This is a genomic window from Bradyrhizobium sp. PSBB068 (assembly GCA_016839165.1).
GTDB lineage: Bacteria > Pseudomonadota > Alphaproteobacteria > Rhizobiales > Xanthobacteraceae > Bradyrhizobium.
On record CP069300.1, the window covers coordinates 5256744 to 5314414 of the forward strand.

Annotated in this window: 48 protein-coding genes, 1 other RNA gene and 2 pseudogenes (2 of these 51 cut by a window edge); 26 read left to right on the forward strand and 25 right to left on the reverse strand. The window is 65.5% G+C overall.

Annotated elements, in window-relative coordinates; all coding sequences use genetic code 11:
- Window positions 1-546: the 5' portion of a 16S rRNA (cytosine(1402)-N(4))-methyltransferase RsmH gene (rsmH, locus tag JQ507_24625; GenBank protein ID QRI68104.1), read on the reverse strand. The gene continues 450 nt to the left of window position 1, outside the view; the window shows 546 of its 996 coding nt (coding positions 1-546); it begins with the start codon at window positions 544-546; its stop codon lies off the left edge, out of view.
- Window positions 547-1031: 485 nt separating this feature from the next.
- Here rsmH and JQ507_24630 point away from each other — a divergent pair, with 485 nt between their 5' ends.
- On the forward strand, window positions 1032-1904 hold the full coding sequence (locus JQ507_24630; GenBank protein ID QRI68105.1) for an N-acetylmuramoyl-L-alanine amidase: 873 nt from the start codon (window positions 1032-1034) through the stop codon (window positions 1902-1904).
- 71 nt (window positions 1905-1975) lie between these two features.
- Here the strand turns inward: JQ507_24630 and JQ507_24635 are convergent, their stop codons facing one another.
- A complete protein-coding gene (locus JQ507_24635; GenBank protein ID QRI68106.1) occupies window positions 1976-3211 on the reverse strand; it encodes an RNA polymerase sigma factor in 1236 nt (411 codons plus the stop codon).
- 68 nt (window positions 3212-3279) lie between these two features.
- On the reverse strand, window positions 3280-3639 hold the full coding sequence (locus JQ507_24640) for a YciI family protein (GenBank protein ID QRI68107.1): 360 nt from the start codon (window positions 3637-3639) through the stop codon (window positions 3280-3282).
- Between the two features lie 147 nt (window positions 3640-3786).
- On the opposite strand from JQ507_24640, the gene rnpB reads away from it, so the two are divergent.
- From rnpB to JQ507_24655, 3 genes are all read left to right on the forward strand, one after another.
- Window positions 3787-4201: RNase P RNA component class A (gene rnpB / locus JQ507_24645), an RNA gene on the forward strand.
- 103 nt (window positions 4202-4304) lie between these two features.
- On the forward strand, window positions 4305-4484 hold the full coding sequence (locus JQ507_24650; protein QRI68108.1) for a hypothetical protein: 180 nt from the start codon (window positions 4305-4307) through the stop codon (window positions 4482-4484).
- A gap of 68 nt (window positions 4485-4552) precedes the next feature.
- The gene (locus tag JQ507_24655) at window positions 4553-5080 is read left to right on the forward strand and encodes a hypothetical protein (protein ID QRI68109.1); all 528 of its coding nucleotides are present in this window, start codon (window positions 4553-4555) and stop codon (window positions 5078-5080) included.
- A gap of 195 nt (window positions 5081-5275) precedes the next feature.
- On the opposite strand, the gene JQ507_24660 is transcribed toward JQ507_24655, so the two are convergent.
- The 3 genes from JQ507_24660 to JQ507_24670 form a co-directional block, all read right to left on the reverse strand.
- On the reverse strand, window positions 5276-6730 hold the full coding sequence (locus tag JQ507_24660) for a GntP family permease (GenBank protein QRI68110.1): 1455 nt from the start codon (window positions 6728-6730) through the stop codon (window positions 5276-5278).
- 4 nt (window positions 6731-6734) lie between these two features.
- Window positions 6735-7754, reverse strand: a complete 1020-nt coding sequence (locus tag JQ507_24665) for a patatin-like phospholipase family protein (GenBank protein ID QRI68111.1) — start codon at window positions 7752-7754, stop codon at window positions 6735-6737.
- 171 nt (window positions 7755-7925) lie between these two features.
- Window positions 7926-8666, reverse strand: a complete 741-nt coding sequence (locus tag JQ507_24670) for an alpha/beta hydrolase (GenBank protein QRI68112.1) — start codon at window positions 8664-8666, stop codon at window positions 7926-7928.
- Window positions 8667-8773: 107 nt separating this feature from the next.
- On the opposite strand from JQ507_24670, the gene JQ507_24675 reads away from it, so the two are divergent.
- The gene (locus tag JQ507_24675) at window positions 8774-9517 is read left to right on the forward strand and encodes a sulfite exporter TauE/SafE family protein (GenBank protein QRI68113.1); all 744 of its coding nucleotides are present in this window, start codon (window positions 8774-8776) and stop codon (window positions 9515-9517) included.
- Between the two features lie 30 nt (window positions 9518-9547).
- Here the strand turns inward: JQ507_24675 and JQ507_24680 are convergent, their stop codons facing one another.
- The 4 genes from JQ507_24680 to JQ507_24695 all read right to left on the reverse strand — a co-directional run bounded on the left by JQ507_24680 (window position 9548) and on the right by JQ507_24695 (window position 15997).
- Window positions 9548-10933: an MATE family efflux transporter gene (locus JQ507_24680; protein QRI68114.1), complete on the reverse strand. Its 1386-nt coding sequence runs from the start codon at window positions 10931-10933 to the stop codon at window positions 9548-9550.
- Window positions 10934-11017: 84 nt separating this feature from the next.
- On the reverse strand, window positions 11018-12721 hold the full coding sequence (locus JQ507_24685; protein ID QRI68115.1) for an ABC transporter ATP-binding protein: 1704 nt from the start codon (window positions 12719-12721) through the stop codon (window positions 11018-11020).
- A gap of 354 nt (window positions 12722-13075) precedes the next feature.
- Window positions 13076-14665 (reverse strand): DHA2 family efflux MFS transporter permease subunit, encoded by a 1590-nt coding sequence (locus JQ507_24690; GenBank protein QRI68116.1) that lies wholly within the window; start codon window positions 14663-14665, stop codon window positions 13076-13078.
- Window positions 14666-14713: 48 nt separating this feature from the next.
- Window positions 14714-15997 (reverse strand): HlyD family secretion protein, encoded by a 1284-nt coding sequence (locus JQ507_24695; protein ID QRI68117.1) that lies wholly within the window; start codon window positions 15995-15997, stop codon window positions 14714-14716.
- Between the two features lie 191 nt (window positions 15998-16188).
- Here JQ507_24695 and JQ507_24700 point away from each other — a divergent pair, with 191 nt between their 5' ends.
- The 3 genes from JQ507_24700 (at window position 16189) to JQ507_24710 (ending at window position 18248) form a co-directional block, all read left to right on the forward strand.
- Window positions 16189-16833, forward strand: coding sequence for a TetR/AcrR family transcriptional regulator (locus JQ507_24700; protein ID QRI68118.1), 645 nt, complete (start codon window positions 16189-16191; stop codon window positions 16831-16833).
- A gap of 121 nt (window positions 16834-16954) precedes the next feature.
- Window positions 16955-17797, forward strand: a complete 843-nt coding sequence (locus JQ507_24705) for a GNAT family N-acetyltransferase (protein ID QRI68119.1) — start codon at window positions 16955-16957, stop codon at window positions 17795-17797.
- 157 nt (window positions 17798-17954) lie between these two features.
- Window positions 17955-18248 carry a hypothetical protein gene (locus JQ507_24710; GenBank protein QRI68120.1) on the forward strand — a complete coding sequence of 98 codons (294 nt, stop codon included), beginning with the start codon at window positions 17955-17957 and terminating at the stop codon, window positions 18246-18248.
- Window positions 18249-18417: 169 nt separating this feature from the next.
- Here JQ507_24710 and JQ507_24715 read toward each other — a convergent pair whose 3' ends face one another.
- From JQ507_24715 to JQ507_24745, 7 genes are all read right to left on the reverse strand, one after another.
- Complete coding sequence (locus tag JQ507_24715) at window positions 18418-21090, reverse strand: alpha/beta hydrolase fold domain-containing protein (protein ID QRI68121.1); 2673 nt, start codon at window positions 21088-21090, stop codon at window positions 18418-18420.
- 379 nt (window positions 21091-21469) lie between these two features.
- Window positions 21470-22174 (reverse strand): SDR family oxidoreductase, encoded by a 705-nt coding sequence (locus JQ507_24720; GenBank protein ID QRI68122.1) that lies wholly within the window; start codon window positions 22172-22174, stop codon window positions 21470-21472.
- A 91-nt stretch (window positions 22175-22265) separates the two neighbouring features.
- A complete protein-coding gene (locus tag JQ507_24725) occupies window positions 22266-22460 on the reverse strand; it encodes a hypothetical protein (protein QRI68123.1) in 195 nt (64 codons plus the stop codon).
- A 149-nt stretch (window positions 22461-22609) separates the two neighbouring features.
- A complete protein-coding gene (locus JQ507_24730; protein ID QRI68124.1) occupies window positions 22610-22993 on the reverse strand; it encodes a response regulator in 384 nt (127 codons plus the stop codon).
- A 115-nt stretch (window positions 22994-23108) separates the two neighbouring features.
- On the reverse strand, window positions 23109-24326 hold the full coding sequence (locus JQ507_24735; GenBank protein ID QRI68125.1) for an extensin family protein: 1218 nt from the start codon (window positions 24324-24326) through the stop codon (window positions 23109-23111).
- A 59-nt stretch (window positions 24327-24385) separates the two neighbouring features.
- Window positions 24386-24547, reverse strand: a complete 162-nt coding sequence (locus JQ507_24740; GenBank protein QRI68126.1) for a hypothetical protein — start codon at window positions 24545-24547, stop codon at window positions 24386-24388.
- Window positions 24548-25015: 468 nt separating this feature from the next.
- Window positions 25016-25807 (reverse strand): DUF2147 domain-containing protein, encoded by a 792-nt coding sequence (locus JQ507_24745; protein ID QRI68127.1) that lies wholly within the window; start codon window positions 25805-25807, stop codon window positions 25016-25018.
- Window positions 25808-26007: 200 nt separating this feature from the next.
- On the opposite strand from JQ507_24745, the gene JQ507_24750 reads away from it, so the two are divergent.
- The 5 genes from JQ507_24750 to JQ507_24770 all read left to right on the forward strand — a co-directional run bounded on the left by JQ507_24750 (window position 26008) and on the right by JQ507_24770 (window position 30900).
- Entirely contained in the window at window positions 26008-26757 is a 750-nt protein-coding gene (locus JQ507_24750) for a DUF2147 domain-containing protein (protein ID QRI68128.1), read from the forward strand.
- 115 nt (window positions 26758-26872) lie between these two features.
- Window positions 26873-27976 carry a helix-turn-helix transcriptional regulator gene (locus JQ507_24755; GenBank protein QRI68129.1) on the forward strand — a complete coding sequence of 368 codons (1104 nt, stop codon included), beginning with the start codon at window positions 26873-26875 and terminating at the stop codon, window positions 27974-27976.
- Between the two features lie 129 nt (window positions 27977-28105).
- Window positions 28106-28753, forward strand: a complete 648-nt coding sequence (locus JQ507_24760; GenBank protein QRI68130.1) for a septation protein IspZ — start codon at window positions 28106-28108, stop codon at window positions 28751-28753.
- A 52-nt stretch (window positions 28754-28805) separates the two neighbouring features.
- Window positions 28806-29204, forward strand: a complete 399-nt coding sequence (locus JQ507_24765) for a hypothetical protein (GenBank protein QRI73499.1) — start codon at window positions 28806-28808, stop codon at window positions 29202-29204.
- 154 nt (window positions 29205-29358) lie between these two features.
- Window positions 29359-30900, forward strand: coding sequence for a FecR domain-containing protein (locus JQ507_24770; protein QRI68131.1), 1542 nt, complete (start codon window positions 29359-29361; stop codon window positions 30898-30900).
- A gap of 16 nt (window positions 30901-30916) precedes the next feature.
- Here JQ507_24770 and JQ507_24775 read toward each other — a convergent pair whose 3' ends face one another.
- The gene (locus tag JQ507_24775) at window positions 30917-31801 is read right to left on the reverse strand and encodes an NUDIX domain-containing protein (protein ID QRI68132.1); all 885 of its coding nucleotides are present in this window, start codon (window positions 31799-31801) and stop codon (window positions 30917-30919) included.
- A 135-nt stretch (window positions 31802-31936) separates the two neighbouring features.
- Complete coding sequence (psd, locus tag JQ507_24780) at window positions 31937-32806, reverse strand: phosphatidylserine decarboxylase (GenBank protein ID QRI73500.1); 870 nt, start codon at window positions 32804-32806, stop codon at window positions 31937-31939.
- A 34-nt stretch (window positions 32807-32840) separates the two neighbouring features.
- Between psd and JQ507_24785 the strand changes: the two genes are divergently transcribed.
- A complete protein-coding gene (locus JQ507_24785; GenBank protein QRI68133.1) occupies window positions 32841-34505 on the forward strand; it encodes an aminotransferase class III-fold pyridoxal phosphate-dependent enzyme in 1665 nt (554 codons plus the stop codon).
- A gap of 282 nt (window positions 34506-34787) precedes the next feature.
- On the opposite strand, the gene JQ507_24790 is transcribed toward JQ507_24785, so the two are convergent.
- The 3 genes from JQ507_24790 to JQ507_24800 all read right to left on the reverse strand — a co-directional run bounded on the left by JQ507_24790 (window position 34788) and on the right by JQ507_24800 (window position 37404).
- A complete protein-coding gene (locus tag JQ507_24790; protein ID QRI68134.1) occupies window positions 34788-35405 on the reverse strand; it encodes a hypothetical protein in 618 nt (205 codons plus the stop codon).
- A gap of 220 nt (window positions 35406-35625) precedes the next feature.
- Window positions 35626-36315, reverse strand: coding sequence for a methyltransferase domain-containing protein (locus JQ507_24795; GenBank protein ID QRI68135.1), 690 nt, complete (start codon window positions 36313-36315; stop codon window positions 35626-35628).
- Between the two features lie 33 nt (window positions 36316-36348).
- A complete protein-coding gene (locus tag JQ507_24800) occupies window positions 36349-37404 on the reverse strand; it encodes a glycosyltransferase family 1 protein (GenBank protein QRI68136.1) in 1056 nt (351 codons plus the stop codon).
- A 138-nt stretch (window positions 37405-37542) separates the two neighbouring features.
- Between JQ507_24800 and JQ507_24805 the strand changes: the two genes are divergently transcribed.
- From JQ507_24805 to JQ507_24825, 5 genes are all read left to right on the forward strand, one after another.
- The gene (locus JQ507_24805) at window positions 37543-38925 is read left to right on the forward strand and encodes an ABC transporter substrate-binding protein (protein QRI68137.1); all 1383 of its coding nucleotides are present in this window, start codon (window positions 37543-37545) and stop codon (window positions 38923-38925) included.
- Between the two features lie 113 nt (window positions 38926-39038).
- Entirely contained in the window at window positions 39039-39821 is a 783-nt protein-coding gene (locus JQ507_24810) for a sulfite exporter TauE/SafE family protein (GenBank protein QRI73501.1), read from the forward strand.
- A gap of 181 nt (window positions 39822-40002) precedes the next feature.
- Window positions 40003-40677, forward strand: a complete 675-nt coding sequence (locus tag JQ507_24815) for a L,D-transpeptidase (protein ID QRI68138.1) — start codon at window positions 40003-40005, stop codon at window positions 40675-40677.
- A 208-nt stretch (window positions 40678-40885) separates the two neighbouring features.
- Window positions 40886-42454 carry a DUF4403 family protein gene (locus JQ507_24820; protein ID QRI68139.1) on the forward strand — a complete coding sequence of 523 codons (1569 nt, stop codon included), beginning with the start codon at window positions 40886-40888 and terminating at the stop codon, window positions 42452-42454.
- Window positions 42455-42620: 166 nt separating this feature from the next.
- The gene (locus JQ507_24825) at window positions 42621-43835 is read left to right on the forward strand and encodes an ABC transporter substrate-binding protein (protein ID QRI68140.1); all 1215 of its coding nucleotides are present in this window, start codon (window positions 42621-42623) and stop codon (window positions 43833-43835) included.
- Window positions 43836-43946: 111 nt separating this feature from the next.
- Here the strand turns inward: JQ507_24825 and JQ507_24830 are convergent, their stop codons facing one another.
- Window positions 43947-44099 carry a hypothetical protein gene (locus JQ507_24830; GenBank protein ID QRI68141.1) on the reverse strand — a complete coding sequence of 51 codons (153 nt, stop codon included), beginning with the start codon at window positions 44097-44099 and terminating at the stop codon, window positions 43947-43949.
- 103 nt (window positions 44100-44202) lie between these two features.
- On the reverse strand, window positions 44203-44490 hold the full coding sequence (locus tag JQ507_24835; protein ID QRI68142.1) for a hypothetical protein: 288 nt from the start codon (window positions 44488-44490) through the stop codon (window positions 44203-44205).
- 382 nt (window positions 44491-44872) lie between these two features.
- Here JQ507_24835 and JQ507_24840 point away from each other — a divergent pair, with 382 nt between their 5' ends.
- From JQ507_24840 to istB, 6 genes and pseudogenes are all read left to right on the forward strand, one after another.
- On the forward strand, window positions 44873-45934 hold the full coding sequence (locus JQ507_24840) for an HlyD family secretion protein (protein ID QRI68143.1): 1062 nt from the start codon (window positions 44873-44875) through the stop codon (window positions 45932-45934).
- The gene (locus JQ507_24845; protein QRI68144.1) at window positions 45931-48261 is read left to right on the forward strand and encodes an ABC transporter permease; all 2331 of its coding nucleotides are present in this window, start codon (window positions 45931-45933) and stop codon (window positions 48259-48261) included. The genes JQ507_24840 and JQ507_24845 overlap by 4 nt, the downstream gene beginning before the upstream one ends.
- Window positions 48248-49216 (forward strand): HlyD family efflux transporter periplasmic adaptor subunit, encoded by a 969-nt coding sequence (locus JQ507_24850; protein ID QRI68145.1) that lies wholly within the window; start codon window positions 48248-48250, stop codon window positions 49214-49216. Before JQ507_24845 ends, JQ507_24850 begins: the two co-directional genes overlap by 14 nt.
- 193 nt (window positions 49217-49409) lie before the next feature.
- Window positions 49410-50756, forward strand: coding sequence for a glycerophosphodiester phosphodiesterase (locus tag JQ507_24855; GenBank protein QRI73502.1), 1347 nt, complete (start codon window positions 49410-49412; stop codon window positions 50754-50756).
- A gap of 60 nt (window positions 50757-50816) precedes the next feature.
- Window positions 50817-51092: pseudogene (locus JQ507_24860) on the forward strand (IS21 family transposase).
- Window positions 51092-51956: pseudogene (gene istB / locus JQ507_24865) on the forward strand (IS21-like element helper ATPase IstB). Before JQ507_24860 ends, istB begins: the two co-directional pseudogenes overlap by 1 nt.
- Window positions 51957-52043: 87 nt before the next feature.
- On the opposite strand, the gene JQ507_24870 reads toward istB, so the two are convergent.
- Entirely contained in the window at window positions 52044-53708 is a 1665-nt protein-coding gene (locus JQ507_24870; GenBank protein ID QRI68146.1) for a winged helix-turn-helix domain-containing protein, read from the reverse strand.
- Between the two features lie 282 nt (window positions 53709-53990).
- On the opposite strand from JQ507_24870, the gene JQ507_24875 reads away from it, so the two are divergent.
- Window positions 53991-57671, forward strand: partial view of an autotransporter-associated beta strand repeat-containing protein gene (locus JQ507_24875; protein QRI68147.1) — the 5' portion only. 3288 nt of this gene lie beyond the right edge of the window; 3681 of the gene's 6969 nt are visible here — the first part of the coding sequence; the start codon lies at window positions 53991-53993; its stop codon lies beyond the right edge, outside the window.

Genomic DNA, 57671 nt, shown 5'->3' on the forward strand with positions numbered 1-57671 from the left:
CGCGTCCGTCGTCGTGATCGGCGCATCCCTGCGCGCGGCGACGATGGCGCGTGCGACGCCGCGCGAATGGCGCTCCTCGCCGAAGATGTAGATGATGTCGGCGAGCTGCTTTTCGGTCGCGGTGGCCACCACGTCCGCCGCGGTCGGGCCGTTCTGCCCCATTCGCATGTCGAGCGGGCCGCCCAGGCGGAAGGAGAATCCGCGCTCGGCCTGGTCGAGCTGCATCGAGGAGACGCCGACATCCATCACGACGCCGTCGACCGTCTCTGCGCCCTGCGCGGCGCAGACCTCGGCAAGATCAGAGAAGCGCGCCTCGACCAGCGTCAGGCGGCCGCCTGCACCGTCGACCAGGTCGAAACCGCCCGCGATCGCGGTGCGGTCGCGGTCGATGCCGATGACGCGGGTTCCTGCGAGATCGAGGATCATGCGGCTGTAGCCGCCGGCGCCGAAGGTGGCGTCGACATAGACGCCGTCGGCGCGCGGCGCGAGATACGCGACCGCCTCGCGGCCCAGCACCGAAATGTGGCGGGGCGCACGCTCGCTCATGCGCCGCCCCCGGACGGGGCCGCGTAACTGGCATGCAAGCTGGCTGCGCGCCGACTCATTGCGTCTCGAATCCTCGCGCCTTACCCGACCATTCCGGTGAAAAAGCCGCTGCGTGATCCCAGCGCCAACTCCCGTCCTCGGCCGCAAATCCTGATATCCGACCGGAATTGGGAGGGTTTCCATGGGATTTCGCGCAACAGCGGACCTTGGCCGTCCCCCGAGACCGGTTCGGCACTTCACCTCTCAGTAACGGCACTTAACGTTAAGAAAACGTTGATGATCGGTTAGCGGAATCGCGCGACTTTGATCGGCTTTCGAGTGATAGCCTCGGCGTTCGCTCCGGGCATCCAGCGCGCGGGCAACCTGCAGCCGATGGAACCCGAGAGGCCGATTGCGCGGCCCTGCACGGTAAAGGAATAGTAAACGCCTATTTGTTTATCGATATGTCAAAATGCGTACTCCAAGTTTGGGTTTGAGTGATTCGTATGGCTTCTGGTTCGTCCTCGTCCGGCAACGCTGATTCGAAGCGTCAGCGCGTCCTTCCTGTTCCGAAGGGCGTGGCCGACGTGAAGACGTTCACGCCGGATTCCTCGATCGCCTCCGACGTCATCCCGTCGGTCAATTTCGGCGACCGCGCGGGCGACCGGCAGCCCGACATGATCCTGCTGCACTACACCGGCATGCCCGATGTCGAGGGCGCAATCGCCCAGCTCTGCACCGCCGGCACCGAGGTCTCGGCGCATTACATCGTGCTCGAGGACGGCCGCATCGTGCAATGCGTGCCGGAGAGCAAGCGCGCCTGGCACGCCGGCGTCTCCGCCTGGGCCGGCGAGGAGGACATCAATTCCTGCTCGATCGGCGTCGAGATCATCAATCGCGGCCACGATTGGGGCTATCCCGACTTCCCGCTGCGCCAGATCGCGGCCGTCATCGCGCTGTGCCGCGGCATCATGCTTCGCCGCAGGGTGGCGCCGCATCGCGTGCTCGGCCATTCCGACGTGGCGCCGGGGCGCAAGAAGGATCCCGGCGAGAAATTCCCGTGGCACTCGCTGGCTAATTCCGGCGTCGGGCACTGGGTGCAGCCGGCGCCGATCGTGCGTGGCGACGCGCTGCAGCTCGGTGCGATCAGCGACAACGTCTCCAACATGCAGGCTGCGTTCCGCCGTTACGGCTACAACATCCCGACCAACGGCAAGTTCGATGGCCCCACCATGGAGGTCGTCACCGCCTTCCAGCGTCATTTCCGCCCCGAGCGCGTCGACGGGATCGCCGACCGCTCCACCATGGCGACGCTGCACGCGCTGCTCGAGAGCCTGCCGCCGGATGCGGCGGCGCAAGTCGCGGCGAAGGCGAAGTAGCACCAGCGATCGCGCGCTCCATCGTCATTGCCAGCGAAGCGGCGAAGCTATGACGGAGAGTGACGCGACGATCACCCCAGCTCGGCGATCCGGCGTGCATAGAGCCGCCGCAGCGGCTCGAGTTGCGTCGCCGCGGTGGCCGCGAGATACGCCTGCCGCGCTTCGTCCTTGCGGCCGAGGCGGCGCAGCAGGTCGGCGCGCACCGCGGGCAGCTGGTCATATCCCTTCAAGGTGCCGCGCGCATCCAGCGCATCGATCAGATCGAGCGCGCGCGCCGGACCGTCGACCATCGACACCGCAGCGGCGTGATTGAGCTCGATCACCGGCGATGGGCTGATGCGGAGCAGCACCTCATAGAGGCCGGCGATCTGCGGCCAGTCGGTGTCCTTGTAACTTGGCGCACGCGCATGCAGTGCGGCAATCGCGGCCTGCACCGCATAGGATTGCGGCCGGCCCGGCAGCTGCAGCGCCGCCTCGACCAGCCTGACACCGTCGGCGATCTGCTCTACATCCCACAGCGAACGGTCCTGCTCCTCGAGCAGCACGATGTCGCCGCCGGCGGTCTGGCGGCCGGCGCGGCGCGCATCATGCAGCAGCATCAGCGCCAACAGGCCCTTGATCTCGCCCCGCGCCGGAATCAATCCATCGAGCAGCCGCGCCAGCCGGATCGCCTCGCGCGCAAGATCGGGCCGCATCAGGTCCTCCCCGGCGGTCGCGGCGTAGCCTTCGGTGAAGACGAGATAGATCACCGCGAGCACGCCTGACAGCCGCGGCTCCAGCGCCTCGCGCTCCGGCACCTCATAGGGAATGCCGGCGAGCTTGATCTTCTGCTTGGCGCGCAGCAGGCGCTGCGCCATCGTGTCTTCGCTCACCAGGAAGGCGCGCGCGACCTGCGCCGTCGTCAGCCCGCACACCGTGCGCAAGGTCAGCGCAACCTGCACCTCGGCGGCAAAGGATGGGTGGCAGCAGGTGAAGATCAGCCGCAGCATATCGTCGTCGAGCGTCGCATCGGCCGGCTCGGACGATGGCTCCGCATCCAGCAACAATTGATGCGTCAACTCCTGCTGCTTGCCGCGAAACGTCACCGCGCGGCGGACGCGGTCGATCGCCTTGTTGCGTCCGACATTGACCAGCCAGGCGCGCGGATTGGCGGGGAATTCACCGATCGGCCAGCGCTGCAGCGCGACCGCGAAGGCATCCTGCAGCGCATCCTCGGCCAGATCGAAATCGCCGACGAGGCGGATCAGCGTGGCGAGCGCCCGGCCCGCCTCGTCGCGAAACACTTTTTCGATCTGGCTCGGGGTCATGACCATCGATCGTTGCTCGGCGGCCGCGCCCGGCGACGCGACCGCCGTGTTCATCGGAGATGACGGCGCTATCGCGGGTTGTCGTAGATCATGACAGGCCTGACTTCGATCGAGCCGGTCTTGGCACCGGGAATCCGCGCCGCGAGGCCGAGCGCAGTGTCGAGATCCTTGGCCTCGACCAGATAGTAGCCGCCGAGTTGTTCGCGCGTTTCGGCGAACGGCCCGTCGGTCGTCAGCGTCTTGCCATCGCGGACCCGCACCGTGGTCGCCGTCGACACCGGCTGCAGCCCGTCGCCAGCCTTGAAGTGCCCGCTCTGGATGATGGACTGGGTGTAAGCGCCGTACTCCGCCGTCACCGCCTTGCGGTCGTCGGCATTCATACGGCCATATTCCGCGTCGCTCCGGTAGATCAGCAACAGGTACTGCATCTCATCTCTCCTCTTGATCGGCTGGATCGCCGACACCCAGTCGAACGGGCGGCAGGCGGGACGACTGTTCAGGATAAATTATTTTGGCGGCCCTGGCGGGGCTAATCCGGCTTGACGGGACCGCCCGAAACGCCCATGCCATGGACGTCAGTCGGCCGGACGGCCGCTCCCGCTGGTGCCGAAAGGCCGCGGGGGAGGAAAGTCCGGGCTCCATCGACATACGGTGCCGGATAACGTCCGGCGGGGGCAACCCCAGGGAAAGTGCCACAGAGAACGAACCGCTCCCTCCTCGGAGGAAGTAAGGGTGAAAAGGTGCGGTAAGAGCGCACCGCGTGTCCGGCAACGGAGACGGCATGGCAAACCACACCGGGAGCAAAACCGAATAGGGACGGCAACGCGGTTAGTTCGCGCATGCGCGATAACACCGCAGGGCGATGTCAGGCCCGCTGTCCGGGTAGGTTGCTCGAGGCAAGGTGCAAACCTTGTCCCAGAGGAATGGCCGTCACGTACCATTCGAAAGAACGGTGCCCTACAGAACCCGGCTTACAGGCCGGCTGATACTTTGGAGTATGAGGGGCCCGGCGCAACACGCCGGGCCCCTCGCCATATCCGGCACCACAATCGCGCCTCATCTGCTAGACTACCCGCTTCGCGGAGGATCGCAGATGGATCTTCAGAAGATCATGGCGAAGGCCCGAGACGTCGCCAAGAGCACCGGCACGATCACGACCGAACAACTCAACGGCCTGTGCCCGAACAGTATGGAGCCCGAAGACATCGCGACTCTCTTCGCGGCTCTGCGGACCGAGGGAATTCGCCTCAAGGACGACGAAGCAGAAAAGTAACAGCCACTCGCTGGAACTGGACGTGTCCGTCTGCCCGAGATTCAAGAAAATCAAGAGGAGGAATGGTAATGTCTGTCGCCTGCAAGTTCGAACGCAGCATTCTCAGCCACGAGGAATACGAGGCCATCCGCCTGACACATCACCCCGCCATCTACGGCGTCGAGGTGGCTGAGCTCGAGGCGATGCGACCCCGCTTGCGCAAGATGCGCGACAAGGAGCGAACGGTCGGCCGCCACAAGCAGCGTGAGAGCCGCGGCAAGACCGAGGCGCGCGGGACGAGCTTTCCGGGAACCGCCGCGCATGCTTCGGAACGGAAGCAAGTATTTGCGGCGGCGCTGAAGCGGGTGAACACGGAGCTCAGGCGCCAGCACAATCTGGCGACCCGGACGGCGCATGTCGAAGCCGCCCGTAAGGCCCTCGCGCTGCACCGGGCCGCGAACTTCACGACGCGTCCCCCGGCCGGTGCCACCGCGAGCGAAGGCATGGCGCCGAAGCCAAGTGAACGCCGACGAAAGATCATTGCAGGCACGAAGATCGGACGGGTGTCGCAGGCGACCAAAGTCGCCCAAGCCGTGCGCGACGCGCGTGGTGCTTGACGCCGTCTTGTTGGTTCCGGGCGGTGCCTGGCATCGCTCCCAAAATTGCGGCTCGTCAGGACACGATCTCCTGCAGCGTTGGCCATCAGCGCCTCGGGCGCGGTGACGTTCGGCGAGTGGCTGGCGTCGATCTCGAAAGAGCGCCAGCCGTCGCCGTCCTGCGTCGCCAGGCCCATCTGCGCGGCGGTCGGCGCGTCAAAACGACCCGAACGCGGTGCCGATTGCGATCACCGCGATGAGTGCGATGACGGAGTTCATGATCCCGACCATGACGATGTCGAGATAGCTGTCGCGATGCGTAAGGCCGCAGATCGCGAGCAGGCTGACAACCGCGCCATTGTGCGGCAGGATGTCCAAAGTTCCGGAGCCAATCACCGCCACACGGTGCAAAAGGCCGGGCTCGATGCCTGTCTGCGCGGCAAGTTCCATATATGTCGGCCCCAGCGCATCGAGTGCGATCGTCAAGCCGCCGGAGGCCGATCCCGTCAGCGCGGCAAGCATGTTCGTCGCCACCGCAAGTGACACCAGCGGGCCGCCTTCGATTCCCAGCACCCAGTCGCGCACCGCGCCGAAGGCGGGCAGCGACGCGATAACCGCGCCGAAACCAACCAGGCTCGCAACGCTCAACGCCGGCAGGACGGACGCATTGGCGCCGGCGTCCATGGTTCGCCGCAGCGCGGCCAGTCTCGTCCAGTTGCACAGGATGACGGTTGCAATCGCGGCCGCCAGCGCGACGACGACCGACCAAACGCCGGCGACCGCCGGCAGCGACGTGCTTCCCCAGCGCTGCTCGGCCAGGAATGCGAAATCAAGCCGCGGCAGGATGAGAAGCGACATCGCCAGGTTGACGGCGACGACGACGATCAGGGGCAGCACGGCGTTGAAGATCGGGACGGCCGCTTCGCTGCGATGCCCGTGGCGTATCTCCGCCGGGTCGAATTCCCGCGCCGTCGTCGCCCGCTCGCGCACCAGCTCATCATCGGCTGCGTCGCCGGACGCCGGCGGCGGCTCGGCGCCATAGCCCTCGTTTGCGCGGCGGGCCGTCTTCTCCGCCCGCAGCAACCACCACAGCCCGATGCCGAGCATGACGATCGCGGCCACGATGCCTAGGCCGGGCGCCGCGAACGGCGTCGTGCCGAAGAACGGCATGGGGATCGCATTCTGGATCGACGGCGTGCCCGGCAGCGCCGACATCGTGAAGGTCGAAGTTCCGAGGATGACCGCCGCCGGCACCAGGCGGCGCGGAATCCCCGCCGTGCGAAACAGCGATTGGGCCATCGGCACGATGACAAAGAACGCCACGAACAGGCTGACGCCGCCATAGGTGACCAATGCACCGGCAAGCACGACCGCAAGGATGACTCGGCGCTCGCCCAACCGCTCGGTCATGAAGCCTGCGACCGCTGCCACCGCGCCGCTGTCGTCCATCAGCTTGCCGAACACGGCCCCGAGCAGAAAAATCGGAAAGAACTGCGCGAGAAATTCCGCCGCGCTGGTCATGAAGGTCTGCGTCCAGCTCGCGAGCAAGGGCTGACCGCCGAATGCCGCGGCCACCAGCCCACAGAGCGGCGCCAGCAAGAGGACACTCCAGCCGCGGAACGCGAGACAGACCAGCAGGCCGAGCCCGACGAGAATGCCGAGAAGCCCCATCGCCTCAGCACTCCGTCAGCAGGATGTCGAGATCGGCCGTCGAACGCTGGCCAATATCCACGCCGTGCGCATCGAGGAATTCGCCGGCGGCGCGCCGTCCTTCCTCCTGCAGCTTGGCGACGAATGCCCATTCTGCATTGAGCTTGGACGACGAACCGAACGTCGCGAGCAAGTCGCTCTTGATCCGATGTGTCTTCATCTGCGCCCAGCGCGCCCCCTCGCCGGTGCCGGGATCGGCGACCTGACGGAGCAGCGCGATCATCCGCAGCTCCTTTGCCAGTGGCGAATTGAACGAGATTTCGTTGAGGCGGTTGAGGATATCAGCGGCGGAGCGCGGCTCCTCCGGCCGCTCGGTCGGATTGATCTGGACGACGATGGTGTCCCGCGCGTCGGTCTCACGGACCAGCGGCGTGATCGTCGGGTTTCCGGCATAGCCGCCGTCCCAATATGGCTCACCGTCGATCTCGACGGCCCGAAACATCGTCGGCAGGCAGGCCGACGCGAGCAGGACATCGGCGGTAATCTCCGCATTACGAAAGATTCGTCCGCGCCCCGTCCGCACGCGCGTGGCGGTCACGAACAGCTTGATCGGTGCGCGCGCGAGGCGCTCGAAATCGATGCTCTCTGCCAGGATCCGGCGTAGCGGATTGAAGCCGAGAGGATTGAGATCGTAAGGCGAGAGCACCCGCGATATCAAATCGGTGAAGAAATAGGCCGGAGAGTTGTCGAGCGACCATCGTCCCATCAGGCGGTCGAGCGGCGAGCGTTGCAGCGGACTGAACGCGGCGGCACGCGAAACGCTGCGCCAGTATTTTTCGAGGGCCTCGCGCGCGCCGGTGGCGCCGGCCGCGGCCCAGCCATCCGCCAGCACGGCGGCATTCATTGCGCCGGCCGATGTTCCGGAAATGCCCGCGATCTGAAACCACGGCTCTTCCAGCAGCCGGTCCAGGACGCCCCACGTGAACGCGCCATGCGATCCGCCACCTTGAAGCGCCAAGTCCACGAGTACGGGGCTTCGGTTCATCGGTCCACGCCCACATCGTTTCACGCCGCGCTCGGATTATGTCGCAGATCGCCTGAACAAGCGAGATCAAGTTGCCGTCGCCGTTGACGTCAAACGATGGTTCGTGACATCAGCTTTGCCCGACATTGTTCAAAAAAGCGACACACGGATACGGCGTCGGTAGACCTGCTGCTACCCAGCCTGGGCCGTGATCTCCTCGAGCATCGCCATCAGCGCCTCCGGCGCGGTGACGTTCGGCGAGTGGCTGGCGTCGATCTCGAAGTAGCGCCAGCCGGACTCGTGCTTCGTTCGCCTGGCAAACTGGCCGAACGTGTCGGCCTGCGTGGCACGGGTGGCATAGATATAACTGCGCGGCAGGTCGGTCTCGCCGCGCTTCAACTGCAGCTTCTGCTCGAAGCATTTGATCGGCATGTCGACCCTGCGCGCGGTCAGCCATTCGACATCTGCGGGAGACGTGTCCGGCGGCGTCGGCATCGGCGGAATGCGCCAGCCGTCGCCGTCGCTCGCGAGTTCACGCATGGTCTCGATGGCCGCTTCGTTGAGATCGAACAGCGACTGGCCGTCACGCGGCACGAAGGCGTCGATATAGATCATCTGCGCGATACGCTCGCGCACCCGGTCGGCGACGCCGGTCGCGACCATGCCGCCATAGGAATGGCCGACCAGCACGATGTCGCGCAGGTCTTCGTATGAAATGACGTTGAGCACGTCCTGGATATGCGCTTCCAGGTCGAGCGCCTGATGCGCAAGGTGCGCGCGCTCGCCGAGTCCGGTGTAGCTCGGCGTGATCAGCCGGTGCCCGGCGGCCTGCATCAAGGGATGCATCTTCTTCCACGCCCATCCCGCCGACCAGGCGCCGTGACAGACCAGAAAGGTTTTTGGCGGGTTCGCAGTCGACACACTTGCAGTCATGGGCACGCTTCCATTCCGATTATCGTTGATGAGCCGCGATTTTGAAGTGTACCCACAGCCACCGTCGTGTAAACGTCCCGGCAACGATCATAAGAACGAGATGAGGAATGACCACGGCGAGCTACGCCATACTGTTCTTCGGCGCGCTTGCCGGCGGTTTCGTCTCCGGTCTCGCCGGCTTCGGTACCGCGCTGATGGCACTCGGCATCTGGCTCTATGTGCTGCCGCCGACACTTGCGGTGCCGCTGGTGCTGGTCTGCTCGGTGATCGCGCAGGTTTCGACGCTGCCGTCGATCTGGAAGACGATCGACTTTCGCCTGGTCTGGCCGTTCGTCATCTGCGGCCTCGCCGGCGTGCCGATCGGCATTTTGCTGATCGCCCGCGCCGACCCCGACGTCTTCAAGCTGACGATCGGCGTCTTCCTGCTGGTGTTTCCGACCTTGCTGTTCCTGCAACGCAAGCCGATGTCGATTTCGTTTGGCGGCACATGGGCCGACGGCGCGATCGGATTTGCCGGCGGCATCCTCGGCGGCCTCGCCGGATTGTCCGGCCCGCTGCCGATCCTGTGGGCGAGCGTGCGCGGCTGGGGCAAGCAGCAGCGCCGCGGCGTGTTCCAGATCTTCAACTTCACGATCCTCGCCGCCGCGCTGCTGATCCAGATCGCAAGCGGGCTGGTGACGACGGAACTGATCTGGCTGACGGCCTGCGCATTTCCGGGAACGCTGCTCGGCGCCTGGCTCGGCTCGCGGCTCTATCACGCGCTCAGCGACCGCAATTTCTCCGACGTCGTGCTGGTGCTGCTGTTCCTGTCCGGCGTGGCGCTGGTGTGGAACGGGCTGGCGCCGCGATAATCAGCCGCCGTCGCAGATTGGCTGAGCCGGTCATCCGACCGGCTCGAGACCAGCGCGCTCCGGAGTGGCTTCCCGCGCCGGCGGCGCGAGACGCTTGCTGAGTTCGCGACGCAGCAACCACAAGCTCAGACCGGCCTGCAGCCACGTCGACACGATCGACAGGTACCACACGTGCTCGATCCGGAAGCCGGCACGCGTCGAGAGCCAGATCACCGGCACCGCATAGGCGAAGAGGCGCACGAACGAGCTCAGCAGCACCGGGCGGGTGTTGCCGAGGCCCTGGAACATGCTGTTGCAGGTAAAGACCAGCCCCTGCGCCACCAGATTCATGGACACGAAGTGCAGGAACTGGGCGGCGACCGCCATGGTCTCGCGATCGTTCGAGAAGCCGTCGAGCAACAGCCCCGGCTTCCACTGCGCGAGGATCGTGATCGCGATCATGACGACGGTGCCGATCGACACCGCCTTGATGAAGGTCTCCCGCACGCGCCCGGCATTGCCTGCGCCGAAATTCTGACCGGCGATCGGGCCGGCAGCGAGCGCGACCGCCAATGCCGGCATCTGGATCAGACCGAGCACGCGCGTCCCGATGCCGAAGCCGGCCTGGGCCGCCGGGCCGAAATCGCGCAGCACGTAATAGATCACGCCCATCCAGGCAAAGATCAGCGCGAACTCGCCGCCGGCAGGCAGGCCGACATTGAAGATGCGCGTCCACTGGCGGAGTTGCGGGCGCCACTGCGCGGGATCGAACCCGACATAGCGCTCCAGCTTGCGGAAATACGCGAACAACATCAGCACGCCGATGAGGACGGCGATCGAACTTGCCAGACCAGCCCCGGCAACGCCGAACGCATGACCGGTGCCCCAGCCCGCGATCAGCACCGGCGCCAGCGCGATGTTGATGATGACCGCGACCGCCTGCACCAGCATGCTGGGCCGCACGATGCCGGTCGCCCGCAGCGCTGACGCCATCACCTGAATGAGGAACTGCAGCGCCAGCGCCGGCATGAACCACAGCAGATAGGTGGTGCCCGCGTCAACGGTGGCCTGGTCGGCCGCGACCGCGCGCATGTAAGGGCGCGACAGCACGACGCCCGCGACCAGCGTCAACAGCCCGCACAGCACCGACAGCACGATCGACTGATTGAACACAAGATTGGCATCGGCGCGATCGGTGCGGCCCACGGCATGCGCGATCAGTGCGACGGTGCCGACGCCCAGCACTTGCATCAGCGCGTTGACGAGAAAACCCGCATTGCCGGCTGCCGCCACGCCCGCCACGGCGGCATCGCCGAGACCCGCGACAAAATAGAGGTCGACCAATTGACAGATCATGATCGTGATCATGCCAACCACGATCGGAGGCGCCATGGTCAATATGTGGCTCACGATGGAGCCTCGCGTGAGGTCTTTCATTACAATTCCAATCTCAAATCGATTCTCGTATCAATTCCGGCGCGTGGCTGAAGAACATGAGCCCATCAGCCACGCGCCCTTGCATCATTCCGCCGCGACCTCGCCGAACTCGGTCGCCTGGCGCTCGAACAGGCCGCGGTAGATGCCGCCCGGCCGCGCGGCAAGCACCTCGTGCGTGCCCTGCTCGACGATCTGGCCGCGATCGAACACCAGGATGCGATCCATGCTGCGCACCGTCGACAGCCGGTGTGCGATCACGATCGAGGTCCGGCCCTTCATCAGCCGCTCCATCGCCTGCTGGATCAGCGCCTCGGACTCCGAATCCAGGCTCGAGGTCGCCTCGTCCAGGATCAGGATCGGCGCATCCGCCAGGAAGGCGCGCGCCAGCGCCACGCGCTGCCGCTCGCCGCCCGACAGCTTGACGCCGCGCTCGCCCACCAGCGTGCCGTAATCCTTCGGCAGCCGCATGATGAAGTCGTGCGCATTGGCAAGCCGCGCCGCCTGCTCGATCGCCGCCATGCTGGCGCCCGGCCGGCCATAGGCGATGTTCTCCGCCAGCGTGCGATGGAACAGGATCGGCTCCTGCTGCACGATCGCAATCTGACTGCGCAGCGATTGCTGCGTCGCCTTGGCGATGTCCTGACCGTCGATCAGGATCTTTCCGCCGGAGACGTCGTACAGCCGCTGCACCAGCTTGACGAAGGTCGTCTTGCCGGAGCCGGAGCGCCCGACCAGACCGACGCGCTCGCCGGCATCGATGTCGACCGACAGCCCGTCATAGAGCGGCCGGCGATGGCCGCCATAGTGGAACGTGACGTCGTCGAACACGATGCGGCCGCCCTGGATGTCGATCGTCCCGGCATCGTCAGCATCGACGATGCCGAGCGGCTCGCCATGGATCTGCACCAGCTCCTCCATGTCGTTCACCGAACGCTGCAGGTTGTTGATGTGCATGCCGACATCCCGCAGGTAGGCGTGGATGATGTAGTAGCTGGTCAGCACATAGGTGACGTCACCCGGCGTGGCGTGGCCTTGCGCCCACAGCAGGATTGCGCCGCCGATCACCGACGCGCGGAAGCACAGCAGCACCACGAGCTGCGCCGTCGAGGTGTGGTTGTAGCGGAACCAGGTCCGCCGCACCCGCCGGCGCCAGCGGCTGATGACGCCGTCGAGCCTGCCATCCTCGCGCGCCTCGGCGCCGAACGACTTCACCACCGCGTTGCAGGTCAAGGCGTCGGCCAACGTGCCGCCGACCTTGGTGTCCCAGGCATTGGAGACGCGCGCGGCCGGCGCGACGTAATACACCTGGAACAGCATGGTCATCGCGACATAGATCACCGAACCGACCGCGATCACCGCGCCGAGCTGCGGCCAATGCATGCCGAGCAGGATCATCGAGCCGACCAGCACGATGAGCGACGGCAGCAACGCCATCAGGATGGTGTCGTTCAACAGATCGAGCGCCCACATGCCGCGTGTGATCTTGCGCACGGTGGAGCCCGCGAACGAATTGGCGTGCCAGTCGGTCAGCAGCGACAGCGCGCCGAGGCCGACGATGGCGCCGAACGCCAGCATCGCCGCATGGCGCGCCATCGCATCGGTGGCGCCCGCGGTCAGCGCGTCGACCAGATGGCCTGAAAATACCGGCATGAACAGGTCGGCAGCGGTCGCGCCGAGGAAGCCCGCGGTCACGGCGGAGGCGCGGAACGGCTGTTCCAGCCAATGGCGGAACACGAATGGCAGCACGATCCGGATCGCCGCCGGTCGCTTGGTCGTTTGAGTGGTCATGGTCCATTCCGGCCACGCTTTTGCAGCGCAAGCCGGCTCCATCTGGGGCAACGCGCGGACAGAATCCGGCCGCAGGCGTCGCTGAAAACAATCGGTAATGTGTTGGGAAGTTTGGATGATCGGGCATCGAGCCCGATCAGCGCCGGGACCTAATGCGCGAGAGCGCCCAGCAGCAACGAACGCGGGCGCACGGTCTGCGAAACAAACGACATCATGTGCATCTCCCCGGTTCGTGAAACGATGGCGCTGCTTATAAATGCATCATGCGCGATTGGCAAGATGACATCCGCGTGAGTGCGTCAATGTGTCGACGATGTCGGCTATTCACGCCAACGGGTGCACGCCGCGATCCACTCAATGCGCGTCGCCGCCGCCGGCGGCCATCGACGGCGGCTTGTTGACGAACAGCACCAGGAGGCTGAGCGCGACGTAGAACAGCGACAGCATGAAGAAGGCGTCGCCATAACCCATCACCGCGGCCTGGCGGTGCACGAGCTGCGAGAGCTGCTTCATCGCCATCAAGGTGGAGTCGCCCATGCCCTGCAGGCGCTGGGCGAAGTTGTTGAGGGTCTCCACCGCCATCGTATTGCCCCAGGTCACGCGATCCTGCAGCCGCGAGATGTGCAGATCGGTACGATCGTTGAGCACCTCGTTGATGACGGCGAGCCCGACCGCGCCGCCGAGGTTGCGCATCAGGTTGAACAGGCCCGACGCATTCTTGACGCGGTCCGGCTGCAGCGTCGCGAGCGCGATGTTGTTGGTCGGCACCATCGCGCACATCATGCCGATGCCGCGCAGGATCTGCGGCAGCAGCAGCTCGTAGAAATCGTACTCGCGGGTAATCCAGGTCATCTGCCAGGAGCCGAGCGCGAAGGTGACGAGGCCGAAAGCGATGATGTAGCGCAGGTCGACCTTCTGCATCAGCCGGCCGACCACCGGCGCCATGAAGAACATGGTCATGCCGGAGATGAACATGGTCTCGCCGATCATCAGCGCGCTGTAGCCGCGGATCTCGGCGAGATAGCGCGGATAGACGTAGGTGAGGCCGTAGAGCCCGACACCGATGCAGAACTGCAGCACGCAGCCGACCGCGAAGTTGCGGTTGGAGAAGGCGTAGAGATCGACGATCGGCTCCTCCGCGGTCAGCACCCGCCAGAAGAAGGCGATCGCCGAGACGAAGCAGATCGCGGCGCAGATCGCCACCGAGGTGTCCTGCAGCCATTCATATTGCGGGCCTTCCTCCAGCACATATTCGAGCGAGCCGAGGAAGCCGCCCATGAAGATCAGGCCCCACCAGTCGAAGCGGTCGAGCAGCGCGAAGTTGGGCTGATCGAAATCGACCAACGCCAGCACGCCGACGGTGATGATGACACCGGGCACGATGTTGATGAAGAACAGCCAGTGCCACGACATCAGGTCGGTGATGTAGCCGCCGACGGTCGGGCCCACGGTCGGCGCCAGCGTCGCGACCAGCCCGATGACCGGCGCCACGATATAGAACTTGGAGCGCGGGAAGATGGTGTAGGCGGAGGCGAACACCGTCGGGATCATGCCGGCGCCGAGGAAGCCCTGCAGCGCGCGCCACAGGATCATCTGCTCGATCGAGGAGGCAAAGCCGCACAGCAGGCTCGATGCCGTGAAGCCGAACGCCGAGATTGCAAACAGCAGCCGGGTGCCGAGCGCGCGCGACAGGAAGCCGGACAGCGGGATCGCGATCACCTCCGCGATCAGATAGGCGGTCTGCACCCACGACACTTCGGTCGACGACGCCGACAGGCCGGCCTGGATCTCGGTGAGCGAGGCCGAGACGACCTGGATGTCCAGGATCGCCATGAACATACCGAACACCATGATGATGAAGGCAAACAGCCGCTTTGGCTGGATGCGCTCGGAATCCGAAGCGCCGGTCATCATCGAGGGCGAGGCAGTGGTCGCGTCGGCCATGGGCTCATCAGGCTCCGAGCCTCGGACTGCGTCCGAAGCGTCAAGGCATCATTGCGGATGGATCATCATCGGCGAGTCGAGGTCGGTATCGGCGTCGGCATCGGCCGCGCCCTCGCTGGTGTCGACCGTGGTGTAGACCGACATGCCGGCGCGCAGCAGGCCCTGTTTGGCGACGCTGTCAGGCACGCGGATGCGGACCGGCAGGCGCTGCACGATCTTGGTGAAATTGCCGGTCGCGTTGTCGGGCGGCAGCAGGGTGAACACCGAGCCCGCCGCCGGCGAGATGCTGTCGACGATGCCGGTGAACTTGCGGAAGCCGTAGGCGTCGACCTTGATCGTCACCCGCTGTCCGGTGCGGATGCGCTTGAGCTGGGTCTCCTTGTAGTTGGCGTCGATGAAGACGCCGGCGAGCGGCACCACATTGCCGAGCCGCTGCCCGACATTGATGTAATCGCCGGTGTTGACCAACCGGTTGGAGAAGGTGCCGTCGACCGGCGCGCGCACCTTGGTGAATTCGAGATCGCGCTCGGCCTTGGCGAGCTGGGTCTGCAATTCGGCGAGCTGGGCGCGGGCCTCGGCCTGCTGCGCCTTGGTGACATCGACGTTGCTCTTTGCGGCGTCGTAGGCAGCCTGCGCCGACCGCACCGCGGCCGCGCCTTGATCACGGCCCGCTTCGGAGACTTCGAAGGTGGCGCGCGAGGCAAAGCCCTTGGTGCTCAGCGCCTGCTGGCGATCGTAATCGAGATCGGCGCGCTTCAAACCGGCCTGGGCGGAGACGAGCTGCGCCTGCGCCTGCTCGACCGAGCTTTCGGCCGCCGCGACCTGGCGACCGATGCGCTCGATCGTTGCCTGCTGGGTCGCGATCCGCGTGCGCGCGGCATCGACCGCGATGCGATAGTCGCCGTCATCGATCCGGAAGATCACATCGCCGGCCCGCACCAGCGCATTGTCGCCGGGCAGGATCGCCGCGATATGGCCCGCGACGCGCGCGCCGAGCATGGTGTTGTTGGCGCGGACATAGGCATCGTCGGTCGAGATGTAGAAGCGCCCGACCATCAGGTAATAGGCGGCATAGCTTGCGGCGGCGAGCGCGAGCAGGCCGACAATGCCCATCAACACGAATCGGCGCTTGCCGGATTTCGGCGCAGCGGTGGCGGGCGAAGCCGCCGGCTGCTCGGGCGCAGCAGCGGGTGGCGCTTCAGCCGGGCTCTTGGCTTCGTCGGCCCTCGCCTGCTCGCCGAGATCGGCCGATGCGTCGCGCGCCATCGCGTCCCCGGCCATCTCAGGCTCGGAACGAACAATGCGTGCAGCCTGATCTCGTGCTGCGGCCATAACCGAGGCTCCCCACAAAAAATCTTGAGGCCCGCGATGGCGGAATACGGGCCGTGCGGCGCATCGCCACTCCTTCCAATACCATTGACCGAACGGTTCGGTCAATCTATATTCCTACCCGGCGGTTTATAATGGTTCGATTGTCCCGTTGGTTCATTCCGGGTTGAGTTCTTTCGCGAGAAGCTAAATCAATGGTTGCAGCCCCCCGAACCTCGCTCCAAGCCGTCGGCGAGGAGGAATCTTCGAAACGCCGCCAGATCCTGGACGGCGCCCGCAAGGTATTCCTGGAGCTCGGCTTCGACGGTGCCAGCATGGGCGAGATCGCCCGCGCCGCCGCCGTCTCCAAGGGCACGCTCTACGTGTACTTCCCCGACAAGGCCGGGCTGTTCGCGGCGATCGTCGAGGAGGAAAAGCTCGAACAGGGCAAGGTCTCCTTCAACTTCGACCCGGCGCGCGACGTCGACACCACCCTCCCCGAGTTCGGCCGCGCCTATATCGCCTTGCTGTGCCGGCCCGGCGGCGGCTCGGCGATCCGCACCGTGATGGCGATCGCCGAGCGGATGCCCGAGCTCGGCAGCCGGTTCTACACCCATGTGATCGCCCACACCGTCGACCGCTTCGCCGCCTATCTGGAGGCGCGCGCCGCGCTCGGCGAACTCGTGATGGACGACACCCAGCTCGCGGCCTGGCAGTTCATGCAGATGTGCCAGGCGACGCTGTTCCAGGCATTCATCTTCCAGGCCAATCCGTCGCCCTCACCGGAGCGGATCGCGACCGTCGTCGACAGCGCGACGCGCGTGTTCTTCGCAGCGTACCGGCCGAAGCAAGCGAACTGATCTCTTCGTCATTGCGAGCCAACGGGTCGTGCGAACGCGCGCCCGATGGCTCGCAATGACGGGGACCTAAAGGCGCGCTACCATGGCCGAGCCCGACGCCAATTCGAGGTGATCATCTGCCATGAACGACCTCACCATCCGAAACATGCGGCCTGACGAGATCGCACTGGCGGTCGACTGGGCCGCGGCGGAGGGATGGAATCCCGGTCTCGCGGATGCGCCCTGCTTTGCCGCCGAAGACCCGCAGGGCTTCTTCATCGGCGAGCTCGACGGCGAGCCAGCGGCCGTGATCTCCTGTGTCAATTACGGCGCGCAGTTTGCCTTTCTCGGCTTCTACATCGTGCGCCCGGATCTGCGCGGCCGCGGCCATGGCCTGAAGATCTGGAATGCGGCCATCGCGCATGCGCGTCCGCGCGTGATCGGGCTCGACGGCGTGGTGGCGCAGCAGGCGAACTACCAGAAGTCAGGCTTCGCGCTGGCTTACGCCAATGTGCGCTACGGCGGCACGGTTGCCGCACCGTCGGCAGCAAACCCCAACATCGTCGCGCTCACCGATTTGCCCCTGGCGCAGATCGAGGCCGACGACGCCACGGTGTTTCCGGCCCCGCGCCCGGCCTTCCTGCGCGCCTGGATCAACAATTCGGGACATGTCGGGCGCGCGTTGATACGCGACGGCAGGCTCGCCGGCTGGGGCGTGATCCGTCCGTGCCGGAGCGGCCACAAAATTGGTCCGCTTGTCGCCGACAATCGCGCCGGCGCCGAAAGCATTCTCTCCGCATTGCTCGCGAGCGCGGGCGGCGGCGAGATATTCCTCGATGTCCCCGCGATCAATCGTGATGCCGTTGCGCTCGCGCAAGGCCTTGGGCTGTCACCGGTGTTCGAGACTGCGCGGATGTACACCGGCGCGATTCCTCCCTTGCGGATCGACCGCGTGTTCGGCGTCACGACTTTCGAGCTCGGCTAGCGCCGCCTGTGCGTTCAAATGACGCAGGATCGCAAACACGGTTCCTGTGAAGCCGCTCATAACGCGGTTATTCGACAACGCAATATACTTCTGGTTGAGCGAAGGAGCCAGCCCGGCGCACTTCCGCGCACTGTGCTCGTCCGCAAGGAGGTGTCATATGGCGTTCCTGTTCTTCAATTTCCGCAGCATGAGCCTCAGCGAGGCGCTCGCCAATGTCGGCGAACTCAAGGGCGTCGTCGCCAACACGCTGAAGCAGAGCGGCTTCACCGACGTCGTCAACACCCAGTCGGAGGTCGCCGGCAACAAGAACGGCGTTCGCGTGTCCATCCTGCATCTGCACAATGTCGATCGGCAGTTCTGGCAGGTGTTCATGGCCGGCGGCGATACCGCGGCTACCAAGCAGACGCTCGACGACGTCGTCAACAAGGTGGAGCACCTCGCCTTCCTGTAGGGCTCCCGGCTCTGATTGAAGCAAGACGTGCGAAATCCCCGCGGGTCAACCGCGGGGATTTGCGTTCCCTAAAGCGCGATGAGATTGGGTTGAATCGTCATCGCGCTTTAGCTCCTTGTTTGAGCATGATCTTTTCGGAAAACCGCTTCGCACTTTTCCGGATCATGCTCTAATTCGCCGCCGCGTTGACTTGCGGCGTGGCGACGTTGTCCTGCTCCACCTCCTCCGGCAGTCCGGCGAAGCGGCGCAGCGCCTTCGCCATCTTCACGCGGCCGGCGACGCCGGTGATGATGACGTCGACCATCACGAACGACGAGTGGAAGTGGCCGTTGCCCTTGAGTTGCTCGACCTTGACGCCGGCTTTCGCGAGCGCGTCGCCATAGGCATTGCCCTCGTCGCGCAGCGGGTCGAACTCCGCCGTCGCAATGAATGCCGGGGGCAGGCCTTCGAGCTTGCCGCGCAGCGGCGCGACGCGCGGATCGGTGCGGTCGGCCGGAGAGCAGTACAGGTCCCAGAACCAGAACATCAGCCCCCGAGTCAGGAAATATCCGGCTGCGTTGTCGACATAGGACTGGCGGTCGAAGGTCGAGTCGGTGACCGGGCAGATCAACAGCTGGCCTGAGATCTCGGGTCCGCCGCGATCGCGCGCGAGCTGGCAGGTAACGGCCGCGATGTTGCCGCCGGCGCTCCAGCCCGCGACCAGCACCGGCCCGGGCCTGCCGCCGAGCTCGTCGGCGTGGGCGGCGATCCAGCGCGTCGCCGCATAGCCGTCCTCGGCCGCGGCCGGGAAGCGATGCTCGGGTGCGTGGCGATAGCCGACGCTGACGATGATCATGCCGGTGCGCCGGCACAGATCGCGGCAGAACGGATCATCCGACAGCTCGTCGCCGAGCACCCAGCCGCCGCCGTGGAAGTACACCACGATCGGATGCGGCCCGGCCGTCGCCGGCCGGTACAGCTTGTAAGGCAGCGGCCCGTCCGCGCCCTGCAGCATGCCGGTGCCGACCTCGCCGACCGGTCGTCCTGCAGGACGGCCCTTGTTGAACTCGGTGAGGAAATCGCGCGCGCCCTGCGCGCCCATCGTCTCGATCGGCGGCAGGTTCATCTCCGCCAGCATGCCGAGCACAAGCCGCACGTCCGGCTGCAACCGCACCACCTCGCCGTCATTGCACTGCTCGGCAACGCCGGGACCGGTGAGCCTGAAGCCGAGCATGCCGCGGCCGACCACCTCGTTGCAGATGCTGCGATACGGGCCGACGCCGCCGGTATAGGGCATCACGCCCTGCGGCTTGCCGGGCACGTTGGCGCCCGTGTACCAGGTGTTGGCGAGCCGGTGCAGCGTCAGCGTCGCGCAGTCGGCCATGTGGCGTTCCCAGCCGGCCTGCGCGGTGTCGGTCGCCTCCATCGTAGTGAAGCCGGCGTCGCGCAGCGCGGCGATGCGTTCGACCACCCAGTCGACATGCTGCTCGATCGAGACCGCCATGTTCGACAGCACCGATGGGCTGCCGGGGCCGGTGATCATGAACAGATTGGGGAAGCCCGCGACGGTGACGCCGAGATAGGTCTGCGGTCCGTGCGCCCAGACGTCCGACAGCGACTTGCCGCCGCGGCCGGAGATCGGATGCACCGCCATGATCGCGCCGGTCATCGCGTCGAAACCGGTGGCGAAGACGATGACATCGACATCGAAGCTGCGCTTGTCGGTCGAGATGCCGCTCGCCGTGATCGCCTTGATCGGCTCCTGGCGCAAATTGACCAGCGTGACGTTCGGGCGATTGTAGGTCGCATAGTAATTGGTATCGAGGCAGGGACGCTTGGCGCCGAACGGATGATCGTGCGGGGCCAGCGCGGCGGCGATCTCCGGATCCTTGACCACGGCACCGATCTTCTCGCGGATCAGATCGGCGACCACCTTGTTGCCGTCGACATCGACCGCCTGGTCGGCCCAGAGCTGGCTCAAGATGTGGACGAGGTCACCCGCCGCCCACGCCTTCTCGAACCGCTCACGGCGCTCGGCGTCGCTCAATTGCCAGCTCACCACGGTCTGCTGCGGATAGGGCACGCCGGCCATCGACCAGCGCGCCTGCTCGCGGTAGGCTGCGCGATCGCTCTCGAAGAACGCCTTGCGATCATCCGGCACCGGACCGTTGCCGGCAGGCAATGCGAAATTCGGCGTGCGCTGGAACACGGTGAGTTGCGCGGCCTGCTCGGCGATCAGAGGGATCGACTGGATGCCCGACGATCCGGTGCCGATCACGGCGACGCGCTTGCCCTTGAGATCGACGCCCTGATGCGGCCAGCGGCCGGTGAAGTAGATCTCGCCCTTGAAATCTTTGACGCCGTCGATCTCCGGCGGCTTCGGCGACGACAGGCAGCCGGTCGCCATGATGTAGTAGCGGCACGAGACATTGGCGCCGTTATTGGTCGAGATCAGCCAGCGCGACGTCGCATCATCCCAGGTCGCCTGCGTCACCTTGGTGCCGAACCTGATATCGCGACGCAGGTCGTAGCGGTCGGCAACGAAGCCGAGATAGCGCAGGATCTCCGGCTGGGTGGCGTATTTCTCCGACCAGGTCCACGCTCGATCGAGCTCGGGATCGAAGGTGTAGCTGTAGTCGATGGTCTGGATGTCGCAGCGCGCGCCTGGATACCGGTTCCAGTACCAGGTGCCGCCGACGTCGCCGCCTTCTTCAAGCGCCACCGCCGAGAAGCCCGCCTTGCGCAAGCGGTGCAGCAGATAGAGACCGGCGAAACCGGCGCCGACCACCGCGACGTCGACTTGCTGCGTGGTTCCGCTGTGGGTGGAGTCCGAAGCGCGTGCTGCAACTGCTGCGTCTGGCATGCCATTCCTCCCGTATGTTTTGATTTGACGGAAGGCTAGCCCTGCCCTTTCAGTTTGTCATCACGACAAACGCAATCTGAGGTCGCCGCAATTGTGACGCCCGCGGCCTGTAGCAGGATGCGCAGCGTGTGGACGCAAGTGGCGACGAAGGATGTGGGGAGCGCAATAAACGGCGTCACACACTACAACGTCGTCCCGGCGAAAGCCGGGACCCATACTCCGTCGCGGATGTTGTGGGCGAGACGCGTCGTTCCACCGGCGCGCAACAATGACCATCGGTGGTTATGGATCCCGGCCTTCGCCGGCACGACACCGAATATTCAGTGCCGGTCGTGATCAAAAACTCACTTGCTCTAGATGACGGGTTGGGCACACGCCCTCAGATCGACCGCATCAGACCGCCATCGACGCGGATGTTCTGGCCGGTGATGTAGCCGGCGCCGTCGGAGACGAGGAAGGCGATGGTTGCCGCGATCTCCTCCGCCTTGCCGTAGCGCTTCATCGGCACGGCGTCGCGCCGCTCCTCGGTCGCCGGCAGGCTGTCGATCCAGCCCGGCAGCACATTGTTCATGCGGACATTGCTGGCGGCGTAGCTGTCGGTGAACAGCTTTGTGAACGCGGCGAGCCCGGCGCGGAACACCGCTGACGTCGGAAACATCGCGCTCGGCTCGAAGGCCCAGGCGGTGGAGATGTTGACGATCGCGCCGGACTTCTGCGCCTGCATGTGAGGTGCGACCAGGCGCGTCGGACGGATCACGTTCATCAGATAGACGTCGAGGCCGGTGTGCCACTGCTCATCGGTCAGTTCGAGCACGCCGGCGCGCGGGCCGTGACCGGCGCTGTTGACCAGCGCATCGATGCGGCCCCAGCGCGCCATCACGCCGTCGACGGCGCGCTTCAGGTCGTCGTTCGAGCGGTTCGAGCCGGTGAAGCCGAGGCCACCGAGTTCACTCGCCAGCGCCTCGCCCTTGCCGGACGACGACAGGATCGCGACGCGAAAGCCATCCGCAGCCAAACGCCGCGCCGCCGCTGCGCCCATGCCGCTGCCGCCCGCGGTGACGAGTGCGACCTTCTCCAAAGCCATGATCTGATTTCCCATTTGATGACGAAGTTGACGCAAGGTCTATCATCTGGGATCAGGCAGCGCGACACCCGGCCTGCCGCACGATGGCGCACTACTTCCTGAACACCTGTTTCGATCCGGCGTCGAACCTGGCCACCGGCCGGTCCATCTGCCACAGCTCGATGTCGTGGGCGTCGACGAGACGGCCGGCCGACGTGATGGCCTGGTCGTCGTCGGCGCAATCCATGTTGACCACGCCGATGGATCGGCTGTGTTGCCCAACGATATATGCGCGATAGGTCGTCATCTTCGTTCTCCGGCCGTTGCGAACTCCGCCGCAGCGATGCCCGAGCGCGAAGATGAGCTTGAGGATGTATGAATTCGAGAAGGTCTGCTTCGACTTCTTATAAGCGCGGAATAAGTAGCGGCCGCGTCACGGGCCGATCGAATCAGCCGTCAGGCCGGCGCGCCGTTCTTGAGCAGCTTCGCGATGGCCGCAACCAGCTCATCGGGCGAGAACGGCTTGTTCAGCAGCACGCTGTCCGGCACGCCCCTGGTCGGCCACTCGTCGCCGCCACCGCCGGTGATGTAGAGCACCGGGAACGATGGATCGATCTCGCGGGCACCACGCGCGACACGCCAGCCGTCGAGCCGGCCGAGCAGGCGGATGTCGGTAACCAGCGCGCTGTACTTGGTGCGGAATGCCTTCAGCAACGTCAACGCTTCCTCGCCCGAGCCTGCGATCGCCGGCTCGTAGCCGCCGTCCTTCAGGGCGTCTTCCACCATCATCTGAAGATCACGATCGTCTTCGATGACGAGAATGATCGGAGCGTCTTGCAAAGCTATCCCCCAGAAATCAGCCGGGCGCGCTCCCGGCTCCGAAGCATATGCAGCATAAAAGTGGCCACCGTTTGCACGGTGTCACCCAGTAAAAATACGGGTATCAGACGCGTGTCTATTCGTCGGCGAATTCGTCTTCTTCGTTGACCCCCGCTCTACCCCGCGGAGCCGGCTTTCTGCCGCCAAGCGATCCTGTGACATAAGGTTCGCGCGTTGCATAGGGGTTACGGCCGCCGGCGCGCGCCGCGACCTCTTCGCCGGAGACCGCGGCGGGCTGGCAGATCAGGCGCCGGCTGGCCCGGCGCATCAGGTCCACATGGATGTGGTCGTAGTGATAGACGTTGGAACCCGGTGCCAGCACGGTGGTGAATTGCTGGCAGGCGGCGGCCTGGACATCGCGCAGGAAGCCCTGCTCTTCCGGCAGGCCCTTCCAGCCATCCTTCACCGAGACGCGGCGGCCATCGGACAGCGTGAAGGCTGCGATGTCGAGCGCATTGCCGAAGGCGTGCTCAGAAATATGCGCGTGCGAATTGCCGTTCATGCCGCGGCACGAATAGGCCGAGATCTGCTTGATCTCGACGACGCGCGCGCCGAACCAGCGCTGCGCCGCCGGCTGCACGGAATCGGCGAGCCAGCGCTCGAGCACGGAGACGATCGGGCACGCCAGTGTCGCCGCCGGCTTCACTGCGACCGGGCCGACCGTCATCACCGGATTGCCGTTCGACGGACCGAGCCGCGGCGGCGATGGCGCGCCGGGCGGCTGCTGCGAATAAGGCGCCGGTGAATACGGCGCGGCTGCGCCCTCGCGCTGCGGATTGCGCGGCAGGCCTGGATAATAAGGTCGCTCGCCGCTTGCCTCGGGCGACCCGTCCGGCGGCAGGTCGATCTCGCCCTGCTGCGGCGGCACGCCGGGCGCCGACAACGAGACCGGCCCGTTCGGCTGGCTGCCATAGTTCGGCTGGCCGACGGCCTGATCGGAATATGGCGCCTGCGCGGGCCCCGGACTGGGCTGACGGTTGATCGGCCAGCGCGGCTGGCCACCGACCGATGCCGGCGGACGCAGACTGTCATCGGCAAATCCATAGGCTGAACTGGTTTCGCCGAGGGCTGCGACCTTGAGCGGGAATTCGGCGCCGCAGACGCCGGGGCCGGAAATCGGATCGATGCGGACGAGGTCGGGCCCTTCCTTGACCGCACCTGATTTCAGGCAAGCGGCCTCGGCCTCGGCCCGCCACGGTTCGCGCTCGGCGGTCTGGAACAGACCACGGCCGCAACCAGCAAGCGACACAAGGACAAGGGAGCCGACGAGATACAAACGAACTCCACGCGTCATGGCGCGGAGGTTCTGCGAATTTGATTAAAGACTCTTCAACGCATTTCGACTGAATGATTTCAGCTGCTTTTAACCATGCGCGGCTTGCGGCGTAATGCTTGTTGCGTCAACCACTGACACGCGCTCTGCATCACGACGTAGAAGCGCAAGGAGATCGCCGCTCGTGTCGCGATGGAGAATGCCTTGGCATTCAGCATCCGTGTCCGGCGCAGGAAATTCATCTATAGGTAGCAGTTCCTGCCACAACAACCCGGATCGGGAACTGACAGGCGGTATCCGGTACTGCTGGCGCATACGTTCTGCGCAACGCCCTGGAAAATATTTGGTGCCGCTTCAACGCCTTGATTCGGCATCCGTTTGAACCGCACATCGCAATGCGGCATCGCTCGGAAACTCCGGCCGGACAGCACCGCTGACTTTATCCGCCAGGAACCACTTGCTAGCTTTTGCGTTAATGCGGGCAGCGTTGTGAACCAAGGGAGTTTCCCAATGGATTTCGCGAGTCCTCTGCTGAGCAAGCTGAGCATTGTGGCCGCGTACATCGCGTTCGCCTTCGTTGGCGCCATCATTCTCGGCGTGTTCTAGACAATCAGACAGGCGATGAGTTCAGCGCCCGGCGGCCGTCCCCCCGCCGGGCGCTTTGCGTCACCGATGAAGGCATCCGGTTACAAATTTGGACAGCTGCGCACTCAGGTGCGCGGCTCACCCCGGAGCTGCCCCTGCGTGATCACCCGCGCCCGCGAATGCCAGACGCGGACCCAGTCGACGCCGCTGCAATAGAAGCGGCCGAGCACGCAGGATTCGACGCGCAGTTTGTCCGCGCCCTGCACCGCGATCGTGCCGTAACGGATGATGCCGCTGTCCTGGCTGTAGACACCGCCCTTCCAGCGCGCATCCTGCTTCGGCTTCATGTTGATCAGCACCGCTTCGCCGAGATCGCGCGTGGACCTGTCGAGCGCGTAGCCGCACAGCGCGTTGCCGCAGAGGCGAATGCGGACCAGGTCGTTGGCTTCGGTCTGCCAGTCGCCGATCGGGCCGTCGTCCGGCTCGTCGACCTCGCGCGAGACTCGGATCAGCGGCGGCACCGGACCCGCAGGCACGGCGGCCGGCGGCGGAGCTGCGACGGCCGGCGGCGGCTCGGGCGTCATCACGCGCGTCGGCGCCGGCGGTGGTGGCGCGGCAACAGGCGGCGGCACGGCGGGAGCGGGCTTGTACACAATGATCGGCGGCGGTGCTGGCGGCGGGCTTGCGGCCGGCGTAACCGGGATCGCTGCGGGCGCGGGCACCGGATTCAACATGCGACCGTTGTCGCCACCATCGTCGCGCCTGGATCTGTCAGACACCGAGACGCAGGAGAGCGAGCGACACCGCGCCGAATCGAGATGGACGCGGTGGCCGCCGATCGAAAACGAGAGCCCCTCGCCGGCATAGGCGAACGGCGCGAACAGGGTCAGCGCGACGAGCAGGCAGGTGCGCTTCATCGAAGCCTCCAGAACATCCGACGACGCTTAGGGATGCGGTGCTCACGGCGCAGTGACTTGCATCACCATGGCAATTTCTCCCCGCCGCGGCGCGCCTTCGGCTGCGTCCGCCGGCGTGATGTGGATCACAGAACCTGGCCGCGCGGCCGCGTAGCGTCCGGACCAATCGATCCACCCCGCCCCACGCCACGGAGACCCAGATGAAGAAGCTCGTTGCGATCGCCGCGCTGCTGATGGCCACCACATCGGCGCATGCCGGCGGCACCGGCATAACCTTCGAGATCGACGGCCAGCGCGTGCATGTCGAGGCGCCGCGCAATTGCAGCGCGCTGTCCTGCATCCGCATCTCGGCGCCGGGCTATAGCGGCACGATCGGCGGCATCAGCAAGAACTTCGGCTCGAAGTCCGATGATGCTGAGGACGTCGCCGCGACGAGCTCGCCGCCACCGGCGCCCACCCCCGCGCCGGCTCAGGTCGCAGCGCCGCAGCCGGCCGCGCCGGTCGCCGCCGCGGTCCCGCCGCCTCCTCCGCCCCCGGCAACGGTTGCGACCGCCGCCCCTGCGCCGGTCGATGCCACCCCCGCTGCGACCGCACCGGCCCCGGTCGCAGCGCAGCCTTCGCCGCAGCCGCAGGCCGCGCCGGTTGCCTCAGCGCCGGCAACGGCGCCGACCGGACCGATCGGCGTCTGGGCCACGGAGGAGAACAAGGGCAATGTCCGCGTCGAAGCCTGCGGTGCCAGTCTCTGCGGCTATTCCGAGAAGACCAACGAACGCATTCTGATCAACATGAAGCCCGACGGCGGCAAATGGAGCGGCCGCATCCACGATCCCGACTCCGGCCGCAACTACGACTCGACGATCGCGATGAAGGGCCCGAATGCGATGCGCGTGCAGGGCTGCGCCTTCGGCGGCATGTTCTGCGGCGGCCAGACCTGGAAGCGGGTCAGCTGAACCGCAACTGACATCAGATTTTTGTGGTTGCCCCGGCGGTCGCTTCATGCGGACCGCCGGGCGCGCTATAAGCGTCGCAGTGTCGAGGTTGATTTGAACCTGCAGGCGGCTTGCGATGGCGATGACGGCTCTTGAACTCGGTCTGCGAGGCGCGGTGGTCGCGCTGTTCCTGGTGGTTTGCGCGGTGCTGCTGCTGCGCTACGCGGCAGTCAATCGCGCCGCAAGCCTCGGCGCCGCGATGGGCGCGGCCGGCGCGGCCTATGCGATTACGACCGCCCCCTTCTTTCCCGCATCATCATTCGGCTGGAGCTCACCGTTCGTCGCCTTCGCGATGGGGTCTCCGGTGATCTTCTGGCTATGGGCGCGCGCGATGTTCGAGGAGCGGTTTGCCCTGCGCCCTTGGCACGCGGCGGTGTGGACGCTGGTCGCCGGCCTCGGCGTCGTGAGCCATAGCGGCTGGACCATGTCGCCCGCGCTCGCAGCAGGCTGCGGCCGCACGCTGGCGCTGGCGACGATCGTGTTCGCGCTGCTCGGGATGGCGCAGCTGCCGAGGGGATGGCGCACGGCCGTGACGACGGCACGCGGGCGGCTGTTGATCGCGCTGGTCGTCGGCATCGGTCTCCAGATGACGTTCGCCGCCGCGGCCGGGTGGGCAGCGCTTCCGACCCGCTCGATCGACCTCAGCGCCGCACTCGCCCTTACCGCATTCGCGCTGATCGCGATCTGGATGATGCTGTTCGATCCGCCCGAGAACCAGCCGGCCGTCGCCGGCGCGGGAAACGGACCGGCCGCGCGGCAGGCGCGCCCGCTCGCGCATGCCGGCCCGCCGGCCTCGAGCCAGGCCGCGCTCAATCACCTCAGGCATCTGATGGCGACCGAGCGAACCTATCGGCAGGAGGGGCTGACCATCGGCGTGCTGGCGGTCAAGCTCGGCATGCCGGAATACCGATTGCGCACCCTGATCAATGACGGGCTCGGCCACCGGAACTTCAATGCCTTCCTCAACCGCTATCGGCTCGACGAGGCCAAGGCGGCGCTCGCCGATGCGGGCCAGGCCGAGGTACCGGTGCTGACGATCGCGCTCGATGCCGGGTTCCAGTCGTTGGCGCCGTTCAACCGCGCCTTCAAGGCGGACACCGGGCTGACGCCGACCGAGTTTCGCCGGCAGGCGATCGCCGGGCAAACCGCGGATGCGGCGGAAATCGCGCGGTCGGGGTGAGAATTCGCTCCTCGATTTCAGAAATCGATAGGCTTGCAGCCCCACAATCTGCCTAGCTGCTCCGACGCAGGCGCCGCGTCGCGGCAAGGCGTGATCAGGCATGACAAGGCAAGCGGAGCGCGACCACCGATGAAGCATTTCCTCACCGCGGCTAGGCTGCTGGCCCTCGACCTGGCGTCGACCCTTGTCTTTCTCGTTCTGTTCCTGGTGACCCACAACACCGCGCTCTCGGTCGGCCTCGGCATCGCGTTCGGCGTCGTGCAGATCGGCCTCCAGATCATGCGCGGCAGGCGGATCGATACCATGGAATGGCTGAGCCTGTTCCTGGTGGTTACCGCGGGCACCGCGACGCTGCTCACCAACGACCCGCGCTTTGTGCTGTTCAAGCCCAGCGTGATCTACGCCATCGTCGGCGTCGTGATGCTGAAGCGCGGCTGGCTCAACCGCTATCTGCCCGAGATCGCACAGAAAGTCGTGCCCGATGTCGCCGTCAAGGTCGGCTATGTCTGGTCGGGGCTGATGTTCGCCTCCGCCGCGGTCAACGCCTTCGTCGCGCTGACCTGCGAGATCACGACCTGGGCCGTCGTGATGCCGATCTTCGGCATCGTCAGCAAGGTCGTGGTGTTCCTCGGCGGCTTTGCCGCGCTCCGCCTCACCGCAAGGCGCCGCATCCGCGCCATGCCCGAGGCCGAACGCGAAGCCGTGCTCGCGCTCGAGCGTGCTCCGGAGGCCCGCGCTGCCGTCACGGCCGATCTCACGCCGTCCGCGAGTGGTTAACGAAACAAACCGGCGCGCGACGAAACCATTTTGCCGGGCGCATGAAGAATCGCTGAAACCAAGCCTGCCTAGTGATGCTCCCGACGACGCGCTGCATCGGCGCGATCACCACAAGGGGGACAAGATGGCTTTCACCGCTTCCGCGCTCCGTCACGGCAAACTGCTGGCGGCAACGGCGTTCACGCTCGGTCTGTTGACGTCCGCGTCCTATGCCTACACCGACGAGCAGCAGCAGATGTGCACCGGCGACGCGATGCGGCTGTGCAGTTCGGAAATCCCGGATGTCGATCGCGTCACCGCCTGCATGGTGCGCCAGCGCGCGCTGCTCAGCGACGGCTGCAAGGCCGTCTTCCACTACGTGCCCCCTGCGGCGGCCGCGCAGCCCGCAAGCTACACCCCCGCGGCCAAGCCGGCGAAGCCACTCAACATCACTCCTCACAAGCGCGGATAACCAAAACCCCAAGCAGCGACCGGGCACCGCGCTTCCTGTCGGGGGCGCGGTGCTTGATCGTTCTGGTCCGCCATGACAACAAGGCAGGACCGTTCATTCGGCATTCAGCCTGACGCGGCTCAATTGCCGATCCCCAAGGCCTCCCCGGGAATCGATGGTGATGCGCCGCACCTTTCTCTTTGCGCTCCTGCTTGGTGCCGGCGTCGCCATGGGTTGGCATACAACCGCCGATGCCGCGCCCGAGCTGACGCAGCTTGCACAAGCACAGCCTGCTCCGGCCCCCGCTCCTGGCGCGGCGCCGAGCGCGACGCCGGCCGCGCCCGCAACCGCTGCTCCGGCCGCGACGCCGCAGGCCACCGCGCCCGAGCCGATCGGCAACGTCGCCACGCTGACCGGAACCGCGACGGTCACGCGCAACAACACCACGACGCCGCTGCAGATCCGCGACGACATATTCGCCAATGACGATGTCGCCACATCGGCAACCTCCTCGCTCGGCATCACCTTCAACGACGGCACCACCTTCAACCTGCGCGCCAATGCCAGGATCACGATCGACAATTACGTCTATGAGGATGGCGGCCAGCAGAACAGCGCGCTGTTCAACGTCGCCAAGGGAACGGCGGCGTTCGTCGCCGCCGCCGTCGCCAAGACCGGCAACATGAAGATCTCGACGCCGACCGCAACCCTCGGCATCCGCGGCACCACCGGCCTTGTCGAAGTGCCCGAAGGCGCGCGTGCGACCAGCAACAATGTCGGCATCAAGCTCTATCCCGACGCCGACGGACATGTCGGCCGCATCGAGGTCAATGACCGCAGCGGCGCCTCGCTCGGCGTACTGACGCGCGGCGCCAGCGGTTTTGCGATTCGTCCCGGCACCGGCGGCGCGCGCTTTGCCGCGGTGCCGTTGACGATCTCGCCGCAGCAGATGACGCGCGACCAGGGTTTCGTGCGCGCGGTGCATTCCGCGCAGACGCTGGGCCGCCAGGTCGTGACCGAGCAGCGCGACTTCCGCAGAGCCAATCCCGATTTCCGCCGCACCAATCCGGCCGCGCCCTATCCGAACCGCGGCCAGCCGGTGCAGCCGAACCCGCAGCGCCAGAACGGTCTGCCGGGCCAGAACCGCAACGGCCCGCAACCGCCGGCTCAGCAGAATCGGCCGGGCCAGTTGCAGCAGCCCGGTCAGCCGAACCGTCCCGGCCAGCCGCAGCAACCGGGCACGCCCGGCCGCCAAGGTGCGCAACAGCCAGGCTCGCAGCAGCCGGGCACGCAGCAGCAAGGCGGCGCACGGCACGCGCTGCCCGGCCAGCCCGGCGGCACGACGCTGCCGCATGCGCCCGGCGTCCAGACGCCGGCCGGCCAGCAGCCTGCTGGACAGCAACCGGCGCGACAAGGCGGCGCCACGCAACCCGGCGCTCAACAGCCGCCGGCACGTCAAGGCGGCCAGCAGCCCGGACGCACGCAGGCGCCGGGCGGCGTGCGCCAGCCCGTGCAACCGGGCCTGCCGCGACAGGGCACGGCCCAGCCGGTGCCGCAGTCACCTGGCCAGCCGCGACCCGGCCTTCAGCAGGCTGCACCGGGCGCGCGTCCGGACCTGCAACGGCCCGCAGCGCAGGCGCGTCCGGCCTTCCAGCAACGGCGCGCACCGCCACCGCGCGCGGCAAAGCCGCCGCCCAAGAGCAAGCGCCACAATTGATTGGAAGCGCGCCGCGTCAGGCCGCGCGGCGCAGCCAGTCGCGCACGCGTTCGATCAGGTTCTTGCGCAGGATGGGCTGATCGGCCGTGGCCGCGGCTTCGATCTCGCGCGCGGATGACGGCTGCTCATCCGATGCAGCGACCGCCACGACATACTCGGTCTCCACCACTTCGCCAGCATCCGCCGCATGGTTGGGCACCATGGCCGGCCGATCCGGCTCGGCATCGACAGTCGGTGTCTCCGCGAGATCTGACGGCTCCGGGGTGACTGACACGTCAACTGGCAGTGACGTGTCAGCCGCGATCGGCGTCTCGGCGACCTCGGGCACTTCAGTGAACTCCGGCAGTTCAGTGAACTCCGGCCGATCAGCGATCGCAGGCGTATCGACGACGACGGGTGCGTCAACGGCCGGCTCTTCCGCGGCAACGCGCGCGCGGCGGCGTTCGGCGGCGGCGACCCGCAGCCGCGCACGGCGCTCGCGCTCCGCCTGCGCCGCAGCCTGCAGCGCGATCGGGCCGACATTCTCCAGGAACATGCGCTCATAGCTGCGCGACAAACGGTCGAGCGCCGCGTCCAGCGGCAGCCAGTCGACTTCCCTGATGTCGCTCATCAACTCGCGCACCGGTCGGCCGCCGGCATCCATGCGCCAGTAGTGCACCACCTTGGAGCGCCCGCCGGACTCATAGACCAGCGTGCCGAGGAATTCGTGCACCTCGACGGCGTGGCCGGTTTCCTCCAGCACCTCGCGCTCGGCCGCGGCGCGCGCCGTCTCACCGTCGTCGAGCTTGCCCTTCGGCAGCACCCACTCATTGCGCTTGCGCAGGCGCACGACGGCAAAGCGCGGCGGCGTCTCCCGCCGCAGCACGATGCCTCCCGCCGCCAGAACAGGCGTCCGCGCCATCTCATATCCCAAAGGTTTGCGATTTAGGATCGTCGCTCGACGATCAACGCCATTCTAAAGCATGATCCGGAAAAGGGGAAACCAGTTTTCCGGGCAGATCATGCTCAAACAATGACACGCGAGGGAAAAACCCGATCAAATCACAGGCTTTCGCAGCAGCGGTTCGCCGCATTTGATCCGCGTTCCCTCAACGACATTGTCGCAGAACTCGAAATTGCCGGGCGCGAGCACGATGATGGTCGAGCCGTGCTCGAACCAGCCGAGTTCATCGCCTTTCTTCACATGCGCGTCGCAGGTGAAATCCACCGGCCCCCGCGACTGCGCGTTCAGCGTGACATCGAGGAAATGCAGGCGAAGGCTTGCCACCAGGATCGCGGCGACCGGAACCAGGGTCAGCGCCTCGCCGGTCGGCAGTTTTGCGCGCAGCACCGCGCGCTCGTTCTTGCAGAACAGCCGCTCGACCCGCTTCAGCGCGATCGGATTGACGTTCCAGACGTCGCCATGGATGAACGTCACCTTGTCGATGGCAAGATCATACGGTGCGTGGAAGCGGTGATACATGCTCGAGGTCAGCCGCAGCGTGACGAAGCGGCCGTTCTTGTGCTGCTCCACCAGCGCGGGATCGCCGAGCAGATCGAGCAGCGAATAGGGCGCTCCCTTGACCTGGAACAATTGAGTGTCCTCGATCCGGCCATGCGCACCGATGATGGCATCCGACGGGCTCGCGATGATGGCAGGATCGGCCACCGCCGGGCGCAGGCCGGGCTTGAGCTCGCGGGTGAAGCAATCGTGCAGGCTCTTGAACTCGGTCTTCTTCGCTTCCGACAGATCGAGGTCGGAGAACAGCTTCCAGCAGGCGATCGAGGCATCGCGCACCAAGGGATTCTCGACCTTGGAGAACCAGCCCATGAAGCGGGTCAGCGCCGCCCGCGGAATCCGGTTGGTTAGCAGGAAATTGAGGTCCTCCTGCTGGGTGAATGCCGAGATCAGGCCCTTGACTGTCATGAATTTGTTAGGTGCCGAGGCTAGCGCTTCTGTCATGGAAACATCCCTTCCGATTCTCTCGCTGTCCGCCGCCGCCCTTGCCGGCGCCGCCGCAGCCTTCCCCAAGATCCAGGCCCGCATCGCGCTGTCGCGCGCCAAGCACCGCTCGCTGACCGGACATTCCAAGATGTCCAAGATGGTCGCGCGCATGGTGCCGCACTACGAATTCGACATCGACGAGTTCTTCTGCTCCGACGGCGCGCCGAAGAACATCGCGATGCAGCGCCAGGACGGCTTCTTCCGCCTCGCCGGCCTCTACGGGGATCGCTACCCCAAGGGCCGCGCGCTCACCGCCGAGGTGACGGAGCGCATCTCCGACCTGCAGTTCACCGAATCCTACCGCGTGCCGTTCCAGTACAGCCGCCTGGTGCGCGAGCATCTGAACACCTCGGCATTCGTGCAGGCCTCCAGCGGCGTCACCGTCACCGACCTTGACGGCAATGTGGCCTACGACCTGACCGGCTCCTACGGCGTCAACATCTTCGGCAACGACTTCTACAAGGAGTGCATCGCCGAGGGTGAGAAGCGGGCGCAAGCGCTCGGCCCCGTGCTCGGCCCCTACCACCCGATCATCGCGGACAACGTCAAGCGGCTCTGCGAGCTCTCCGGCCTCGACGAGGTTTCGTTCCACATGTCCGGCACCGAAGCCGTGATGCAGGCGGTGCGGCTCGCGCGCTACCACACCAAGCGCACGCACCTGGTGCGCTTCGCCGGCAGCTATCACGGCTGGTGGGGCGAGGTGCAGCCCGGCGTCGGCAATCCGGTGTCGCCGCACGAGACCTACACGCTCGCCGACATGTCCGAGAAGACACTGCATGTGCTGCGCACCCGCAAGGACATCGCCTGCGTGCTGGTCAATCCGCTGCAGGCGCTGCATCCGAACTCCAACGCGCCCGGCGATTCCGCGCTGGTCGATTCGTCGCGCAGCTCGAAATACGACCGCGCCGCCTACACCGAATGGCTGAAGAAGCTGCGCGAGGTCTGCACCGAGCGCGGCATCGTCCTGATCTTCGACGAGGTGTTCGTCGGCTTCCGCCTCGCGGCCGGCGGCGCCCAGGAATATTTCGGCGTCAAGGCCGACATGGTGACCTACGGCAAGAGCCTCGCCGGCGGCCTGCCGGTCGGTGTGGTGTGCGGCCGCAAGGATCTGATGCGGCGCTTCCGCGACGATCGTCCCGCCGACATCTGCTTTGCGCGCGGCACCTTCAACTCGCACCCCTACGTCATGACGTCGATGGACGAGTTCCTGAGCCGGCTGGCCAGCCCGAACTTCCGCTCGATCTATAACGGGCTGGACGAGACCTGGAACGGACGCGCCAAGGCGCTCAACGACCGCCTCACGGCCGCGGGCCTTCCGGTTCGCGTCGGCAACATCTCGTCGATCTGGACCGTCTATTACACCGAGCCGTCCCGCTACAACTGGATGCTGCAATATTACCTGCGGGCCGAAGGCCTGGCGCTGAGCTGGGTCGGCACCGGCCGCCTGATCTTCACCCTGAATTACACCGACGCCGACTTCGCCGAGGTCAGCGATCGTTTCGTCGCCGCCGCCGAAAAGATGAAGCGCGACGGCTGGTGGTGGCACAAGGAAGGCCTCACCAACAAGAACATCAAGCGACAGATCCTGAAGGAGATGGTCGCCGTGAAGTTCGGGCGCTGACGGCTGGCGCCGTCCGTTTGCTCCCTCGCCCCGCTTGCGGGGAGAGAGTCGGGGTGAGTGGGACTCTCGACGAGAGCACCGATAGACGGACTCGCGGAGAGTCCCCCTCACCCGGATTGCATCTACGATGCAATCCGACCTCTCCCCGCAAGCGGGGCGAGGTGAAGTCAGCGCGTGGTCGAGAAGATTCAAGGCGAAGCCGTCTTCTTGCATGGCCCTAAGAACGGTGATGCCCGGGACGAGCCCGGGCATCACGCAGTTTGAAGACGCTGGGAGCAACGATCAGGCGTGCCTGACGTGCTTCTCGAGACCCGGATCGATCAGCTCGCCCTTCATCAGGAACAACGGCGCCTTGTGATAGAGCTTCAGGTCGTGGAACGGATCGGTGACGATCTTGGTCATCCAGACGAGGCCGGTCTCGACGTCGCGGATGAAGAACAGGTGGATGGTGCGGAACAGCAGGCCGCCGACGCCGACCGCAAGCCAGATCTTGGCGACCTGACGGGTGAAGTCGCCCATCGTGACCCAGGGCTTGAACAGGCCGAACAGCGTCGGATCGAAATACAGCACCATCGGCGACAGCGCCCAGATCGCCATCAGCACGACCTTGCGCTGCAAATTGTAGCCGACCTTGATGTCTTCCTTGTGCTCGTGGGTCGCCTGGTTGACGTGGTCATACCCCTTCGGCTCGAAGAAGAAGTGACCGGCCTGGCGCGAGGTCATCGAGACCAGCCAGCCGACCAGCGCCGACACGACCGGATCGAAGAACAGCATCACATAGGCGAACAGGAAGCTCAGCGCGCTGACGAAGTGCAGGCTCTGGTTGATCCGGCTGTGATGGTAGAAGCGATGGTCATCCCAGCGCTGGGTACGCAGCTCTTGCAGAAAATTCTTGATCATTGGTTCCCCCAACATCTTTCGGGACAGGATTTACAGGGCTTCGATGTACCGCGTGTGACATCATCATAATGACATATGACAATGCGGAGCGACACCTTGACGCGACTGGAGAAGGTCTCGCCTCATCCCGGCGATTTGCGCGGATGAGGCGGAGGGTATCGTAGCCTCCCGGTTCGGACCCGCGCTGTGCGCGACCTCACCCGGAAGGAGCTGCCTGGCCTCAGGCCGCCTTGGCGACGTCCGCCTTGCGGAAGCGGACCAGCGAGAAATGGCCGAGCGGCGGGATCAGGCGGCGCTCCGCGAGCTCCATGCCGCGCGCGCCGGCCAGCCACTTGGTGTAGCGCGACCAGGCGAATTCGGCGGTCCGGAACCCGAGCGGGCGCACCACCGGCTGCAGTGTCTGCTCGATGAAGCGGCGGACGCCGGCATCGGCGCTGACGCGGGTCAGGATGATCAATTCGCCGCCAGGCTTCACCACGCGCGCGAACTCGTCCATCGCGGCTTCCGGATTCGGCACCGCCGACAGCACGTACTGCGCCATCACGACATCGAACGAATTGTCGGGAAATTCGAGCTTCTCGGCATCCATCACCGCCAGGCCCTCGACATTCTTCAGGCCCTGCTCGGCGACGCGCTTCTTGGCCTTCTCCAGCATCGCCTCGGAGATGTCGGTGCCGAAGATGCGGACGTTTTGGCCGTAGAGCGGCAGCGAGATGCCGGTGCCGACACCGACCTCGAGCACGCGGCCGCCGATCTTGTTGGTAGCCTGGATCGCAGCCTGCCGGCCCTTGCTGAACACGCCGCCAAACACGAGGTCGTAGATCGGCGCCCAGCGGTCGTAGGCCTGCTCGACCGTCTCGCGGTCGAAGTCCATGGAACGGTCGGCGCCCAGCTTGATAATTTCAGCCATAGAGAGTCTCTCGTCTTTCGTTCGATTGAGCTGTTAATTCGGAACCGCACTGCGGCCGGCGACGCGGCGGGCGGGCCGCGGCGCGCGGCTCGGCTGCAGCGTGGCAAGATTGCCGATGAACTGACGCGCACTGTTTTCCCAGGAACGCTCCAACGCAAAATTGCGGCAGTCCGCGCGCGACATGTTCAGCGCGCGCAGGCAGGCGCTGCGCAAATCATGGTCGATCGCGCCGATCGGATGGTCCGATATGACGTCCTTCGGGCCGGTCACAGGGAACGCCGCGACCGGCGTGCCGCAGGCCAGCGCCTCGAGCTGCACGACGCCGAACGTGTCGGTCAGGCTCGGGAACACGAAGACGTCGGCGGCAGCGAGGTGCGAGGTCAAATCCTGGCCCTTCTTCTCGCCGAGGAAAATCGCGTCGGGATATTTCTGTTCCAGCGCCGCCCGTTGCGGGCCGTCGCCGACCACGACCTTGGAGCCCGGCAGCTCCAGCGACAGGAAGGCGTCGAGGTTCTTCTCCACCGCGACACGGCCCATGGTCATGAAGATCGGCCGCGGCAGATCGAGCACGGCCGGCTGATCCGGATTGAAGATCTTGGTGTCGACGCCGCGGGTCCAAGAGCCGAGCCTGCGGAAGCCGCGCTCGGCAAGCTCGGTCCGCAGCGAGTCGGTCGCAACCATCGTCATGGAGCCTGCGGCATGGAAGTGCCGCAGCACGGCGTAGCCGACGCTGTCGGGAATTCCGGTGCGCACCGAAACATATTCGGGGAAGCGCGTTGTATAGGACGTGGTGAAGGCGAGCTTGTTGCGCTGGCAATAGCCGCGCACCGCCCAGCCGATGGGCCCTTCGGTCGCGATGTGGATCGCCTCGGGCGCGGCCTCCTCGATCCGGCGCGCGATCTCGCGCCGGTTCGGCAGCGCCACCCGAAGCCCCGGATAGGTCGGCACGCCGACCGAACGGAAACCGTCGGGCGTCAGGAATTCGATCTCGGCGCCCAGCGTCGCTGCGCTGCGCGCCAGCGACGTCAGCGTCCGGACCACGCCGTTGACTTGCGGATGCCAGGCATCGGTCGCAACGAGTATGCGCATTGCAGGAGATCCAAACCGTTAATCTTGATTCTGCTCGCACGACGTTCTGACATGGATGTTTCAAACGTATGACGTCATCGAAATGTTAGGTTGTTTTTCGGGGCAAACGGCCGGTTTTTCGTGTAACGTGACAATCAGATGTCAGAGCAGAGTGAAAATCCCGGCACCACGCGCCGCAGGCTCAAACGACGAAACTCGTCGCTCCTGATCCTGGCGATCGGCATCCTTGTGTTCGGCGGCGCCGCGGGCGCGCTGCTCTACGCGCTACGTCCGGTGACGCTGTTGATCGCGGTCGGCCCGACCGGCAGTGAGGACGTCAAGCTCGTCCAGGGCTTCGCCCAGGCCTTCGCGCACAGCGGAAGCCCGGTGCGATTGAAGCCGGTCCCGACCCAGGGCGCCGCCGAAAGCATCGCGCTGTTCACTGCCAACAAGGTCGATCTCGCGGTGGTGCGCGGCGACCTCAATCTGCCAGCGAGCGCCGAGTCGGTCGCGGTCCTGCGCAAGAATGTCGTGGTGCTCTGGGCGCCCTCGGGCGGCAAAGGCAAGCGGCGGTCCGCCAAGATCAAGAGCATCGACGACCTTGCCGGGCACAAGGTCGGCGTGGTCGGCAGCACTCAGGCCAATGTCACGCTGCTGCGCGTGATCCTGACCGAGTCCGGCGTCAACCCCGACAAGGTCGCGGTCAGCCAGTTCGCCGTCAACAAGATCGCGGACCTCGCGCGCGATCCGTCGCTCGACGCCTACATGACGGTCGGCCCGCTCGACAGCAAGGTGACGGCGGAAGCGATCGCGGCGACGGCGGCCGCGCGCGGCGAGCCGAAATTCATTCCCATCGAGGTCTCCGAAGCAATCGCGCAGAAGCATCCGCTCTACGAATCGGAGGAGATCGCCGGCAGCATCTTCTCTTCGTCGCCGGCCCGTCCCGAAGACAAGGTCGAGACCGTCAGCGTCAACCACCTGATCATCGCGCAGCACAGCCTGCACGAGGCAACCGTCGGCGCGCTGGACCGGCAGCTGTTTACGCAGCGCCTCCAGGTCGCGCGCGACCTGCCGGCGGCAGCCAAGATCGAGAAGCCGGATACCGACAAGGACGCCGCATTGCCGGCGCATCAGGGCGCTGCCGCCTATATCGACGGCACCGAGCGCACCTTCCTGGAAAAATACTCCGACTATATCTGGGGCGGCATCCTGCTGCTCTCCGGCCTCGGTTCGGCCGGCGCCTGGCTGCGCCACTACATGAAGCGCGACGAGCGTGAGCAATACATCACCCACCGCGACAATCTGCTGACGCTGATCGCGCGGGTGCGCGGCGCCGAGACCGCGGAGCAGCTCGCGGCGATGCAGAGCGATGCTGACGCGCTGCTGCGCGAGGCGCTCGATTGCTACGACGACGGCGCGATCGATGAAGGCGACTTGTCGGTGATCGGGCTGACGCTGGAGCAATTCCATCACGCCGTCGCCGACCGCCGAGCCGCGCTCAACGGCGACAGGCCGGGCCTGCCGCGGATGCGCACCGGCTAGCGCACAGACGCCGATTGCACCGAGAGCAATGTGCACCGAGAGCAATATTTGGATTGCACATGCATGCGCGCGTGGCCATGTATGAGCACGACCACAACGCTCCGCACCACACCATGATCACGTCCATCATCACAGACCTGCCTGCGCCTTTCGTGCTCGCGGTGGCGCTCGCCGGCGTCTTCCTGATCGCCTTCATGAAGGGCGCGTTCGGCGGCGGCTTTGCCATCGTCGGCATCCCGCTGCTCTCGCTGGCGATGGATCCGATCGCGGCCGGCGCGCTGCTCGCGCCGCTGTTCGTCATCATGGACATCACGGCGCTGCGATTCTGGCGCCCCAATACGTGGTCGCGGGTCGACCTCGCGATGCTGCTGCCCGCGCTCGTGGTCGGCATCGGCCTCGGCTATTTCGTGCTGCGCGATCTCGACCGCCATGCCGTCGAGATCGTGATGGGCGTCGTGACGCTGGTGTTCGCCGCGCTGTGGTTCATCGGCGGCGGCGAGATCAAGCCGCGTCCGCGCTCGACCTTCAAGGCCGCGGTCGCCGGCCTGTCTTCCGGTGTCACGACGATGGTGGCGCATTCGGGCGGGCCGCCGCTTGCGATCTATCTGCTGCCGCTCGGCATGTCGAAGGCGCTCTACGCCGGCACCACCAGCCTGTTCTTCACGGTCGGCAACCTCCTGAAGGCCGGTCCGTGGCTCGTGCTCGCCACGCCGTCGCGAAGCCTGTGGATGCTGATGGCGCTTTGCGTGCCGGCCGTGCCGGTCGGCGTCTGGGCCGGTTGGCGGCTGCACGAACGGCTCGACCAGCGGGCGCTGTACCGCCTCTGCTACGCCATTCTCGTCATTACCGCGGCCAAGCTGCTGTGGGACGGACTGGCCGGATACATCCACCTCTGAGGTCGCCCGCTTGCCGGCAACCCGCCCTTAACCCTGCGACGAAACACGAACGAAACAAAACCCTAATGCCACGAAACCATTTTGGCGATTTCGTGCAAACGTCCTGAAACGCCTCCCCTGTATTGGTTTCCTCAACGATGCGCCGAACTGGCGCGCAGGGCGCAAACAACAGGGGTCGACAATGTTCAATTCCATCATGCTAAATACGCGTCTGGCTGCCGCCGCCTTCGGCGCGCTGGCGATTGGCGCCGTTGCCTTCTCGAACTCCGCCGCGGCCGCTCCGCTGCCGATGTTCCCCTTCATCCTGACGCCGCCGACCGCGGCCGTGCAGCCCCCGGTGCAGTCGATGCCGCAGGCGCAGGAGGAAGACCGTTCGGTTGAATTGCCCGCGCGCTTGCGCCGCCAGGTCGTCGCCTATCCGACCCGCGAGGCGCCCGGCACCGTGATCATAGACACCCCGCACACCTATCTCTATCTGGTGCTCGGAGGCGGTCAGGCGATGCGCTACGGCATCGGCGTCGGCCGCGACGGCTTCACCTGGTCGGGCACCCAGACCATCACCAAGAAGGCAGAGTGGCCGGATTGGACCCCGCCGCCGGAAATGATCGCGCGCCAGCCCTATCTGCCGCGTCACATGGCTGGCGGCCCCGGCAACCCGCTCGGCGCCCGCGCCATGTATCTCGGCGGTACCGTGTATCGCATCCACGGCACCAACGCGCCGGAGACGATAGGTACCCATGTCTCCTCCGGTTGCCTGCGCCTCACCAATGAGGACGTCACCGACCTCTATTCGCGGGTCAGCGTCGGCACCAAGGTGATCGTGCTGCCGATGACCGACCGTCGCGCCGCGCTTTAGCCGGACATTTCCAGACATCGACGACGGCTCCGGCATCTTGCCGGGGCCGTTGTCGCGTTCATATTCGTTAACGACCAGATCGTTAACGTCTGAGTGATCCCGGGCGGGCCGCCGGCCCCCGCCCCCGAAGCAGCGTGATCCCGCCACACTGGCGCCCTCGTCGGGGGGCCTGTACAACCCGTCAAGTTGATTTTCATCCGGGGGGACGATGCGTCTACCGATGCATCCAAGGACGATCGCGCTCGGGCTCACCGTGGTCCTCGTCTCGTTCGCGATCAGCCTCAAAGCCATGGACTGGCTCGCGCCGAGCGTCACCGTGCAGACGCCGCCACTGGTACAATTGCCGCCGCTGCCGCCGTCGCCGCGCTCCTCGACGGTCGTGGCGCAGGTCTCGGTCGCGCTGTCGGCGATCCGCGATGCCGCCGAACGCGGCGCGCCCAAGACCTTCGGCGGCAAGGCCGACAACCCGGTCCAGCAAATCCTGCAAAATGCCGACATCGGCTGGACCGCGTCGCGCGGGCCGATCGCGGCCACCGGCGCGCAGGACGTGCTGACGCTGACGACCCCGATCAACGGCACGCTCAAGGTCACCGGCTCGCTATCGGACAAGGCGACCGGTGCCGTCACCAACGCGCTCGGCAGCCTGCTCGGCGGCAATGTCGCCAGGCAGATCGGCTCCGTGAACATCAAGAACGTCAACGCCAACGCCGACATCAAGGGCAGCGTCACGCTGACTGCGCGGCCGAAGCTCGGCGCGTCCTGGCGGATCGAGCCGAACCTGCAGGCGCAGGTCAATCTCGGCGACACCAGCCTGTCGGCCGCCGGCGTCCGCATCAGCGTGCCGGCCCAGGTCAAGCCGGTGATCGACAAGGCGGTCGCCGACCAGATTTCCGTGGTGGAGGCACGGTTGCGCAACGACCCGGTGTTCCAGAACAGCGCCCGCGCGCAATGGGCCAAAGCCTGCCGGTCGATCCCGCTGCAGGGCACCGGCGGCACCTCGTCGATGCCGCCGATGTGGCTCGAGCTGCGGCCGACCCGCGCGATCGCGGCCCAGCCCAAGGTCGATGCGTCGTCGGTGATCCTGACCATGGGAATCGAGGCCGAGACGCGGATCACCGAGGCACAGACGACCCCGAACTGCCCGTTCCCCGACAAGCTCTCCATCGTGCCGCCGATGTCGAGCCAGGTCGCGATCGGCCTGCCGGTCGACATGTCCTTCACGACGCTGACGCAGCTCGTCGAGGCGCAGCTGAAAGGCAAGACTTTCCCCGAGGACGGCTCCGGCCCGGTCGACGTCACCGTCAAGAGCGCGAGCATCGCCGCCTCCGGCGACCGGCTTCTGATCTCGCTGCTGGTGCACGCCAAGGAGAAGAAGAGCTTCTTCGGCCTCGGCGCCGAGGCGACCGTGCACATCTGGGGCCGGCCGCGGCTCGACCAGGCGGCGCAGACGCTGCGGCTCGCCGACGTCGAGCTGGCGGTCGAGTCCGAGGCTGCGTTCGGCCTGCTCGGCGCCGCCGCGCGCGCCGCGATCCCGCATCTGCAGCAGGCGCTCGCCGACCGGATGGTGGTCGACCTCAAGCCGTTCGCGAGCAACGCGCAGCGCAAGATCGCCGCCGCCATCGCCGACCTGCAGAAGAACGAGGAAGGCATCCGGGTCGATGCCGACGTCACCAGCATCCGCCTCGCCAGCATCGCTTTCGATTCGAAAACGCTCCGCGTGGTCGTGGAAACCGACGGCACCATCAAGGCCGCCGTCACCGCGCTACCGGCGCTGTAACTTGGCTCTCCCTCTCCCCGCTCTTTGCGGGGAGAGGTGAATGGCGCCCGCCGTGCCTCGCTCCCCCGCCGCATGCCCAAAAAGTCGCCTTTGCGACAGGTTGCCGCACCGGATAGAAGGTGCCCGTGGAAGCAATCTTCGACGAAAAACCAGGGAGAGAAACACGATGAAATCGCTCTTGGCCGCAGCGGCGGCCAGCCTCGCGCTTGCGGCCTCCGGCACCGCGGCCAACGCCCAGATCTCCGACGACGTCGTCAAGCTCGGCGTGCTCACCGACATGTCGAGCCTCTATGCGGACGCCACCGGCAAGGGCTCGGTCGCCGCCGTCGAGATGGCGGTCGCCGACTACGGCGGCAAGGTGAAGGGCAAGCCGATCCAGGTCGTCGTGGCCGATCATCAGAACAAGCCCGACGTCGGCGTCAGCATCGCGCGCAACTGGTACGACAACGACAAGGTCGATGCGATCCTCGACGTGCCGACCTCATCGGTCGCGCTGCCGATCTCGGCGCTGACGCGCGAGAAGAACAAGATCCACATCAACTCCGGCGGCGGCTCATCCGACATCACCGGCACCGCCTGCTCGCCCAACACCGTGCACTGGACCTACGACACCTACGCGCTGTCGAACGTCGCCGGCAAGGCGATGGTCAAGCGCGGCGAGGACACCTGGTTCTTCGTCACCGCCGACTACGCTTTCGGCATGGCGCTGCAGCGCGACGCTGCCAACGTCGTCAAGGAGACCGGCGGCAAGGTGCTCGGCGACGTGCGCCATCCGCTCAACTCGTCGGACTTCTCGTCCTTCCTGCTGCAGGCGCAGGCCTCCAAGGCCAAGGTCGTGGCGCTGGCCAATGCCGGCGGCGACACCACCACCGCGTTGAAGCAGGCCGCAGAGTTCGGCCTGGCCCAGGGCGGCCAGAAGCTGATCGCGCTGCTGATGGAGATCACCGATACCCACGCACTCGGCCTGAAGGCGACGCAGGGCCTGATCGTCACCGACGCCTTCTACTGGGACATGAACGACGAGACCCGCGCCTTCTCGAAGCGCTTCAATGAGAAGGTCGGCCACATGCCGACCATGATCCAGGCCGGCCTCTACTCGGCGACCATGCATTACCTGAAGGCGATCGAGGCCGTCGGCACCGACGAGGCGCCGAAGGTGATGGAGCAGATGCGCAAAACGCCGATCAACGACTTCTTCGCCAAGAACGGCCATATCCGCATCGACGGCCGCATGGTGCACGACATGTACCTGTTCGAGACCAAGAAGCCCGAGGAATCCAAGAACGAGTGGGACCTCTACAAGCTGATCGCCACCGTGCCCGGCGACGAAGCGTTCCGCCCGCTCGACAAGGGCGGCTGCCCGCTGGTGAAGTCGAACTGACGCACGCCGCGGCAAGCGGCCGGGTCCGCTGCAATGCGCGCCCGCCAAGAGCCAATGAAAACGCGCCCGGCCATACCGGGCGCGTTTTTCATTTCGGGCCGTCAGCCCGCGCTATTCGCCATTCGCACCTGGAATCATCCAGGTCGAATAGGTCTGCCAGACGCCATCGCCCAGATTGCGTTGATAGGCAATGAAGTCGGCATGGTCGCCGTGCACGAGTTCAAAGCGATAGAACCTCGAGAGGTCGTCGATCTGCTTGGTCATGGAACGTCTCCGTCATAAGGGAAAGTCCTGTATTTCGACGTAGTCGGCGCAAGCTTGCGATCAATAGGATGACAATCATCATTCAATCACAGATTCGAGAGCCTCAGCGCCGGGCACGATGCGAAATGCGGCGCGGCGCCTCAACGACGCCGATACCGCTTTCCAGCGCCTGGAGCCTCTGCAGCACCGCCGGCGGCTCGAGCACGAGCTTGGCGGCAGGCGTCGGCGCACCGTTGTTGAGCACGTCCCGATACGGATAGAGCGCCTGGAAGGCGGCTGGCTCGGAGATCGCGGCCTGGGCAGAGGCCGCCGTCGCCGCGATGGCCGACAGCGCCGCAGCCAGCGCGATGGTTTTCAACGTCCCGGCGAGATAGGAAATCCTGGTGGTCATGGTAACGCTCCTGATTTACATCGTACACGATTAATTCGCTCGCGCTTGATAAAGGGATGGCGCGGCCAGCCTTCAAGTATCCCGATTTAATCGGATGCGATTTATTCGGGTGCCAGGGCTTCAACTATCCGTGTGATCGGCGCGGCCATGCGCGGCCGGCAAGGCCGGTTTGTTCGCATCGCACCGCTCGCGCCGACGTCGCATCAACCGGCAGTGATCGCAATCGCTCTGGAACATTGAAACGTGATGGCAGCAGCGAATGCGCGCGCAGTTGAACCGGACAGATTCGAGCAAGATCGGACAAGCGGCCGAGGTTGGCAGGATTTAACATCCGCGCCATAGTGAATGACTATCCTGGTCATGAGCCAATGTGGGGTCAGCTATGGACGTGTCACCTTCTGGTAGCGAGAGCCAAAGCACGCCGCAGCCGCCACAAGCAACGCCCCAGGAGAATGTGCACGCCTCAACGCGCATGCCGGCGATCATCGTCGGCGTCGTTGCCGCCGTCATCGTCGCGCTGTCTGCCTATTATCTGCTGCGGCCCGAGCCGCTGCTGGTGCAGGGCGAGGTCGATGCGACGCGGCTCGACATCGCCGCGCGCGTCGACGGTCGCGTCAAGAACATCCCGGTCGAACGCGGACAGAACGTGACCGCGGGTGCCGTGCTGGTGCAGATCGACAACCCGGAAACGCTTGCCAAGCAGGACCAGATGCGAGCGGCAAAGGCCGTCGCCGATGCGCAGCTCGCCAATGTGCTGGTCGGCACGCGGGTCGAGACCATCGCCGCTCGCAAGGCCGAGATGGAGCGCGCCGAGGCCGCGCAGGTGCTGGCCCAGAAGACCTACGATCGCGCCAAGACGCTGACCGAGCAAGGCAACGCGCCGCAGGCTCGCCTCGACCAGACCACCGACGCATTGCACGAAGCCGAGCGCGGGCTCGATCAGGCGAAATCAGCCTATGAGCAGGCGGTCAACGGCTACACCAAGGAAGAACGCGCGATCGCGAAGGCAAACGTCGAGAAGGCTGAAGCTGATATCCAGAGCGTCCAATCGGTCATCGACCAGCTCGCAGTCTACGCGCCGGTTGCAGCGCAAGTCTATCAGCGCAACGTCGAGCCGGGCGAGTTCGTCTCCCCGGGCGTGCCGCTGGTGACGCTGATCAACCTGGCCGATCTGTGGATCCACTTCGATCTGCGCGAAGATCTGGTCAAGGGGCTGAAGGTCGGCGACAAGTTCGACGTCCGCATTCCGGCGCTCGATGACCGCCATGTCACGGTCGAGGTCAAGCTGATCGCGACCAAGGGCGAATATGCGAGTTGGCGCGCCACCCGCGCCACCGGCGATTTCGACTTGCGGACATTCTCGATCCGCGCCTATCCGGTGCAGCCGGTGCCCGAGTTGCGGCCCGGCATGAGCGCCTATCTCGACTGGCGGTCGCGCCAATGACGCTGGCGTCGAAGCCCGGATTCTGGCGGGTCGCACAGCGCGAGTGCCGGTGGCTGTTGCACGACCGCGTCGCACTGCTGCTGATCTTCGGCGTGCCGCTGTTTGCCTTCGCGGTGCTCACGACCGTGTTCAGCCAGCCGGTCATCCGCGGCCTCGGCGTCACGATCGTCGACACCGACAAGTCGGATACCTCGCGCGCGCTGACGCAACACGTGGCGGCGTCTCCGAGCCTGAAAATCGTCGACGATTCCGGCTCGCTCGCCACCGCCGTGCAGGACATCCGTTCCGGTAAGGCGATCTCGGCGATCTTCATCCCGCCGAACTTTGAACGCGACCTGAAGGCCGATCGCCGTCCGCAGGTGGTCGGCTTCTACAACCAGCAATTCCTGACCGCGGCCGGCATCGCCTCGTCGGGCCTCAACGATGCCCTGTCCGCCGCGGCGAACGCGGCAGCGCCGGCCAGCCGCGCCGCCCCAGCGCCGGCGTCGATCGGCACGCTATCAGCAGAGACCATCGCGCTGGTCAATCCGCAGAAGAACTACGCCCAGTTCCTGCTGCGCGCGCTGCTGCCGACCATCATCCATGTTGTGATCACGCTCGCCGCCGGCTACTCGGTCGGCTCCGAATTCCGCCGCCGCAACGGGCGGGAGTGGCTCGCAAGCGCAGGCGGCGATCCGGTCGCAGCGCTGGCCGGCAAGCTGGCGCCGCTGTTCTGCATCTTCGTCGTGATCATGCTGGCGGTGACCCTCGTGCTGGAGGGCGCACTGCAGATCCCGTTCAAGGGCGACATCCTGCTGATGATCGCCGCCGGCTCGCTGCTCATCATCGCCTATCTGTCGATCGGTGCGCTGTTGCAGCTCGCGGTCGGCGACCTCGCGACGGGGCTGGGACTCGCCGGCCTGGTCGCCTCCCCCGCCTTCGGCTATGCGGGCGTCGGCTTTCCGACCATCGGCATGAACACGTTTGCGCAGGTCTGGAGCGCGATACTGCCGCTGCGCTGGTACATGGCGGTGCTGATGGGACAGGCAGCGCGCGGGTTACCAGTCTCGGAATCCGCATTTCCCTTCGCTGCGCTCGCCGGGCTCACACTGCTGTTTGCCGGTCTTGCATGGCTGCGCATGGCGAGCCTGACGCGCAAGGGCTTCTTCGAAATGGCTCAGCCTGCCGAAGCGCCGGAGCGCGGCCCGACGCCGCCCGGCATCGGCGGCGCCTTCCTGGGGGAGTGGCGGCGCGTGCTCGGAACGCGCAGTGCGTTCACCTTGCTGTTCCTGGCTCCGCTGATCTACGGCATCTACTACCCGCAACCTTATCTGAACCAGATCCTGCGCAAGCTCCCGATCGCGGTCGTCGACAATGATCTCAGCGATCTCTCCCGCCAGGTCGTCGAGACGCTGGATGCCAGCGGGACATTGAGCGTGACGGTTCGCGCACGCACGCTGGCGGAGGCGCGGAGCGCGATCGATCGCGGCGAAGCGTTTGCCGCGGTGCAGATCCCGCCCGGCACCGAGCGCGACGTGCTGAAGGGCATCACGGCGCATATCCCGGTCTACGCCGACGCCACCTATCTGTTCATCTTCCGCTCGACCGCTGGCGCCGTCGCCACCGCGATCGGCACGCTGACATCCGAATTGGTGTCGCGCGGCGCCCGCGCCGACGGCAGCCTTGTCAAGGCCAAGCTGGCGAGCCTCAGCCCGGCCAACGTCCTGCTGCAACCGATCTTCAACCCGGTCGGCGGCTATGCGAGCTATATCGTGCCGGCGGCGTTCATCCTGATCCTGCAACAGACGCTGCTGATCGGCGCGGCGATGCTGACCGGCACGGCGCTGGCGAATTCCCGCAACACGGTCGCGGGCGTGTTCGGGCGCGGCGTGGCCCACCTGACGATCTATCTGCCGGCGCTCGCGCTCTATCTGATCGTGCTGCCGCGGATCTATGGTTTCTCGACGCTCGGGCATCTGCCGCAGATCTTCGCGCTGGCGAGCGTGTTCCTGCTGGCGACGAGCTTCCTGGGACAGGCGATCGGCGCCTGGTTCACGCGGCCGGAGAACGCCACCATCCTGCTGCTGGCGACCAGCCTGCCGCAATTCTTCACCGCCGGCTTCGCATGGCCGCGCGAGGCGATCCCCGCTGCGGCCACCGCGCTCGGCCGGCTGTTCCCGGCCGACTCCGCGATCGATGGCCTCGTGCGCATCAACCAACTCGGCGCCAGCATCTGGGAGGTCTCGCATGACTGGCTCAGGCTGTGGTGCCTCGCCGTGGGCTATTTCGCGCTCGCCGTGATCTCCGCGCTGGTGTTCAAGAGAGGACAGCAAGATGCCCAACGCTAGGCGCGTCGCCGTCATCGCGATCCCCCTTGCGCTCGTCGCAGGCACGCTGATCTATGCAAGCCGCGCGACGCCGACGCCCGCGATCGTCGGCGTGGTCCGCTCGACCGAGGTCAGGATCGAGCCGGAGGTGAACGGCCAGCTGGTGTCGATCGCGGTCGAGAAAGGCGCGCAGGTGCACGCCGGCGACGTCCTTGCCAGGCTCTCCGCCGTCGAGCTAACCGCGCAGGCGGATCAGGCGCGGGCAGCGCTCGCCGCCGCGGTCGCAAGCCGCAACAATGTCTATGCCGGCGTCCGCCGCGAGCAGGTCGATTCGCTGAAAGCGGCGATCTCCAAGGCCAACTCGCGCCTCGACTATGTCGAGACCCAGTTCAAGCGGATCAACACGCTGGCAGGCCAGAATTTCGAAACCCAGCAGGCGCTCGACCAGGCCGAGAATGACGTCGCCGCGGCGCGCGCTGGCGTGGCGGCGGCGCAGGCGAATTACGATGCCGCGGTGGCGGGGCCGACCAAGGAGGAGCGCGCCATCGCCGACGCGCAGGTGCAGGCCGCTGCGGCCGCCGTCGCGGTGCTCGAACGCCGGCTCGACAAGATGGTGCTGCGCGCGCCGGTCGATGGCGTGGTCAGCGTGATCGCTGCGGAACTGGGCGAGAACGTGCGTGCGGGTCAGCCGATCATGGCGGTCGCGGCGGCCGGCGGGCAATGGCTCTCGTTCAACGTGCGCGAGGACCATCTCGACGGTCTTGCGATCGGAAGCACCGTGAACGTCAACCGCAATGCCGGCGGCGGCGCGACCAAGGCCCTCGTCACCGAGTTGCGGCCGCTCGGCGTGTTCGCCACCTGGCAGGCCGAGCGCGTGATCGGCGATCACGACCGCAACACGCTGCGGCTGCGCCTCGACCCCGCCGGCGCCGCAGAAGGTCTCGAACCCGGCATGAGCGTCCGGATCGAACGCTGATACGCGGGACGCCGGCCCGTTGTCCGCCCGCGCCTGCCCAACAGTCATCGGACTGTCAGAAGATTGAGACAAGAAGATAGCCGCGTCGGCCCGGTTCGGCTCGGCCGTTGCGGCATCGCCCCGATGCCGCACAAGAGATGGAGACTTGGCCGTGAAGCACATTCGTTCGGGACGGAAACTACATTTTGCAGCGATGCTGCTCGGTGCGGCCGTCCTGCTGCCGTCGATGGCGTCGGCGCAGACCGGCCCGGCACCATCAGGCGCAAAGCCCTTCCTGACCGTCGACGGAAAGCTGCCGCTCGTCATCGGACATCGCGGCGTGCCGGGCCTGGTGCCGGAGGAGACCGAGGCCTCGTATGAGCTGGCCGCCGACCTCGGCACGGACTCGCTCGAAGAGGACCTGCACCTGACCAAGGATTGCGTGCTGGTGGCACGCCACAATCCATGGCTCGGCGACAACACCAACGTTGCCGAAGTGGCAAAGACCAACGCGGAGGTCGCCAAGCGCAAGCGCACGACGCCGGGCGTGCCCGTCAAGGTGAAATGGGCGCAAACGCCGACCAGCGGGCCGGCTGAGTATCCGAGCGACCTCGTCGATCCGGCCGATCCGAAGTCGGTGCTGAAGGCGCTGATCGTCGACGGCGACGATCACACCAACGATTGGTCGATCACCGATTTCACCATGGCCGAGCTGAGGCAGTGGATCGCCGGCACCACCTATGATGCGGCCAACGAACGGCCGAAGCTGTTCAACGGCAAATTCCCGATCATCAGCTTCCAGGACATCATCGACATCGCCAGGGCCAAGAGCAAGGCGACGGGGCGCACGATCTCGGTCTATCCGGAAACCAAGAATCCGACCTGGAACAACGCGCAGGCGATCGCCAACGGCTGCGGCGCGCCCGGCAGCCATCCGCTCGAGGATGCCCTGATCAAGATCATCAAGGAGAACGGCCTCAATGCGAAGGACGCGCCGATCATCGTGCAGAGCTTCGAGCCCGGCAGCCTGAAATACATGCGCAGCCACGGACTGGAAACGCGGCAGGTCCAGCTGATCGACGGCAACGGCGTCGACTTCAAGACCGGCAAGGTGCTGCTCAACAACATCGCCAATTCCCGTCCCTATGACTGGACGGTTGCCGGGGACAGCCGCACCTTCGATGCGATGCTGACGCCGGAAGGCCTCGCCGAGATCAAGACCTATGCCGACGGCATCGGCCCGTGGAAGGCCTATATCGTGCCGTACAAGATCTCGCCGTGGAAGGACAGCAATGCCGACGGCACGCCCTACAAGGGCTCGACGGCAGACGCATCGACGCAGGACGCCACCAGCGTCATCGCCGACGCGCACAAGCTCGGCCTGTTCGTCCACGTCTTCACGTTCCGGAACGAGAAGAAGTACCTGGCGGCCGACTATCGCAACGATCCGAGCCTCGAGTACCTGAAGTTCTTCCGTCTCGGCGTGGATGGCGTCTTCACGGACTTCACCCACACCGGTATCGCCGCCCGCGCGGCCTACTTGCGTGAACTGGGCTGGTGAGACCGGCACCAGACGCGGATTTCATGCAACTGGCGACAAAATGCGCCCGGCATCGCCGGGCGGATTCGGCGCCGGCTTGCCAGCATCGACGATGGCAGTCGGCAGATGGTCGACATCCTCAACGCGGTGCTGACCGACGGTCTGCCGGCGGTGGAAGCCGCCTGTGCCGAAGCACTCGGCCACGGCGTCCACTCTGACGACGTCGTGCTCAACATCCTGGCCAGGCAACGCGAACCCGCTCCACCGGCAAACATCATGACGCCGGCTGCGCTAACGCTCCGCCATGCGCCGATCGCCGATTGTGCCCGTTACGACAACCTCCGGAAGACCAACTGATGGAACGAACTCAAATCTTCGACCTCATGGGCGAGCTCAAGCTCTACGGCATGAAGGCCGCCTTCGACGAGATCATGGCAACCGCCATCAAGCGACAGCATGAACCTCAGCGCATCGTCGGTGACCTGCTCAACGCCGAGATCAACGAGAAGCAGGCCCGGTCGATCAAGTACCAGCTCACCATTGCAAAGTTGCCGCTCGCCAAGGATATCGCCGACTTCCAGTTCGACTGGCACACCGATCAACCAGACGCTCGTCAACGACCTTGCTAGCGGCGGCTTCATCGCTCAGCAGCGCAACGTCGTGCTCGTTGGCGGTACTGGCACGGGCAAGACCCATCTGGCCATCGCAATCGCCAGAAGTTGCATCCGATCCGGCGCCCGTGGCCGCTTCTACAATGTGGTCGACCTCATCAACCGCCTCGAGACCGAGACCCGCAACGGACGGCAGGGCCGGCTTGCTGAGCATCTCACCCGGATGGACTTTATCGTCCTGGACGAACCTGGATATCTTCCCTTTGCCCAGTCGGGTGGCCAGCTTCTCTTCCATCTCATCAGCCGGCTATATGAGCGCGCCTCCGTCATCGTCACCACCAATCTCGCCTTCGGCGAATGGCCGAGCGTGTTCGGCGATGCCAAGATGACCACCGCGCTGCTCGACCGGCTGACCCACCACTGCGACATCGTCGAGACCGGAAACGACAGTTGGCGATTCAACAGCCGAGACGACGATCACATCACCCGCGCTCGTCTCGCCTCCGCTCTCCCGGCCAGCTCCGACGAGACGAGCGCTACCAGCAAACCACGCCGTGCAAAGGGGGCAAAATTGGACGCCGATGAGGGGGCAGATTTGGACGCCGGTTGACAAGGCGTTCGCTGCGGAGTGAGCGACAAACGCATTAAAACACTCGGATTTGCAGCGCCACTCGATCGGCGCCACTCTTGCGAGGCGTCAGTTCTCGGGTAGCCCGGCGGCGACCATAAGGCTTATCAGTCGATCGGTGGCCTTGAGATAAACCGGGCTGGTATTCTTGGTGGGAGGCGGCGCGGTACGCGCCGTCGAGCCCGGCCTCAGTTCCAGCGCCTTTGCCATGGCTGCACGCGCCTCGGCGGTCTGACCCAATTGCTGATAAGCCGCGGCCAGCAGCATATGAGTGCGTCCGCTCGCCGGGGTGATCGCGATCGACCGTTGCAGCCAGGGCAATGCATCCGCAGGACGGTCCAAGAGCAGACAGGTCCAACCCACCCCGATCGCCCAGGTCCAGCGCGCGACCTGAGGCGTATCGAACCGGTCCGCCTGCTCAAACGTCGCGAGCGCGTCATTGAAACGGCCGAGAAAGACCTGGGCGAGCCCCATCAGATAGAGTGCGATCCCGTCCCATGGATCGAGAGCGAGCACTCTGTCGCACACCACCAGGCTTTCGACGAAGCTATTGGTTGCCGACAAAAACCGGCACTGGGTCTGGAGCACCGGAATATAGTCGGGCCGCGTGCGCAACGCGTGCTCCATGATCGCGCCGATCCGAACCTCCGTCGGTTCGCGCTCTGCGGCAGGAAACCAGGCCATCTGAATTCCGCGCAGTTGGAATGCCGCGAGCGCAACTTGCAGATCGACATTGCCGGCATCGGCGGCAAGAGCATTTTCAAGCATCGCCAGCGCTGCGTGATAGCGCTCCAGCGTGGTGCGGTTGATCGCGGCCGTCGCCTGGTCGATAGCGGCCTTGGCGCTGCCAGAGGGCAAGCCATCGGCCGAGCGATTGCCTGACCTCAAAAGCGCGTTGATGCTCAGTGCGAGCGGGTAGCCCGTGCCGGCTACGAGGCGGGTCTGCTGGAGTTGCATGTCGTCGCCGGCGAGAGCGACCGAAAGCGCCGTCGTCCATCTCACCGTGCCGGTGGACGATTCGGTCAGGCGCGCGCGCAAATTCCAAGCCGATTCGGTTTTTTCGAGATCGCCGTTGACGACGAAATCGGCGCCTTGAACAACGCCCGGCGCCGTCATCACGCGGATCGTCTCGATTTTCGCCAGACCGTCCGCCAGTTCACGGATTACACCGCTCGCCATCCGGGCGGTTTCCGGGTCGTTGCTCACGGTTGTCATGGGGATCACGGCCATGGTTGCCGGAGAGCCAGCGAAGAAACGCGGGAGCAGGGTCGTGGCCGCCGCCAAAGCCGACACGCCGCCCCCCATGGCCACGAGGGCGGCGCGGCGGCTCATCCTGAACCCAGGCCGGCTTTCGGCTGGTTCGCTTATGGTTTCCGGGGCGACGGCGTCGGCGTCCGGGAGCGGCTTTGCAGGAATGTCGGCGGCGTCCGGCGGACCGGACACATCGGCCTCCAGCAGATAGCCTCGGCCGGAAACGGCTCGGATCAACTGACGCTTGTCATCGCCCAGGGCGGCGCGAAGCTCCCGGATGGTCTGGAACAGGCTATCGTCGCTGACGTGGACGCCCGGCCACACCGCCTCCATCAGTTCTTGTTTGCCGATGATTCGTCTCGGGTTGGCCGCGAGCAGCGATAGCAGGGCGAACGCCTTCAGCCGCAGCTTGATCGTCTGGCCGCCGGGACCGCGCAGTTCGGAACGCTGCCGATCGATTTCGAACCCGGCGAATCTGAGCACTCATCCCCCCTCTTCCCAGCGAAGCCGCAGAATCGCGGCATCATGCCAAAAGCACACAGAATCCTCAAAAATCATGTGAATTCCCTCGAAATCAGAAATTATCAGCGAAATCTCAGAACTCCACCGGCCCTGCTTCAGGACTGTGCCGAGACGCGCTGACATAAGACGAAGAGACAACGAATATGATGCGGGGAATACGGTCGCAAAATGCGCGGGCGAAGGCAGGGGCCTGAACACGCACGGAGCCGCACCCCTCGCGTTTAGGCCGGGGGACTGGTTATAATGGCTTCACGAACGATTTCGGCTTCGCCGCGTGGCGTCATGGACGGCCTGTTCCGCGCGGCCTTGTTGGCCTCGACCGCGCTGACGGTCACCGGATACGCAGCGCGGGCGCAGACGGCGGCGTGGAGCACCACTCCGACCGGTGGCAACTACGCCAACGCCGCCAACTGGAACGGCGGGGTGGTGCCGAACGGAGAGACCGCCACGGCCGTTTTCGGCGCCTCGACGCAATCCAACCTGGTGATCACGCCAGGCACCCCGACAACTTACGCCATCGCCGGCTGGACCTTCAGCGCAGGCGCGCCGAACTACACCTTCAACCTCAACAACAACGCAACCCTCGGCTTCTGGGGCACGGGCATCACGAACAACGGCACCGGCACGATCGCCGTTACCAACAACGGCAACGTGAACTTCTTCGGGAGCAGCACTGCCGGCCCCGCCACGACCACCATCACCAACGGCAGCAGCGGCTACCTGCGGTTCTACGACACCAGCACGGCTGGCGGCGCGAATATCACTAACAACAACTACATGTGGCTCTACGGCAACAGCACGGCCGGCAGCGCCACCATCACGAACAATTTCGGCCTGACGTTTTTCAACAGCAGCACGGCCGGCAACGCCAATATCACCAACAACAGTTATCTGTATTTCCAAAACAGTAGCACCGCTGGCAGCGCCAACGTCACCAACACCGGCACCCTGAGGTTCTACAACAACAGCACGGGCGGCAGCGCCGCTATCATCACCGGCGCGGGCGCCACCACCGATTTTTCGACCAGCACCGGCCCCAACGGCGACGGCAAGCTGAGCGCCGGATCGATCGCGGGCGGCGGCAGCTATATGCTCGGCAGCAACCAATTGACTGTCGGCTCGAACGGGCTCTCGACCGAGGTGACCGGCGTCATTTCGGGCACCGGCTCGCTGGTCAAGACCGGTTCGGGCACGCTGACGCTGTCGGGCATTAATGTGTACAGCGGCGGCACCACGATCAACGGCGGCACATTGCAGATCGGCACCGCCGCCAACACCGGCGCGGTCTCGGGCGCGGTGACCGTGAACGCAGGCAGCACGCTCAACGTCACCAATGCCATCACCTCCTGGATCACCGGCATCACGAACATCGGCACGACGAACTTCCAGACCGGAACCAGCGCAAGCAGCATCGCTTTCGGCAACAGCGGCTACCTGAACTTCTACGGCACGAGCGGCGCGGGCAGTGCTGTCATCACCAATAGCGGCTACCTGTATTTCTACGGCACCAGCGCGGCTGGCAGCGCGACAATCACCAACAACAACGGCCTGGCTTTCGTCGACGCCAGCACGGCCAGCGGCGCCAATATCACTAACAACTTCGGCCTAGTTTTCAAAAACGCCAGCACGGCCGGCAGCGCCACCATCACAAACAACGGATACGTGCAATTCTTCGGCACCAGCACGGCGGGCAGCGCTGCTATCAACAATAGCAATGTGAATGCCACCGTCGATTTTTCGAACAGCATAGGACCGAACGGCGACGGGAAGCTGAGCGCGGGGTCGATCGCGGGTGGCGGCAGCTATGCTCTTGGGGCCAACCAACTGACAGTCGGCTCGAACAATTCCACGACCGAGGTGAGCGGCATCATTTCGGGCAGCGGCGGCTCGCTGGTCAAGGTCGGCACCGGCACGCTGACGCTTTCGGGCGCCAACACCTATAGCGGCGGCACCACGATCAACGGCGGCACGCTGCAACTCGGCACCGCCGTCAGCGCTGGCGCCATCCAGGGCGCGGCGACCGTGAATGCGGGCGGCACGTTCAACGTCGTCAACGCCGACACCAGCGGCATCGCCACCATCACGAACAGCGGCATCACCTTTTTTAGAAACGGCACGAGCGCAGGTAGCGCCACCGTCACCAACAATCACTACCTGTATTTTCTGAACAGCAGCACGGCCGGTAGCGCCAACATCACGAATAATTTCGGCCTGTTTTTCAACGACAGCAGCACGGCCGGTGGCAGCGCCATCACAAACAACGGCGGTCTGAATTTCAACAACACCAGTACGGCCGGTAACGCCACCATCACCAACAACGGCGGTTTGAATTTCAACAACAGCAGTACGGCCGGCAACGCCACTATCACCAACAACGGCAATCTGAATTTTAATAACACCAGCACGGCTGGCAACGCCGCCGTCGCCAACAGTGCGGTGGCCGTCACCGACTTTTCGAGCAGCTTCGGCCCGAACGGCCATGGCAAGCTGAGCGCGGGATCAATCGCGGGCGGCGGCACCTTTAATCTCGGGGCCAACGAACTAACGGTCGGCTCGAACAATCTATCGACCGTGGTGAGCGGAGTCATTTCGGGTAGCGGCGGTTCGCTGGTCAAGATCGGCACCGGTACCCTGACGTTGTCGGGCGCGAACACCTACACCGGCGGCACGACGATTTCGTCGGGCACGCTGCAAGTGGGCAACGGCGGTGCCAGCGGTTCGATCGTTGGCGATGTACTCAACAACGGGGTGCTCGCCTTCAATCGCAGCAATACAGCGACCTTCTCCGGCGCTATTTCCGGCAGCGGTGCTGTGCAGCAGATCGGTTCGGGCACGACGATCCTGACCGGCGCGAACGGCTACACCGGCAACACCCTCGTCTCCGGCGGCCGGTTGCAGTTCGGCGATGGCAGCGCGGGCGGAAGTAACACGCTCGGCGGCAACCTGACCGTGACCGGCGGCACGCTGGCGATCCAAACGCCCGCGACCGTGAATATCGCGCGGGCTGTGACCTTCGCCGACAACACCGCGCTCTCGATCGTCGCGGGCACCAACAGTCCGGCGCTATCGGCGGGCAGCGTTTCGATCGGCAGCGGCGTCACCTTCAACATCGGCGGCATCGACAGTGCGAGCCAGCTCGACAAAGTGCTGATCGACACCCGTTCCGGCATCAGCGGCGACTTCGCCAACGTCACCGTGGGCGGCTTTAGCGGCACGGTGGACTATCTCACCGTCTCGACTCACAAGTCAGCCAACAATTTGCAATATCTCGCCAGCTACGGCCTGAGCTGGTTCGCCGGCAACAATCTCGCCCGCGGCACCTTCACGCTGACCAACGCGACCGACACATTCACGGTCGGAACAGCGCTCACCGACCAGGCCGCCAATCCCGCGACCGGCTGGAACGGCTCGTCGCTGACCAAGGCCGGCGCGGGCACGCTGATCCTGACCGGCACCAACACCTATACCGGCGGCACCACGATCAGCGGTGGCACGCTGCAACTCGGCAATGGCGGGAACACCGGTTCGATCCTTGGCGATGTCGCCAACAACGGGACGCTCGTCTTCAACCGCGGCAACACCATGATCTTTTCCGGCGACATCTCCGGCAGCGGCGCGGTGCGGCAGATCGGTGCGGGCACGACCATCCTAACCGGCACGAATAGCTACTCCGGTGGAACGACCATTTCCGCTGGCGTTTTGCAGATCGGTAACGGCGGCACGAGCGGTCTGATCGCGGGCAATGTCGTCAACAACGCAACGCTCGCCTTCAGCCGCTCCGACGCGGTGACTTTTTCCGGCGCCATTTCCGGCAGCGGTTCCGTGATGAAGCTGGGAACGGACACGCTCACGCTGTCGGGAAATAACAGCTACACGGGCAGCACGACGGTCGCGGGCGGTACGCTGAGCATTTCCTCGGACGGC

Coding starts and splice junctions, on each gene's coding strand:
- JQ507_24705 (QRI68119.1), top strand. CDS start 16,955: ATGAACGACCTCACCATCCGAAACATGCGGCCTGACGAGATCGCACTG.
- JQ507_24740 (QRI68126.1), bottom strand. CDS start 24,547: ATGAATTTCCTGCGCCGGACACGGATGCTGAATGCCAAGGCATTCTCC.
- JQ507_24630 (QRI68105.1), top strand. CDS start 1,032: ATGGCTTCTGGTTCGTCCTCGTCCGGCAACGCTGATTCGAAGCGTCAG.
- JQ507_24640 (QRI68107.1), bottom strand. CDS start 3,639: ATGCAGTACCTGTTGCTGATCTACCGGAGCGACGCGGAATATGGCCGT.
- JQ507_24770 (QRI68131.1), top strand. CDS start 29,359: ATGGTGATGCGCCGCACCTTTCTCTTTGCGCTCCTGCTTGGTGCCGGC.
- JQ507_24675 (QRI68113.1), top strand. CDS start 8,774: ATGACCACGGCGAGCTACGCCATACTGTTCTTCGGCGCGCTTGCCGGC.
- JQ507_24775 (QRI68132.1), bottom strand. CDS start 31,801: ATGGCGCGGACGCCTGTTCTGGCGGCGGGAGGCATCGTGCTGCGGCGG.
- JQ507_24670 (QRI68112.1), bottom strand. CDS start 8,666: ATGACTGCAAGTGTGTCGACTGCGAACCCGCCAAAAACCTTTCTGGTC.
- JQ507_24790 (QRI68134.1), bottom strand. CDS start 35,405: ATGATCAAGAATTTTCTGCAAGAGCTGCGTACCCAGCGCTGGGATGAC.
- JQ507_24700 (QRI68118.1), top strand. CDS start 16,189: ATGGTTGCAGCCCCCCGAACCTCGCTCCAAGCCGTCGGCGAGGAGGAA.
- JQ507_24785 (QRI68133.1), top strand. CDS start 32,841: ATGGAAACATCCCTTCCGATTCTCTCGCTGTCCGCCGCCGCCCTTGCC.
- JQ507_24665 (QRI68111.1), bottom strand. CDS start 7,754: ATGAACCGAAGCCCCGTACTCGTGGACTTGGCGCTTCAAGGTGGCGGA.
- JQ507_24735 (QRI68125.1), bottom strand. CDS start 24,326: ATGACGCGTGGAGTTCGTTTGTATCTCGTCGGCTCCCTTGTCCTTGTG.
- JQ507_24685 (QRI68115.1), bottom strand. CDS start 12,721: ATGACCACTCAAACGACCAAGCGACCGGCGGCGATCCGGATCGTGCTG.
- JQ507_24750 (QRI68128.1), top strand. CDS start 26,008: ATGAAGAAGCTCGTTGCGATCGCCGCGCTGCTGATGGCCACCACATCG.
- JQ507_24850 (QRI68145.1), top strand. CDS start 48,248: ATGCCCAACGCTAGGCGCGTCGCCGTCATCGCGATCCCCCTTGCGCTC.
- JQ507_24655 (QRI68109.1), top strand. CDS start 4,553: ATGTCTGTCGCCTGCAAGTTCGAACGCAGCATTCTCAGCCACGAGGAA.
- JQ507_24840 (QRI68143.1), top strand. CDS start 44,873: ATGGACGTGTCACCTTCTGGTAGCGAGAGCCAAAGCACGCCGCAGCCG.
- JQ507_24855 (QRI73502.1), top strand. CDS start 49,410: ATGCTGCTCGGTGCGGCCGTCCTGCTGCCGTCGATGGCGTCGGCGCAG.
- JQ507_24760 (QRI68130.1), top strand. CDS start 28,106: ATGAAGCATTTCCTCACCGCGGCTAGGCTGCTGGCCCTCGACCTGGCG.
- JQ507_24695 (QRI68117.1), bottom strand. CDS start 15,997: ATGGCCGCAGCACGAGATCAGGCTGCACGCATTGTTCGTTCCGAGCCT.
- JQ507_24745 (QRI68127.1), bottom strand. CDS start 25,807: ATGAAGCGCACCTGCCTGCTCGTCGCGCTGACCCTGTTCGCGCCGTTC.
- JQ507_24660 (QRI68110.1), bottom strand. CDS start 6,730: ATGGGGCTTCTCGGCATTCTCGTCGGGCTCGGCCTGCTGGTCTGTCTC.
- JQ507_24805 (QRI68137.1), top strand. CDS start 37,543: ATGTCAGAGCAGAGTGAAAATCCCGGCACCACGCGCCGCAGGCTCAAA.
- JQ507_24800 (QRI68136.1), bottom strand. CDS start 37,404: ATGCGCATACTCGTTGCGACCGATGCCTGGCATCCGCAAGTCAACGGC.
- JQ507_24755 (QRI68129.1), top strand. CDS start 26,873: ATGGCGATGACGGCTCTTGAACTCGGTCTGCGAGGCGCGGTGGTCGCG.
- JQ507_24825 (QRI68140.1), top strand. CDS start 42,621: ATGAAATCGCTCTTGGCCGCAGCGGCGGCCAGCCTCGCGCTTGCGGCC.
- JQ507_24710 (QRI68120.1), top strand. CDS start 17,955: ATGGCGTTCCTGTTCTTCAATTTCCGCAGCATGAGCCTCAGCGAGGCG.
- JQ507_24690 (QRI68116.1), bottom strand. CDS start 14,665: ATGGCCGACGCGACCACTGCCTCGCCCTCGATGATGACCGGCGCTTCG.
- JQ507_24815 (QRI68138.1), top strand. CDS start 40,003: ATGTTCAATTCCATCATGCTAAATACGCGTCTGGCTGCCGCCGCCTTC.
- JQ507_24835 (QRI68142.1), bottom strand. CDS start 44,490: ATGACCACCAGGATTTCCTATCTCGCCGGGACGTTGAAAACCATCGCG.
- JQ507_24830 (QRI68141.1), bottom strand. CDS start 44,099: ATGACCAAGCAGATCGACGACCTCTCGAGGTTCTATCGCTTTGAACTC.
- JQ507_24795 (QRI68135.1), bottom strand. CDS start 36,315: ATGGCTGAAATTATCAAGCTGGGCGCCGACCGTTCCATGGACTTCGAC.
- JQ507_24650 (QRI68108.1), top strand. CDS start 4,305: ATGGATCTTCAGAAGATCATGGCGAAGGCCCGAGACGTCGCCAAGAGC.
- JQ507_24845 (QRI68144.1), top strand. CDS start 45,931: ATGACGCTGGCGTCGAAGCCCGGATTCTGGCGGGTCGCACAGCGCGAG.
- JQ507_24680 (QRI68114.1), bottom strand. CDS start 10,933: ATGAAAGACCTCACGCGAGGCTCCATCGTGAGCCACATATTGACCATG.
- JQ507_24720 (QRI68122.1), bottom strand. CDS start 22,174: ATGGCTTTGGAGAAGGTCGCACTCGTCACCGCGGGCGGCAGCGGCATG.
- JQ507_24715 (QRI68121.1), bottom strand. CDS start 21,090: ATGCCAGACGCAGCAGTTGCAGCACGCGCTTCGGACTCCACCCACAGC.
- JQ507_24810 (QRI73501.1), top strand. CDS start 39,039: ATGATCACGTCCATCATCACAGACCTGCCTGCGCCTTTCGTGCTCGCG.
- psd (QRI73500.1), bottom strand. CDS start 32,806: ATGACAGTCAAGGGCCTGATCTCGGCATTCACCCAGCAGGAGGACCTC.
- JQ507_24725 (QRI68123.1), bottom strand. CDS start 22,460: ATGACGACCTATCGCGCATATATCGTTGGGCAACACAGCCGATCCATC.
- JQ507_24820 (QRI68139.1), top strand. CDS start 40,886: ATGCGTCTACCGATGCATCCAAGGACGATCGCGCTCGGGCTCACCGTG.
- JQ507_24635 (QRI68106.1), bottom strand. CDS start 3,211: ATGACCCCGAGCCAGATCGAAAAAGTGTTTCGCGACGAGGCGGGCCGG.